The following is a 57671-nucleotide window of genomic DNA, read 5'->3' on the forward strand; positions in this document are numbered from 1 at the left end:
TTGGTATTAATCCCGTTGCCGGAATTAAAATATTATTACGCTTTTCATAAAAAACATCGACGTCGAAATCAAAATTATTCAAAAATCGTGTTTCAAGACCGATATTATATTTATTGGCCTTTTCCCAGGCAAGTTTATTATTCCCGATTTGTGACTCATGGCTGCCCTCCCAAAGGGTTAAGAACGCAAAACGGGATCCGTTCATATTATCATTACCAACCTGCCCATATGAAGCACGAAGTTTTAAAAAAGTAAGCCAATCGCTGCTGTTTTCCATGAATTCTTCTTCAGACAGTACCCATCCTAATGAGAAAGAGGGGAAAAAGCCCATTTTATGTCCCGGGGCGAATTGTTCCGATCCGTTGTACCCGAAGTTGATTTCTCCGAGATAACGGTTGTCGTAGCCATAGGTAGCACGACCTACCAACCCTATATAGTTATATGGCAGTTCAATATTTACTACACGTTGGTAACGATTGAAGAGTAACATGCCGGTGACATTGTGTTTACCCAGTGTTCTTGCATAGTTTAATGATGCGTCAATATTAAACAAGTTGTTAGAATTTTGGTATTGGGCGTCGGAAAGGGTACTATTGGGGTTTGTTCCTGTTGGTTGGTATTTAACAGATTCGGGATTATCCGGATCTTTGATTGCCTCATATAGTTGAAAAGTGCGCTCTCTTACCTGTTGGTTACTTGAAAAAGCGTCGTAAGAGGCAATTACTTTAACAGATAGTCCTTTGGTGATAAAATCCAGCTTTTGTTCTACTCCCAATGTTGCTGTAACCTGAGTGGTTTGGGTATTCCGAAAGCCTGTTCTGTTCAGCATTCCATAAGGAACATTATTGATATTGCCTCCTTTTAGGCTATTTGTCAATACCTCTCCATCAGGCGTAATATCATTGTGATAGTTGTTGGGCGTTTGCAATAGAGAGCCGATTACAATTGAATAGCCATTCACATCGTTTAAATATCCGGCGTTATGAGGGACTACCACAGGGTCATTCTTTTTTTGCATATAACCGCTTACGTTAAGAAACATGGCAAGATTATCATTTAGATCGATATCAAAATTCGACCTGAAATTTACCCTATTGGCTTTAGATTGGGGATCATAATCATATTCCTTAAATTTTTCGGTTTTGAATATACCTTCCTGATGAAGGTAACCAACGGTGGTAAAATAGCGCATCTTTTCAGAACCTCCATTTACATTTACATTCACCCGCTGCATAGGGGAATAATCCCTGATGAACTCATTGACAAAATTGCGTACAGGATATAATTCCGGGCTGTCTCCCAAACGATAGTGCTCCAAGGCATACTCGTCATAGATTGGCTGCCGATTATTTTGTGTTTCTACTTGGTTCCTCAGCAATGCATAATCATAAGCAGAAACCATTTTGGGTAAACGGGTAGGGGTTTGCCATGATTGTTCGGTAGTGATATCAATCACCGGTTTACTGGTTGCTTTCCCTCGGCGTGTAGTAACAATGATAACTCCATTCGCCCCACGGACACCGTATACCGCAGTGGCGGAGGCATCTTTCAACACGGTAATTGTCTCTACTTCACGAGGATCGAGCGCCTGAAAATCTCTCTCCACTCCGTCCACTAATGTCAAAGGTGCCTGACCATTGACTGTACTTCGTCCTCTGATATAAAAATCCATTGCTTCACCTCCTGGAACCCCTGAGCGTTGCAATACGGTCAGGCCCGGCAAACGTCCGGCTAATGCAATACCTAGGTTTGATGCCGGTGTTTGCCTTAAGCCAACAGCAGAAATGGTGGATAAGGCAGCCACAACACTCTCTTTTTTCTGTTGTCCATATCCTACAACGACCATTTCTTCTAATTCCGTTGTGGCTTCATTCAGTACCACATCAATTGATTGCCTCTGCCCCACGGAGATTTCCTGTGTCTGGTAACCGATAAAAGAGAACACCAAAATAGCATTTCCTGAAGGTACAACTATATTGTACTTTCCGTCAATATCCGTTACTGTACCTTGTCCTGTCCCCTTGATCTGAATCGTTACCCCGGGCAGCGGATCATTCAGCCTATCGGTTACAATACCCGATACGGAAAGTTGCTGGTTCTGCTCTGCAAGGAGGACATAACTGCACAGTACACTAAACAGTGTAAAAAATAGTAATAATTTCGTTCTCATGATTTTAATAATTAAAAAACTTTACTGATCTTCATTACGTTAGTTCAATTGATACATATAGCTCAACCGCCCCATTGGCATTACACTCCCTGATTGGTAGTAATTCATGATGTCCGCAGGGGTTGTTACCCCCATTGCCGCTTTAAAATAAAACTTGGAATTCTCTGTCAGGCCTATCATTTTTCGGGGTATGGATAATATTATCACATTATTGTTTATCAGTAATTTGGCTTTACCTGTGCTAGAAGAGTTAAATCCATTCCCGAACTTTTCAATAGAGGCCTCACCGGATCCAATTTCTTTTCCAATGATATAGTCATAGCATTCCCATCCCTTTAAGGATGTATCCCCAGTGCCGATTAAAATATTCATCCAGTTCTCTTTATTCTGGGGACTGGTGAATTTTTCCTTCCCTTTTAAATAAAGATATAGGTTGTTCGCATCGTGGGCAACCCTTATCTCTTCCAGTTTATCAACCGGTGCAACTTGTGTGTAACGTACTGTCTGTGAGCATCCATAGTTGTCGCGGGCAATATTCTTTTCATCTATATTGCGGACAATATATTGCACATCGTTCCATTGCGATAAACTCCCGTTGATATTGATTGTGTTGGGGTTATTCCGTTCATCCGTTTTCTGTATGATCCCTTTATAACGGCGAATATTACTGATGAGTTGCAAGTAAAAAGCATCCTGATATCCACCGGCCATCGGTTCTATATCCCGGGAATATTCTTTGTCTACAGCATCGCACAACATATACTCTCCGTTATAGGGTTGTTTGTATGCGATCCATTCATTCCAACCGCCCACAGAGACCATGGGAGGATCTATGGCAATGGCATGATCCCATTGTGCCTGGAAGAAGGTACCTTTATCCACATCGGCGGCGATATTCTGGCGGGTTAACGGATCCCATCCGCGACCCCAGTTGATCCAGTTCTCATGGGTTAATGAAAAGGACATCGGTACTGCCGGATGGCTTGCTACACTTACATTCATCACCTGTGATTGTGTATGTAAGGGTTGCGGGAATGTCCATTCTATCCACGGGAACCCATCCTGATAAATAGGATCGAATGGCCATTGCGGTTTCAGGAAATGAAAGAAATCAAGAATTTCGGGAGATAAAGTGCCGGGATTGTAATTTTCATCATTCCTGGACTTGGCCTCTCTCAGGTCGTCTTCAACATTAGTATATGCAATAATCAGCGGTTTTCCGTCTATCCTATACCAGGTATCAGGATAACGATTGGGTTGATACAACTCCTTGTACAAATTCCGAACGGTTTGAAATGAATGGGAATGTGTATAGAATACAACTTTGGGTGGATTCCATCCATCTTTCAACATTTCATCAATCACTGCGCACACTTTCATGAATATGTTGGCATAGATGAGGGAGTTTGTGGTATCGAAGAATATGAAATTGATCCCGGCTATCGTGAGCATTTGCATTTGTTTCCTTATCACCCATTCATCCTCTGAGTTATAATATCCCCATATAGGCTCACCCCAATAATGCGCCTGACCATCCGGACTGATATTGGGATCATGATGATTGAAATCGGTGAGAATTTTCAACCCGTTTGGTAAAGCCAGTATTTTGGTGGCGTCATATATGCCGGTTGCATAGGGTTGCCCAATCCAGGGCCAGTAGAAGATACCTACTTGCCTGTTTTTCTTGTATCCTGAAATTTCACTGAAACTGCGCCCGAAATGATCCACTCCCACAATATTAAAACTGTTGTATTTACTTTTGGGAGCGGGTTCAACAGACTCGTTATTTTGATTGTGACCGTTATCCGTATTGGATTCTCCGGGTTTTTCCGGGATGAGTGGATGTGCAGAAGTACATTGCATCAAACTAAAAAACAATATAATGAATAAGTAAAGGTGATGTTTCATACGATAATTGATTACATTAAATCCTGCTTTTAAATTGATAATTTCCCGATCCGACCTTAAGGATCACATAATCCTTTGTCTCTTCCAGCACAGAAATCTCTTTCACTGTGGATATTTTCCTATCTCCTTCAGTAATACCCCGCACGCTTTTTGCCGGTACATGCACTATTGCGGTCGTATTTTCTGGAATCCCAATTTCCATCGTCAGGTTATTTCCTTGTCTGCGCCATGCACTCTTTATTTTGCCTTTTACTGTGTTTAATTCACCTTCTGCGGATTGCAGGTCTCCCATGATGTATGGCTTGATGGAGAATTGTTCAAACCCCGGATGATTGAAATCAGGTATTATACCCAGGATATACTTATAAAACCATGAACCTACCGAGCCCATCATAGGATGATTATGGGAATTCATGGCGTCCCCGGTGAGATATTCCCACCTTTCCCATAATGTGGTGGCACCATTTGCCAGCATAAATCCCCAACTCGGATAAGTGGTTTGTGTGGCTATTTTGTAGGCTACATCGGGATGGCCATGTTCAGTCAATGCCTCTAACAGGTATTTTGTGCATAGGTTGCCGGTGGTAAGATGATAGTCGTGTTTCTTTACATCCTCTACCAGATTTTTTATTACCCGAGGGACTTTCGTTTCATCCGGCAGGCCAAGATATAGAGCGAACGAGTTACAAGCTTGGTTATTAGAGGCGTATCCGCCCGTTTGCTCGTTCCAGTATTCGCGATTAATAGCTAAGTAGATCTCCTCTGCAAGCGCTTTGTACCGGACTACCTCTGCTTCCCGGCCAATCACCTTGGCCATATCGGATAAAAGATTCGCACAATAATAGAGATATCCAGTCGAGATGAACTGCCCCGGCGTATCCCTCGAAACGCCTGATCCGTTCGGATCCATCAGGAAATCCCTTGGTGGACACCAATCTCCATAATAACTGTAATCCACAATATCATTATTTGTGCGTGAGTTTAAATAATCGACCCATGCTTTCATCCCGTCAAAATGCTCTTCTATAACTCGCTTGTTGCCGTAAAATTCATAGGTCTTCTGTGCCAGCAGCAGATAACTGGCAGATACCGGATCGGCAGGCCTCATCCCGAATCTAAAGGGCGCGACACATGTTATAGTTCCGTGCGCATCCTGTGTGTCGCTGACATCTTGAAGGTATTTAGGGTAAAAGCGGGAGTGGTCGAAATTGTAAATGGCTTGTTCTATTCTTACCGTAAGGTCGTTAAGCCATCCCATCCGTTCGTCACGTTGAGGACAGTCGGTTGGAACACTGTGTAGGTTGCTGGCTTCCGTATTGACTACCATCTGATGGATGTCATTCAATAGTGGGTTGCTGCTTTTGAATTTTCCGGATTGTTTCAAATCGGAACGGACGACCTTTATTTTGATATCATCTTCAAGTGGTTTGGAGGGTAGTCCTTCTACCTGCACGTATCTGAATCCATGATAGGTATATGCCGGTTCCCAGGTCTCTATACCCTTCCCATTTAGGATGTAAGTGTCTATGGCTTTCGCATTTCGAAGATTTTCCTGGTTCACAAAACCGTTTTCGTGGAGGGTTTCGGCAAACCGGAGCGAAATTTTGGTGCCGGCGTCTCCTTTTACCCTCAAAGATGCCCATCCGGCAAGATTCCGGCCTGCGTCAAACACATATATACCCGGTGCTAGTTCTTTCAATAGAGTTGGAGTGATCTCTTCGACAATTCTTATGGGTTCAACTCTCTGGGAGACCATCTTTCCGGAAGGGTCATCCGTATTATGCGCCCAGGCCCATTCTTCGTTCATCAATCCCGGAGGTACGCCCGGCTCATATATTTGGGGATTTTCAAGACGGGCATCGTAATGCTCTCCGTCAAAAATGGTCGAATATTTTATCGGGCCGGTCGTCACTGAGCGGAATCTGTCGGATGTGAGGATTTCCATGGTGTCGTCCTGGTAAGTTATCTCCACCTGTATGCGTAACCTGGGTGAACCTAACCATCCTTGGGCAACAGGTATAACAAAACTGTTAGGAGCCTGCAACAGATAGTCTGCTATGTCGTAAGTGACATAATAAACCCTTGTACTATAACTGCTTTGAGCAGGATCCAATACATTGTTTCCTACTTTTTTACGATTGATATAGAGTTCATAAGAGCCAAGTCCCGAAATATATGCGCGGGCCTGTTTGATGTTCTCCCGGGGTACAAAGGTTCCTTTGAAGTATTGTACTCTGCCCGGCATTCCCGGCACATAACCGATCCAGCCAGACAGCCACTCCTCCTGGCTCAAGAGTCCCGTCTCGAAAAAGGCGGGTTCCGACCAGTCCGATGCTATCCCTCCATTTTGCCAGGCCTTTACTTTCCAATAATAACGTTGACTGCTTTTCAGTTTCCAGTTGTCGTGGTAAATTCCCGTGGACTTCGATGAGTTTATCTTCCCACTATCCCAAATGTCTCCGTTACCGGCATTAAGCTTCTCAAGAGAAGAAGAAATAATAATGTGATAAGCTGTTTGTGTAAGTCCTCTTTGACCTGACTCCAAGCGCCAACTTAATTGAGGAAGGAAATCGATACCAATGGGGTTTTTTTCATAATCGGATTTTAAATCAATTACTTTTAATTGTTGAATTTGTTCTTTCGCATATAAATGGGGGATACTAAACAGTACCAATAACAGGTGCGCAATAAAATGACAATTTTTTCTTCTCATGCTTTTCTTTTCAAAGGAGTATTAATGACTATTTTTACTATCGAAACAAAGGTAATGATGAAATGCCCTGATACTATTGTAATAATTGTTCGCTTTTTTGTACATTCAGGTTTATTTTTCTAAACTCTTGTGATTTTTTCATTTTTTTATTGTACAAATTATCCAGTATGAATATTAGTTCGTATTTTACCGTCTAAAATCTTCAGCACATTCTATTTTTATGAGGAAATTCAAATCGAAACGAAGAATATGTATCTTAAGGAAATATTTTTAATAATAACAGTAATTTTATGCTCCTCCTTCATTAAAAAACCTCAAAAACCAAATGATGGTCGAGTGGTTCAGTCAATGGAGGAGCCCTACCTTTCAGCCGACATCTCTTTCCTTGATGTGAATTCTTTTGCCCAGGATTCGTTAGGAAACATGTGGATGGCTACTTTAGGAGGATTGAACAGGTATAATGGTTACGAGTTTGAACATTTTTTACATAACTCATCGGATAGCACATCTCTCTGGCACGATTTTGTATTCTCCTTGTTAATAGACTCGTCGCAAAATTTCTGGGTGGGGACGGCCAATGGAGTAAGTAGTTTTGATGTGAGGACAAATCGTTTTAGGCATTATCCGGGCATCATCACACCGGTATATTCTTTCTTTGAGGATCATCAGGGGCAAATCTGGGTTGCCACACCTTCAGGTCCCGGTATAATCGATAAAGAAAAAACAAACGTATATTTTCCATTTGAGTCCCGGTTTGTAAATTTGTTTTGGGAAGACAGTTCGCACCGATTGTGGATGGGATTGAATGATGAGCAGGGATTGGCCGTTCGAAAAGATTCATTGACCTGGGAGTACTACACGCTGCCGGAAAAGAAGAGTGTGACTTGTATCTATTCTGACCCCCAAGGTACATGGTGGTTGGGCACCAATGCAGGGATCATTCTTTTTGATCCCTTGTCCCACACCTTTAAGGAACCTGAGATCTCCACCCCCGAGAATGAGAAGTTGAACAGGACCCAAATCAATTTTATCAAAGAGATTGAACCGCTGACGTTATTAATAGGCACTACTACGGAGGGTTTTTTCTATTATGATATTATATCGAAGGAGTTAAAGCATAACACCCCGGCCCGTTTTAATCCTTTCTATTCTTCTCAGTTGCATACCTGCTATATCAACAGGCAAGAAAACGTGTGGATTGGGACGTACGATAAGGGTTTCGTGATAGGTAACAAACAGTCGGATTGTTTTAATGTCGATCAGGTACTAAGTGATAAGTTTGCAGGAAAGTTCGTTACGCGCGTTCTGGAAGATGAAAAGGGCTATTTTTGGATTGCAACCCGTTATGATGGACTTTACAGGTACTCTCCTTCAGGAGAGTTCAATAAATTTGAAAACCTTGATATCTACCCGGATAAAAAAGAATTTCTGGAAGTGCTTTTTGTTGATTCACGGCAAAATATATGGATTGCCTTTGAAACTCAACTATTAGTGGCAAACGTGACTAATGATGGGCAAATGCGTATCAGGAATCGCTTTCATATGGAAAATGTAAGAACGATCAAAGAAGACCGCAAAAATAATATATGGTTGGGCACTTGGGATGGGTTATTCAGAATAAGCATTGAAGATGGCAAAGTGAGGAGCGATAAGATTCATTCCTCCACTATTTCTGATATCTGCATCCTTGATTCGGGAGACATCCTTTTCTCTTCATTTGGGCAAGGTGTTTTCGAGATCAAGAAGCATAGCTCGGAGACCCGGTTACTCGAATTTCCCAGTGAATGTATCCCCATAACCAGCACAAGTATCACCCTGTTTGAAGATAAGTGGCATCATATCTGGATAGGCAGTTATGGAAATGGCGCCATTTATTGCAATGGGGGTGAATACCAGATATTTTCCAAAGAGAACGGGCTGCCGAGCAATAACGTACTTTGTTTTCTGGAAGATTTGAACGGAGATATTTGGATGAGCACCTCCCATGGTATTTCTAAGTTGAAGTACTCCTCGAACAACACTAATGCTGTGATCACCAATTTCTTTAAGAGCGATGGTACTTTGGGAGATCAATATCATGAAAAGGCGGGATGCAGGAGCGCTGATGGGCGGTTGTTTTTCGCGGGAAATCATGGACTCACTTTCTTTAATCCCTCCACGATTGTCCCCAACGACCATTCCCCCATTATCAATATAGAAGATCTAAAGATATTCCACCAAAGTGTCAGGCCTGCACCGCGGGGTTCTGTTTTAAAAGAAAACGTCGCCTATACCAAAGAAATTGTCCTCAACCATACACAAACGACCATCTCTTTGGATTATGCGGGCATAGATTTCTCCGCACCTCATAAACTTACCTATAAATACAAACTGGAAGGGTTCGACAAACAATGGAATTATGTGGGTGATTTTCGCAGGGCAACTTACTCCAATCTTCCTCCGGGAAAATATATCTTTTATGTCAGCGCAATCAATGGAGATGGTATTGAAAGCACTCAACCCGCAAAATTGCAGATCAAAGTAAAACCTGCGCCCTGGTTTTCATGGCAGGCCTGGCTCTGTTATTTTATTTTGTTGCTGGGGTTGGTATTTTATGCGTTACGGTTCTGGTTCAATACGAAGATAAACCGTCAATTGGTTGAGATGGAGCATAATGAAAGAATGCGCGAGAAAGAAGTGTCTAAAATGAAAATTAATTTTTTTACCAATATCTCACATGAACTCCGTACTCCATTGACATTGATTTCCGCTCCTTTGGAAAAGCTTTATTCAACCGTAAATTTCGATGAAGTCAATTTGAAATTATTGGATACTGTTTACCGAAATGTGCAACGTATGTTGCATCTGGTGAATCAATTAATGGACTTCGTGAAAATGGAAAACGGCGTGCTATCGTTGCATGTTCAACAGACCGATATCATCCAGATACTGCGACATATCTACGAATCATTTTTTTATCTAGCGGGAAGAAAAAATATCAAGTTACTATTCGATTCTCATATAAACGAGCAACAGTTATGGATTGATACGGATAAAATAGAGAAAATAATGTATAATTTACTTTCCAATGCCATAAAACATACACCTGAAAATGGTACGGTTGAAGTCTTTACCCGTTTGTTGACCAGCGAGGAGAGTATGCCAAAGTATACCAATCACCTGCAATCTGGCTGCAATTTGTTCATGGAGATTATTGTTTCCGATACGGGACCCGGTGTCCCGGAAGATAAACTTCAGGAGCTTTTTATCCGTTATCGCCAGATCAATGGTTCCTCGGGGCTCAATCCGGATTATAGTGGAAGCGGTATCGGTTTGCACTATACCAAAACGCTTGTTGAAACCCATAAAGGAGAAATAAGTGCCCGGATAAAGCCGGAAAGGGGAATGGAATTTTCTTTTATTATCCCGGTAGATGATATCTATACAGAAAATGATAAGGGAGAAGTGAAAAAAGATATCTTCACGATAGACTCTCCTTCAACACAACCGATCTTGAAAAACAAACCGGAGGGACTGGATCCGAAAAAACGTTATTCGGTTTTGATCGCGGAAGATAATGTAGAGTTAATGGATTTTATCTCTGATTTGCTTTCTCGGGAATATAAAGTGGTAAAAGCTTATACTGGAGATAAAGCCCTGGGGCTGCTACAGGAAGAATCCCCTGATCTGATATTAAGTGATGTCCTGATGCCGGGTATTTCCGGGTATGAATTATGTGCACAGATCAAAAAAAGTCCGGAACTGTGTCATATCCCGGTGGTACTGCTCACCGCCAAAACATCTATGCCGGATCAGATAGTGGGGCTTGAATCGGGCGCCAATGCCTATATCTGCAAGCCATTCAATGCCGATTATCTTTTACTCATCATCCATAATCTGTTAGAAAACAAAGAGGTCTTACGAAGGTATTTTTCCATCCCTCAAAAGAGTATCAATGAACCCATGCCCGTGACTTTAAACCGGTATGATCAACAGTTTATGGATAAATTAACCAATTTACTCGAAACGACATTATCAGATCCTGATTTGAATATCGACTATCTGGCCCGGGAATTAGGATTTAGCCGGACTGTTTTTTATCGGAAAATAAAAGGACTTACGGATCTTTCCCCCAATGATTTTTTGAAAAATTATCGATTGAAATGTGCTGCCGAAAAGATAATAAATGATTCAACTTCTTTAATTGAAATTTCGGAACAAACCGGATTTCGATCCTATTCCTATTTTTCAAAATCGTTCAAGAAACATTTTGGGGTGACACCGAGCGATTACAGCGATCGAAGTACTAATTCATGGTAGTGTTGTCGTAAACGAATGATTCCCGCCGCCCACAGTTGTATATCTCTCTTTAGATGGAAGATACACTTTGGCTGTACAATTATGGGGAATATCCAGATCCATTTTGAATTGGTTGCCTTCGATCTTCCAATTCACCGAGATAGTACCGTACAATGTGTCGTAGGAAGCATCCACGAATTTCAGGTCACCCACCGGTTGGGGAGCAATCACAATCTTTTGGAAACCGCTGTTATCTTCTGTCGTTATTCCTGCCAGCGACTTATAGAGCCATTCTTCGATCTGGCCCATCATGAAATGGTTCCATGACGCACCATCCCTTGGATCCCATAATTCGGTGAGCGTGGTGGTGCCGAATTGCAGTTGGAAACCATATCCCGGTACTTCCCTGTGATTATGCATCTTGTACATGATCCCGTTCAATCCGTTATCGGCCAATGCCTGGAACAGGTACCTGTTGCCGGTATCCCCTGTGGAAAGACGATATCCTTTTTGCTCTATATCTTTTACCAGGTTATCGATTACGGCTTGCTTGTGTTGATCTTCCACAATACCTGCAAATAACGGCATGGCGTTTGATGCCTGGCTTCCAGTTCCGTACTGGCAGGCCTCCTTATTGAAAAATTCCCTGTTAAACGCATCCTTTACCCGGTTTTTTAGTTTTGAATAGAAAGCATGATCGGCGGTATTATTTGTTATCTCGGCAGCCTGTGCCAGATAGTCGACCACCATATAATAGTGGGTGGAAGCGGACAAGGGTACTGGCGTGTTCTTGGAGACACCATAAGGTTCATCTTTACGGTAATCGCACCAGTCTCCCAATCCGTGCGAGACAATATGGTTGTTGGCAGTGGTGGAAAGATAATCGACATATTTTTTCATTACGTCGTAGTATTCTACGATCAGTGATGGATCTCCGTAGAACCGGTAATACATGAAGGGAAGGATCACGGCCGCACTTCCCCATTCGGGTGAATCACGGAAACCTCCGGCAAATACCACATATTCCGGTGCGATGTCGGGCACAAGGCCGTTGGGAAGCTGTGCATCACGCATATCCCGCATGATTTTCGGGATGAATGTTGTCAGGTCGAAATTATAGAATAACCCCGGTCCGTTGAGATGCACCTGTTCCAGCCATCCCAGTTTTTCACGATGGGGACAGTCGGTAAAGACCGCATGCATGTTACTTTTAACGGCATTCACGATGATGCGGTGTGCGTCATTGAAAATCTCGTTGGAGCAGTGGAATCGTCCTGTCTGAACGCTTGAATTATATACGAAATGCGATTCCACCTCTTCAGGTTTTACACCATCTGCCTGGATATATTTATAACCGTAATAGGAAAAACGCGGTTGCCATACCTCTTCCTTTTCTCCCTTCAGAATGTATTCATAATAGTAGGGAGATCCCGACTGCGACTGGTTTACAGAACCATCTTCATGAATATTTTCGCCTACCGTCAACCGGACCTTGTCTCCCGCCTTTCCTGATAGTTTGATCATCGGAAATCCCGAAAGGTTTTGCCCCATATCAAAGACATAGGCATCGCCTACTTTTTTTACGGCTTTAGGCTTGTATGTTTCCATTACTTTCACCGAAGCGGTTGTTTGCGGCGTGAGTTGGCCGTTGGGGGCACTTTGCACCACTACCGGGTGCCAACCGGAATCATCAAATCCATACCTGTCCCATCCATTTTGTTCCAATCTGGCATCATAGTCCTCTCCACCATACATGTCATTGAAGATGATGGGGCTTAATGAATATTTCCAGTTTTCGTCCGAAGCAATTTCCTGTTTAGTGCCGTCGGTATAGGTTATGTATAGCTTGAAAAAGAGGGTAGGAGGGCCAAAACTCACCTGCATTTTTACATACCTGCCCCCCTGCTGATTGAAAAATCCGTTTCCCAGTAGTACTCCGATGGCATTGTTGCGTTGAAGGGCACCGGTTATATCATAGGCATTGTAATAGATGGTCCTGTCATAATCGCTCCACATCGGATCAAATTGTGAATCTCCCAGTCTTTCACCATTCAATGTCAGTTCATAATGGCCTAACCCGCTGATATAGATAATGGCATCCTTAACTTTTTTATCGATAGAAAAATCTTTTCTCAGGTAAATACTCTTTTTCGAGAGAGGGTGGCTGTTTCTCCATCTTTCTGCCGCCTCCGACGAGGGAGACAAGGCGTGGTAAGACCTTCCCTCGGGTATATTGGCATCTTTCCTGTCGATTGCACCGATCCATTTGGCTGTTAATTCCTTATTCGATAGGGCTATCCGAAATCGGTTCATCTCGCTCCATCCCGAAGTGTTGTTGTCGGAATCCCACACCTTGACCCGCCACCGGTATTCTTTTCCCGGTTCCAATCTTTGCGGTCCATTGTATTGTACCTGTTGGTTTTGGTTGGATTGCACTTTTCCTGAATCCCATATTTTCTGCTCTTTCCGGTTGACACGGGTATAAATCTCGATGGTGTATGCCGACTGATTTACCCCCTGTTTATCGGATTGCAGTTGCCATCCGAAGCGGGGCTTGTCGGAAGCCAACAACGGTTCTTGTCGGTATTCACAAGAGGCCTTTACAACCTTGAGATTACGGGATTTATTTCCATATACATTCAGCGTGCAGATCAGAAATAATGACAAAATAAACGGATAGACTATTTTCATCTTTTTTTGGCGGATAAAATCAATCTACAAAATAAAAAATTAAATCTGTTCTTTAAATCGTTAGAAATGACATATGTACTAAGAGATTTGATATCTCTATAAAGAGTACTCTACAAAATATTTTCCGCTGCTCAAAAGAAGAGGATCGTTTGAAACTGCAATAGCCTCGTTGTCTACTTGGATAGCTGTCGTCCCTTTGGGAGGGATAAGTCTTGCGATTGAACCGACAGGAACCTCTACTTCCATCGTCATTTTTTTATCATGGAGTTCCCAATGAACCGCTATTTTTCCGAAGGATGTCATCTGGCTCGTTTTGGCCCAGGTAACCCCTTCCGGAATTTGCGGATCGACCAGAAATTCGCTGTATGACTCTTTTCCCGAAATCGCGCGGATACCCCCGATGGCTTGGTAAAACCATTGTCCTACGCCGTTATAGCAGTTATGAATCCGGCTTCTTTCCCCGTTCCAATGCTCCCATGTGGCGGTAGCGCCCTGTTCCAGCATATATAAATAACCGGGGTAGCTTCTTTTTTTCAGCATGGAGTATATGAAATCGGCCTGATGAGCTTTTGCGGCCCATTCCATCATGACCGGTATTCCGACAAGGCCGGTATTGAGATGGCCTCCAAATTCGTTGGCTGTACGTTCTATTAGTTTGTCTGTAACCCTTTCCCTCAATTCGTCGGGTGTGGCTCCGGCAAGCATCGGGAAAATCATGTCGATTTGGGAGCCGGTGGCATAGATGCCTTCTTCCTCATAAAAGAAAGTATCGTGTATGGTTCTGTTTAGCTGATTCCTCCTTTCGGCATAATAATCTGCTTCTTCCGGTTTTCCAAGTGCTAAGGCTATGTTTTGCATCTGATCGAAACAGACAGAGATATAGCAATTGCTGACCAGATCTACCGATCGTTCATCGATATGGTTGGGATTGCCAACCCCTTCCGGAGTGGCCCAATCTCCCAGGTACCAGTTCCTGTACTCTGTGTTCGGCCATTTTTTTAATAACCCGTCCACACTGTATTGATCGACATATCCGAGCCATTGCTGCATCACGGGATAATATTTTTCCAGTATACGCCGATCTCCATAATGCTGGTATATATTCCATGAAGCTGATATAATGAATCCGCACCAGTAGGGTCCTCCTCCTGCGGAGAACGGGTTGGGAGCGGTATGAGGCATACTTCCGTCTTCGCGTATCACATCTCCCCAGGCCTGGAGCCAGTTGCTGTAGAGCGGAGCGAGGTTAAACATCGTTTGCGCCGTAACAGTGGATGCATTCCCATCGCCTCCGTAACCTAACCTTTCCAGGTGGGAGCAATCTACCAGATATCCGCCAATACCCAGGCATCGAAGGGTATAAGTAACCATATCGTGTATACGGTTCATATCTTCATCTGAACATTCAAATGACGATGCGATTTCAAAATCGGTATGGATCAAATGGGCTTTTATATCTGTTAACCGAGGCACCTGCCTCAGGTTGGAGATCTTTACATACTGGAATGACCGGTAATTGAACTTATTGATAAATGATTCGGTACCACTTCCTGATGCGATATATTTGTCTACTTGATTCTGATTAGGTAGATCTCCGTTTGTATTCAGATGATCGGCGTACACCATGGTGATTTGCTGTCCCTCCTCAAGGGCAGGGAAGGTGATGTCGAACCATCCGGTGATCCCCTTACCCATATCTACCAACAAGATAGAATCGTTGAGCATCTCTATTCTGGCCGGATGTATCGTCTCCCTGATACTGTTTGGCTCGACGGCCTGAGGAGTTGCCTGGTGCGCTGGAATTTCAGCGATCACGACACTTTCCCAACTTAATTCGTCCGGTTTTTTTAAAACCTTGTCTCGGGTTTCCCGATTGCCGGTAACCGACTCTCCGCCGTAACCCCAATGTTGGTTGTTGAAAGAGGCATATTCACTCTCTCTACCTTTCCACGAACTGTCGGTATATAACACAGTCTCTTTAGTTCCCTGATAAAGATGTTCCATCTGTGCCCTTACCACAGGTCCATTTCCTACAACTCCCGGTAACCCTTCGGTGTACCAGCCGCTTCCCAACCAGATAATCAGATCGTTCTTATCACCCTTCAGGAAAGGAGTCACATCGTATGTGACAATTTGTGAGCGTTTATTAAACTGGGATACTGCCGGCGACAACACATTATCACTCACTTTTTTACCGTTCACATATATTTCGTGATATCCAAGTGAATTGACATGTAAGAGGTATGTTCCTTTTTTACCCGCACTGCCGGGAGAAAATCTCTTTCTCAACTGTGGAGAGCTATGAAAACGCTTTTCAGATGGATATCCGATATAGGAAGCAGCCCAGTCTTTACCATCCAGTAGTCCGATCCCGGCACGGGCTGATTTGCTCCATGATGATTCTTTCCCGTTCTCGTCCCAGACACGCACTTTCCAAAATAGTAGCTGTCCCGCACTAAGCGGTTTACCTGCGTACTCTATCAGGATATTTAATGAGGAGTTTATTTTTTCCGAATTCCATAGATTGGCTTCATTTTCATTCAGTTTTTTGATATCGTCCGCTACCAGGATCTGATATGCTGTTTGTGTTGCTCCCTGTCGGCCGGAACTGTTTTTCCAACTGAACCGGGGTTGGAGCGTATTCACGCCCAGAGGTTCTTCAAGATTTTCACATGTCAGGTCAGACACGGAGAATTTGTCCGCTGGGGTACATCCTTGGGAGAGGATCAGGATGATAGTTAGCATTGCTAATTGAAAATAATTGGCTTTTGATATCATGATGATGAATTTTTAATAAAGATTTATTTTTTTCTTGCGAAGAATAAATATAGCATCCGAGTCGAATGGAGTATGGGCTTCAAGACCATTGTTTTGTCCGATTATATCAGCTTTCATAAAAGTGTTGCCGGCTGTGTCGAACCACTGGGCTGTATAGTTCCTGGCATCAATGTTGCGAAGTTTGATTTTGTCCTTTACCGGCACATATACCAATATCATATTCCGGTCGCCGGTTGCGAGTACCGATTGCCATCGGGGAAGAGACTTCAGCCCCGGCTGTTCACTTAATAACTCATTGGCAGGAGCCAGTTTCCACCATTCAATCCCTCTGAAGAAACCGGAGAGATACCCTATCTGCATACTTCCTTCATGAAAAAGAGCGTCATACCATGTAATAGGAGAGGGATCTTTTTTCCCGTGGTTTATCGGTGTGTCTCCTATACGCAGCCAAGGCCAGATGGTATGTGAACCGTATGATACACCGGCGACAGGGGTTGAGAAAATGCTCCAGTAAGCACTGTTACGCACTTCTTTTGCATTATGCCCATTCTCGTATACCGGTTCAGTATCTATTACCGGACGAGGAATCAGTTTCTTCCATTCGCTGACTACCGGTCCCTGAGTTTTCCAACGTATGGCGTTATCACTATTGGTATGTCCTGTCTGATAGGAGATCATATCAAGCCATGATTCTTCATTGAAATCGCTTCCATACCACGAAAATCCATGGGGATGAAGGGTAGTGATGTTGCGGTGATAATTCTTTTCGAAAACAGCCCGGCCGATGTTCTTCCATCTCTCTTCATTTTCATCGGTGAATTTACCGTCGCCTCCGAGCGTCCAGATCACATGGTTTCCATCATAACGGGCCAATATATATTCAGCCAGTTTGATTGCCGACTCTTCCGGAAGCAAAGAACCGGGATTCAAATCCCCATAAGCCCAAAGCATCACCGGGGCTGCTACTAATCCGTAATCATTGATACGGTCAATCCGATCATCCAGCCGTTTAAAGAAAGAGGGATTGATGATGATCTTGTCTACTCCCGAAAAAGCCTTTTCATTTTCTGCATTGTAAGGACCTCCACGCCATTGCGTGGTAATAAGTTGAATAACAGAATAACCAGTTGTTTGTCGGTTGGAAAGGTATTTTTCCCATTCATCTACTGTAGAAATAAGTCCCCCGTTCCAGGCCGTACAACCTATATAAAGGAATGGTTTATCATCGTTATATGTCAAATGATAGGTTCCGGGTAGATGCTTTAAAGGGCCTCTTCGGTGTATGTCGGTTTTACTGCGATTGCGGACACATGTAAAATTGCCTTCTATCCCGTTAAGCTGGTTGTTCATTTGATCGGAACAAACAGTCCTGTACTTCCATCTCCCGGTTTCATCCGGCATAAAACGGATCTTCCATGTTGTTCCTCCGTCCCAAAATCCTCTGACAATCATTTTTTTTCCGGAAGGAGATATGAATTCTGCGCCGAAGAAGTCAACATCGTATAGCGGATTGTCATATGATTGCCGACTTTCGAAAACAAACTCTTTCTTATGCCATTTTTCTATCTTTGAATTGTTCCCGGAAAGGAACAACGGATATATCAGCGTATACAGAATAATAAATATCAATTTTTTATCCATAATCAACAACTTGGTTTACCAGATCGCCCACATGTAGTGCTGTAGCCGTTTTCAAAGAATCGGTCTTAGCCGTGTCCATTCTATGTGGGAAAAAAAGATACCTCTTTTTCTGGTTACTGACTCCTGCGTATCGGGGAAGAGGGGTATCCGGTTATCCATACCACTCCCGTCTCCTTTTTTTCAGATTCTTCAATGTATCGATGCAAATATTGACATCGTTTACTACCTGAAAGTCGAACATACCCACACAAATGAAATCAGCACCGTTTTCAAATGCCCAGTTGAATCCATCTTCGGGAGTGATAGCTCCTGCGGCAAGCACCTTAAATCCCATCACCGGCACCTTTACCCGGTTCACGAACTCTACCGTCTTGTCGGGAAAAGGGCAGAAACAGTTATCGTGGAACATATTGTGATCATTGCTACGTGCACCGTCCACTTCAAAAGGCTTCCTGTTTTCACGGGGATGGGCCGACCAGTAATTGTCGTGATGCATTGTTTTCATGTAATAATCGGGGATAATCCCGTTCTCCTCGCAGGTAATGAACGAATCGATAGTATGTGCACCCAATCCTGCCACGTATCCTTCACTTCTTATCTTGTTCAGTAACTTATCAATAAGATCCAATTTATGGTCGCGCACAAACCAATCGCACTGGTTTCCCTGCATCTGTATCACATCCATACCGTTATCGATGGCGGCTTTTACATTTTCGAAAATATCATTGCTCTTTTCCTGTACTGCCACCTGTACAATTACCTTCATCCTGCTTCCGGTGAGTTTCCTGTATTTCACCATCGTCGCCATGGTCGGAAACCCTATATTGATGGTATCGATACCGGCTTGTTCACAAAGCATCAGGGTTTCGAATATTTTCTTTTCCGTATTGTAAGCCTTAAACAGAGACTCCGCGTAAATCAGGTCGCGTGCATGCGCCCATCCCCCGATAAGGTTACCACCCATGATCAGACGGCTCATCTCGATGTTACACAGTTTTCCTTTGGGCAATTCCCCTTTGAGCTCGTTTAATGCTACTCGGTTAACCTGTATGGTTGCTCCGGATGAGGCATCGATTTCATACGTTTGATGGCTGCCGTAAGCTCCCCAGCCGAGTAATCCGAGTGCCGGCAGTGTAACAAGTTCTTTTAATGCTTCCCGGCGTGATTGTCCACCGGGGGGAGGTCCCGCATGTTTTCCCTCTTTCGGTTCCGGGTTATCCGGAGCCGTTTTTTTTCTCTTGAAGATAACTTCCAGGTTATCGATCCCATATCCTCTTTCTTTATAGAAAAAGAGAAAAACAAGTATCACCGTTTCAACAAACAATGGGTTTACCACATAAGTAGTTCCGTCACCTCCCAATAAAGCAATTCCGAATGGAGGATAGGCGAAATAATACAACAGGAGTAACAATGCACCACTGATGGAAGCCCATCTGCTGAATAATCCTATGAATAGCGCTAATCCAATCAGGATCAATCCCCAAATATTGAGAAAGTCAACAATTTCCATCCTGCCGGGTGTTGCTGCCAGCCAATGATAAAATCCGGAGAGGAATCCGTGGGTATTATTCAGGAAAGAGGCTGCAGACCAATTCTCTGAAAATAATTTGATGGCTCCTTCGTATAAGAGGTGCCAGCCGATAGCCATGCGAAGGATTGTTACAATAATTTTCATCGGCGGTATCCTTTACCTGATATTAATTCGTTTTCGTGATAATGGTTACAGGTCCTAATAACCCGTACTCCTTTAAAGTCGATCCTGCTCCCGGACCATTGATTGTCCAGGTTTTTCTATCCTGTTCCGGTAAACCGGCATCGTAGGCAAGCCGGTTGAACCATGTGCTTGTCACGGCAATTTCCAGCTTGTTCTCACCGGGTAGAAGATAGTCGGAGATGTCCATGGTGTAAGGATAGGTCCATTTGGTAGCTACTTCAGCCCCGTTCAGTTTCACTTTAGCAATCACCTCCACTCGTCCCAGGTCAAGGATATCACGCACTTTCGATGTTGTATCCTCTATGTGGAAAGTCGTATGATAGACCACTGTGCCGGAAAAGGATCTCCCTTCCTCGTTCAGTGACGGGATATTTTTCCATGCCATCAGTTGATCTATTTTTATGGGCGATTCTTCTATTCCCCATCCGGCAGGGAAGGTTACTTCCCAATCATTTTTAATTTCTGTTTTTTGGATCACCGGAAGATATCCCTGTGGTGGCACACTGTTTTTCTGGAAGACGACAAAACAGGAGGTGCTGGCCGGAAGATACATTTCTATATGGGTATATCCCTCTTCATCTTGCGTGGAAATTACACTTCTGGTTTCACCTGTAAGCGGGTCCCATATCTCGGCAGCTCCAGTGCTGCGGAATGAAACAGTACCTTCATAGTTTTTTCCTTCAGGTGTGGATAGAAAATAAAAGTCGGACTCCTCTGTTTTCCGGTGTAGCCAACGTACATCGGAGAATTTCAGATTGGTATCAGGTTGAATTTTTTCGGAAAACAGGGCGTATTCGACTTCACCGGAATAGACTTTTCCTTTCCCCACATTACGTATGCTTTGGATGCCATCTCCCCAGAGATTTTCGACTGCCTTTTGAAAACGGGCTTCTTCCGCTTTACCTCCACTCAATGTGGCGATGCCTGTAGGTGGTACACCTACAATGGTGACTCCCTGTTCTGCAAAGGAGTGTATTTTCTCCAATGTTTCAGGCATCATTCTCTTACAATCATACAGCCATAGGACACGATATGCAATTCCTTCGGGCGTAACCAGTTGTCCGTTCTTGACTGACAGGCGGTTCAGCAATACATCAGGGTTACAATAATCGTAGGCATATCCTTGCGGGAAGTCAAGCGACTGCTGCGGTTTGTGATTCTGTTCGTCACCCAGATACATCAATACGTCCGATACCGGATTACCGCTTTCGAGCATATAATTACACCTTGCCAGATAATCGGTAAAGTGAGGCATGTGTTGCCACCAGGTCTGCAAACGGAGGAAAGGTGTCCCTATTCCCGAACCGAAAGATGTGCTGGGTGGTAAAAAATCGGTACGGGGGTTGTGCGTGTAGGTATGGAATACCAGATGAGTGACGCCTTGTGCCAAATGCTCATCTGCTATATCTTTCAGGAAGCGGGGATGTTCATCCCACGACAGGTTGAATGAGGTAAAAGCTTCGGCGGCCGTTCTCCTCTTTCCATATATACGGCTTGCCGACACACTGGGTTTCACCGGCTTGAATTCGAAGCTCCCTACATACGATTCTTGGCGGGGATGCCAGAATTCACACATCGGTACGTCGGCATATTTGTAATATTCCAGAATATCTCCGGGGAAAATATCTCCTGAAGCAGTCTCGAATGAGAGTTTCAATCCGTTTTTTTTGGAAATGGTGCTCATCTCGCCGAAGAAATTCTTTACCAGTAGATCGTTTAAGGTAACCCTCCAGTCGCGTAAGAAGCGGGCTGTCGTTTCGGGATCATCGACTACATACCCGAAAAGCGCAGGAAACATGGAGAGCAGGGGATAATTCCATTGTTCTCCGAATATATTATCCAGATTTGCGGTCCATGTCTGTGTCTTACATTCCCAGCTATCAATCAATATACCATTTAATAATCCTTTTTTCAGGCTTTTGTTGTCGTTCATCAATCGCCCGATATAGCCTTCAAAATTGGCTCTTGCGCCGGAGATATCAAGTTTGTTGGATTCCCATCCTGTAGCTTCGGCTGGCGCTGGTCCGTTCTTCATCCCCGTGTTTACATGGCCTATTCTCAGAATGGTCCAATTACCTTCGGGAGCCTCCCAGGTTAATCTCCCTTCCGGGTCCATTTTCTCTGTTATATTCACTATGCTAGAAGGGTCGACCCATGCTGAAGGAGATTGTTGCGGATAATTCTCCCTTACGATTCTTCTTAGGGTCCAGGCCGCTTCCGATTCCCAATTCTGCTGACGTGCTGCGGAATATAAGTTGATAAACGATATATCCATATCATGCAGGTTGGAGATTGCTATGCGATAGGATCGGGCAGTTGTTTCCTTACATGCGATAGAAAAAGGTTGATCATCCTGCCAACTGCCGGGCGGCATATCCAGCCGTGCAATTTGCTCCATTTCTCCACCGTTTTGGGCATAAACGGTGATTGTAATGTCCGGCGAATAACACCATCCATGTGAAAACGAATTCACCGACGGAAATTCTACTGTGCGGAGAGTTGTTTCTTCCCTAAACTCCACATCGATGGTTGTCGGCTCTGACAGTGAAGGTGATAATCTCACTCTTTTGCGTTCCAAAAGGCACTCTTTCCATGCCAGCTCGGGACGGTTGCTCTGTATGGAGGTAGGAAGTAAGCGTGTACCCGTATCACCCTCCGGGGTAGGAAATGCAATTACAAAAAGATCTTTATAATTTCGCCACTCTTCATCACTGGGTTGGGGTTTTTCCAGTTGCAGGTTCATTGTTTCCCCTCCTTTGATGTCAGTTCTGGAACGAACCAGATGACGCATGGAGTTTTCCGGCTCGATCCACGGCCCTCCGGCATATGACCACCCGGGACAATTCTGCATGGTGAATGTAAGACCTAACCGCTTACATTCTTCAGCCGTCCAGACGATAAGTTCATCCCATGATTCACTGAGTGCTTTGATTTGCGGGGATACTCCCGGCCATTCTCCTCCGAATTGCCCATGGAATAGCTGAATACCGGAGATACGGGCGGCGGCAATAGCTTCCAGGTCGGCTGTTATTCCTTCTTTCGACACGTTACCTCCGATAAAATGGAACCAGGTCTCGGGGTAATGACTTTTATCCGGATTTTTAAATTTTACCTTGTCTAACGGAGCAGAGCTCTCTTTCAAAGGAGGCAGGAATGAACAGCCAACAAGAAGAATGGAGCTGATCACGATTAATACTGTTCTTGAGGTAGCTTTCATTTTGATTTTCCTTCCAAAATATTGTGTTAGACGAATAACCTGCAGGACTTCATAAACTTTCTATCGATATGTGCATGAAGTACTGCAGGTTAATGATTAAAATAGGATATCAATTATTTTTTAGTAAACCTGAATCCTCTGAGATTATGCCCACCCTCGAAATAATATTTGAATGTATGTTTCCCTTTCGTCAGCGACAGGGTCAACTTGTCCTCAGGGGTGGAAACCAATTGATACGCACCCCAGCCACCTGTTGCAGGAGTCGGGATGGTGCCGGTCACGTTTACACCGTCAACTTCCAGATGGAAACTGCTGGCACTGGGGCCTGCAAGCAAGACATCCACTTTATAGTCACCCGCATCCACCACATTTATAGTATAGAGCAACCATTCTCCCGGATTCGTATAGCCGACGTTACTACCGCCGTTTCCTTCTACTTCAACGGGGGTACTTCCGGTATCACCATTATTCCGACGGTAATTATCATTACCGGTGTTATTGCCCGCATCTGCATCATGGAAGGCATATCCTTCACCACCGATATCGAAGTTTGCCGCAGCAAGTTCATAAGGTTCAGCCGCAGTAAGGTTATGCGGCCCTCTGAAAGGAAGGGTATTGGTTACCTCTACCTCAATTTTCTTCTCGATGTCACCTATTTTGTAAATAATCTTGGTTACACCGGCACTAATTGCTGTGATTTCACCCTCTTTATTGACGATAGCAACATCCTTATTTTCCGAACTCCATGAATAATTCTTGGGTACATCATTGGTATTATTGGGTACATAGGTTACCGATATACTTTTTTTGGTGCCCCGTAATAGCACGAGTTCGGTTTGAGTTAGCGATACATCTTCCAGGGGAATCCTTACGGTTGCGGTGAGATTCACTTTGGTAGAAAGATTGCCACTGCTCACCACGATATCAGTGGTACCTTCCCCAACTACCTGTACCAAACCGCCCGATGTGACTGTTGCCACTTTCGTATCTTCAGTCGACCAATTATAGGTCCCTTCCAGAGGACTGGCTGTGAGTTGGATCTGCTCACCCACAAACAGCGAGAGTGACTGCCTGTTCACGTAGATATTCGTTTCTTCCTCTATTACGTCGTATTTGTAGCATCCTGAGAGGGAACCCAGGAAAAAAAGCCACAGAGTTATCTTAACAAATTTATCTTTCATTGTTCTATATCATTTAATTTGTTAACCATTTTGAAATCAGAATCAATTATTCCATTCTTCTTAAAGTCTCTTTTATCGTGATCCAATTATTCCATACCGCAGGCTGTGTGCTTGTGGCAGGAGTTCTTATGGTCCGATAACGATAATAGAGGTAAAACCGTTTGACAATTTTCGTGTCTGTATAGGTTTTTGCTTCTTCATACTTATTCCATTCATCACCACCGTCCAATTGTTCCACTTCTATTGTTCCGTAGGGTGTAATCTGGACCTTGTTGTTCTCATCGACGGTAAGAATAATTGAATATCGTTCAATATCCTCAACTGTAGCCGTTGAAATGACTTGTGTCTGACTTCCCGCATACAGGCGAACCGAATTTTTGGTCAATGGACGAATCAGTTTGGAGGTAGAGACACCGGTATTATTCCCGTCAGCCCCCAGAATGGTACCCCTCAATTGATAATAAGTGTCTTTGGCCTGTTCTGCATAATCATTTTTCAACGTGATACGGAACAATACACCCGATTTCTCTTTGTTGACCTCATACTTTGAGGTGCTCTTGATCGAAATAGGGATAAAATAGACCGAATCGGGAGACAAACCTTCCGTGCGGACTTTAATCGGCAACCTTGCGTATTGGTCGGCGTTATGTGCCGGGAAGGTGACACGATTAGAAGCAATTGTGTATCTGTCTTCCGGCAAAAGGCGGGCATATTTTTCAACATCAATATCGTAATTCGACCTGTTGAATTTATCGAAAAGTACAACATCCGGCTCCAATTCTACTGTAAATTCCTCCGGGTTGGACAACGATCCTCCACATCCGACGACTAAATGGGCAGTAATTTCTCCATCGTTTGTAATTTTTTTCAGATCATATTCTGCCGAATAAACATTATACTCATTTTCACTCAAAAGATAGACCACGTATTTGTAATGCTCTCTTGCTGAAAAGTCTTCTTCATTGCATGCCATGAAACTAACCAATGGAAGAATACATAGCAAATATATAATTTTTTTCATATATTTCATTTTTTATGATTAATTTTCCCATCCCGGATTCTGATCCAAATTTGGCACTTTTCTTATTTCATCCAAATTGATAGGCATAAATATTAGTTTTTTGTTAACTATTCTATTACGCGCTTTGGAGTGATTGAGGTGTACCCTGTTATAAAATCCTTCTTTATAAGCATCTGTATCCATTCCCTGCATAGGTTCATTTTCTGTCTCTTCATAAATTCCCCATCTGCGTACGTCGTAATATCTCCTATTCTCGAATAAGAATTCAATCATTCGTTCCCGTTCAATCAATTTCTGTACAGTCTGGGGAGAAGCAAGTTCCTCTTCGGTTAGTCCCGGTAAGCCGGCACGATAGCGTACCTGATTGAATGCAGACCGGATCTCATCTACATCACGCGTAAGGGTATATCGTTCACCGCTGATGGTATCGGTGATGGAATGACTTGTGGTTAGGTTGTTTAATGCTTCTGCATAGGATAGCAATATTTCGGCATAACGGATAATTGGAAATGGCTTGTCGATACGTGCTGCTGCCGTTCCGGCCCATGCATCATCGGGATGTACGTACTTGCGAAGTACATAACCGGTAATCGGGTAATTGTTTACATTTCCCTGATGACTCTCTTTTCCTGCATTGCCATCTTTATAATAAGTTACAACAATATTCTTTCTTGCAGTTTCAGAGGTAGTACTTGCCGACCAGAAACATTCACTGAAGCCGATATTGGCATAAAAACGCATTTCCCTGTTTACATACATTCTATGTACCGATCCTTTCAATATATATCCTGAAAATGTTCTATCACCCCCTCCGAGAAATCCATCCTCAGAATATGGATATTCCGGGCTGGGATCGGAGATGTCACGACCATCTGCCATATAGTACGCGTCCACGACCTTCTGGGTAACACCCATACCATTCCATCCTCCCATGTTTGCTACCGGGAAAGAATGCTGGGTATAGGCCAGGACATATGGCGACATACGTCCCCATACAAATTCCTTGTTTTGAGAACCGAGGGTTTCCCCATTAAACATATAGGAGTAGGAGCGGAACGGATCTATATTCCCTGCTCCGTTAGGAAATGGTTCAGCTGGCACATTTACCGGTAGAGGAGGAGTATCCCCTTGCCTTTCAATAGTATGAAGAGCATATATATTCATGTCGATAATCCGTTTTGCAGCGAAAGCTGCTTCTGCCCATTTTCTCTCATCATATGTCTGGTTGATATAGTGCTTTCCGTCTATTTTGCGAGTCCAGTTACCGAAATAAACCCTTGCCGCACTTTGGCCGTTGAAGAGAGGACTGGCAGCTTGCAAGCGAATACGGGTAATGAGTCCGTAAGCAGCACCTTTTGTCGGGCGTCCGAAGAAGTTCAACGCCACCTCAACCGGAAGGAATTGAGCTGCTTTTTCCAGTTCCTTACAAATGTATTCTACGCTCTCGTCGTAAGTAGCTCTGTGGGTATTGTAATACTCAGGCGTTTCGTTATTTTCCAGTATTTTATCGCCTATAAGGATAACCGGGCCATATTGCATGAGAAGATGATAATAGGCATAAGCGCGCATGAAATAGACATATCCCAACATATCTCTTTTGTCGGAAGCTGTCATGTCGGCTGCTTCGTCCATACGGGTGAGAATAGTATTTGCCTTGCGGATAATCTGATAGGCCCCCCCCCAGATATCCATTCCATACATGCTATTGGCTTTTACTTCACCTAAAACAAAAGCCATCCCATGAAATTCACCGGTACCGAAGAGTGTAAATCCTTCATCGGTCGCAAAAGGGCCGGGTGTATAATTGTTCCCGAAAATTCGTCCTTCATCAGGAAAAAAGGCAGCCGTTCCCCATACATATTTTTCCAGATTTCGTTTATTACTGAAAATAGAATCCACTTGAAGTGTTTCATTGAAGTAATAATCATCTGTATCCAGAAAATTACAGGATGGGAATAACAGAATGAGCATGACGGGTAAAAAAACCGTTAGATATATTTTTAGCTTGTCCATATCTGTATAATTTTAGAAGTTAAGATAAATCTGAAAAGTTACACGTGCCGGGATTGGATATGCCCGTCCGTTCTGGTGTGCTTGTTCCGGATCCCATAGATCAACCCCATCCCATACAAACAGGTTATTCCCGACAAGTTGAAAATCTATTGAAGATAATCCGACTGTTTGGAACATGGGCGTTTTCCAGTTGTAGTTCACCGTGATTTCCTGTAAGCGCAAATATTTGCTGTTTCCTTTCCAGAAAGTAGATAATTGTGAGTTGTTTGCATTATAACCATACGATAAGCGCGGAAAACGTGCATTAGGATTCTCTGTAGAAGGATCCCCGGAATAGGAAGCAGGAGTCCACCTGTTTTTCTGATCAGCCACGATAGACAGAACATTTCCGGTTTCCATACCATGGAAAGGAACGTAACCCATACCGTTTGTCAACCAATAGCTCCCATTATTATAGTAATATCCGACATGGAAAAAGTCTGTATTTCCCGTCCCTTTAAAGAGTACACCAACCGTTAGGTTCTTATAACGGAAATCAGTACCAAAACCATACATTAAACGTGGGTAAGTAGCATAAGATAAAACAACCTGGTCGTCTGTATTAATTTGTCCATCACCGTTTACGTCCTTGTATTTGATATCGCCGGGACGCACTTCAAATCCACCGAAATTTTGTCTCGGGCTGCTTTTTACATCTTCTTCATCACGAAACAAACCGGTTGATATATATCCCCTGATCGCTCCATGAGGAAAATTAGACTGTTGCTGATACTTATATTTCGGATAAGCTTGTTCCCAATTCTCTATTTTGTTGGTGGAATAGGTGAAGTTACCTCTCAGCGTAAGAGAGAGATCTTTATTAAAGTCGTGACTGTATGAAATATTTCCATCAGATCCCCAACTCTTCATTTTTCCTACGTTACCATACGGTAAGCTGATTAACCCCACGTAGTTAGGGATTTGTGCGCGCTGTTGGAAAATACCGTCACGTTGATCCTGGAAGAAGTCAAGCACAAAAGAAACTTTGTCGTTAAATAGATGTCCTTCAATACCCACATCCGACTTGATTGATTTTTCCCACTTCAGGTTGTCAGCTCCTACGATAGTCTCTGCAATGCCACTTTCGGCACTTCCCCATCCGGACGCAGCATTTTCATTGATCCGGGTAATATAGGGAAAGCGGGTTCCTGAAATCTGGTCATTTCCCACAGAACCGTATGAACCGCGAATCTTGAAAAAGTTCAACCATGGCAATTTCTCTTTTACCCATTCGTAATTGGAGGGTACCCATCCACCAGCAATTGAAGGGAAGAATCCAAAACGACGGCCAGCCTGGAAGTTCTCAGAACCGGTATACCCGAAATTGACATCTAACAGGTAAGTATCTTGAAAACCATAAGTCAGTCGGCTGGAGATACCCTGGTATCGTTTCGGTGCAGCCGCCAGATTCCAGTCGATACCAGTGATGTCCTGTGTTCTCTTGGAATCACTCATATAATAATATGCCAGGGCAGAAAAACGATGATCGTCATTGAGAATTTTCTCATAGTTCAGCGTGGACTCGAAATGATATTTTCGGTATTGTTGTTGGGAAAAACCATAGTTCGCTCCAACCTTATCCACCTTTTTTGCAATCTGTAATTTACCGTTTACATCTCTTGATGAGGCAAAGTATAATTCCGGGAGTACATAACGACGTTCTGTAAACCAACTTTGAGTGTCGAATGCTCCTTGCATTCTGAAATTCAAACCTTCCGTAATGAAGGAGAGATCCTGTGACAACGCTAGGGTAGCCTTCGCCAAATTGGAGTCGTCGGAGGTAATACCGGTATGGTTAATCATCACATAGGGTGAAAAATTATTAGTAGGTCCCCAAGCCGGTAGATGTCCGGTAGAGTATTTGGTGGGAATCAGCAGTGGGGTCAGATTCGACTGTGCTTCCCAGATATAATTGGTACTTGCAACCCCAGGCATCTTGTTTCGGGTTAAATATCCGTCAACACCGAAAAATACTTTCGTTGTTTTGGTTAAGTTAATATCCAGATTGGTCCTATAGGAATAGGTGTTATATCCCATCCCAACTTTATACAAACTACTAGGATCTTGTTTATAAGCAGCAGTTTCATTCGACATACCCAAACTGAAGAAATAGGTGGCAATTTCTCCTCCCCCCTGTGCGCTCAAGTAATAGGTGGTTTGATGGCTTATAGGGTTCACGATTTCATCCTGCCAGTTCACATCAGGGAAAAGGTCCTTATCGAGGCCATACTGGATCGTTTCCATATCCCTATCGTTATAGAGCGGTTCGTCTTCACGTACTACGCGTGCTTCATTGGCCAGCTTGGCATATTCGTACGCTCCCAGATACTTGGGCATCTTTTGTAATCTGGCGATTGTATGGTTTACACGGGCATTGATTTTCAACTTTCCTGTAGAACCACGCTTGGTGGTAACCAATACTACCCCGTTAGCACCTCTCACCCCGTATACGGCTGTGGCGGATGCATCCTTCAGTACGGAGAAACTTTCAACGTCGGCGGGATCAATAGAATTCAGATTTCCTTCCAGTCCGTCAATCAATACCAGGGCTGAACTGTTTGCCCCGAAGGTACTGATTCCCCTGATCCAGAATTCTGAGATGTTTTTTCCCGGTTCACCACTCGACTGCATGGTAATGATACCAGGCATACGTCCTCCCAGAATGTTAGCCATTGAAGTGGCCGGAACCTGGAGTTGTCCGGTTTCAATAGTACTTATTGCCCCTACTGTACTTATTTTACGCTGGACGCTCCCTAATGCGGTAATAACTACTTCGTCAATAGTCGTTGTTTGCTCGTTAAGGGTAATTACCAGGTTCGACACATTATTTTCTACCCGGTATTCGTAGTTCTCATATCCCATGAAACTAAAAACGATTAAGTCGCCTTTAGAAGCCTTGATGGCGAACTTTCCGTCTATGTCTGAGGTAACCCCAAGTCCAGGACGATCTTTCAAATAGATGCTGGTTCCAGGCAGAGGTTCTCCTCTATTGTCCTGAACCACTCCCGATATACTCAAATTCTGCTGTGCATAAACCGGAATCATCAACCAAATGAAACAGAAGATTATTATAATATTTTTCATATGATTAAAATTATTTTTTTAATAGTCAGTAAATTTATTCCACCGCCAGTTTACGAACGCAGTTGTTGAAAAAATCGGCAATATAGATATTGTAATCCTTGTCAATAGCTACTCCTTTTGGATAGTTAAAGAGGGCATCTTCGGGATTACCATCCTGGTAACCGGATTTTCCGGCTATTCCGATCAGGGTTGATACCCTGCCTTCGGGTGTGATCTGACGGATACAATGATTTCCTGCATCGGCGAGAATAATATTGTTGTTGACATCAAAAATCAATTGACACGGGTTGGTAAATAACGACTCTTCTACACTCCCGTCTTTCCAGCCCGAGGTGTTCTTGGTGCCGGCAAATAACTTATGTTCTTTGGTCAGGATATTGTATGTGAAAATACAATGCCGGCTTGTATAGGAAATATATAACATGTGTGTATGTACCGGATCGAATGAGAGGAAACTGTCGGTGTCGGGTTCAATACCGTCCGTTACCTGTTCCCCTACCCGGGTTTTTGGGTTGAATCTGATAATCTGTCCGTTATATCCACGAGTATAAATCATATCATCATATTTACAAGCAGCAAAACCATGTTTCCAGTTGATGGTAAAGTCTTTCATTCCTTGTGCCTGTTCTTCGGCTGAGGGATGTAATATCTGTCTTCTTCTTACTCCCCATTGGGCAGCAGGATCAAGCACGTACATTACATCTCCTCCGTCACTGGGGAACATTACGACCTTTCCTTCCGTATCGGTTGATGGAGCTCCTGTTGGATCTCCACTAAACATCTTGGTTACGGTTCGTTCCTGCTGGTTGATCATTACAATATCATAATTACCTCTCCAGTGAGAAAGGAATATATTGTATTCATTATCGACAGCTAATGTGGAAGGAGACTCAAAAGTCGCTTCTGCAAACGAGCCTGTCTTTAATTCACTGGTGCCTTTTTGTCCTACCAGGGTTGTTACTGTTGTGGAAATATGATAAATAAACTTTTCAGGAGCCACGACGGAATCCTTTCCTACAACCACTGAAATTGTACAGGTATCACCCGGCTGGCGAGGAGTAACAACCAGTGCCTTCCCCTTGTCGCAACCGATGATAGCAGCTTCCTTGTTATTAAAATAGACTTTAATTTTAGAAGGATCATTTCCCATATTCTTTCCAGTAATTAGCATACGTGTAGCCATTCCCCCTTCCAAAGGAGAGAAGGACTGTACCACAACCGGTTTATCCGGATCATATGCGCTATCATTGTCACCCTCCCCATTATCTCCACATGAGAGCATAACGGTCATGCATGTAATCAAAAACAACCATTTATTTTTGATTAGAAGCTTTTTGATTGATTTGTTCTTACCCATACATCAGTTTTTTAATAGATTTGCTTTCTGTCCTTTTTAATTTACACTATATATCAACACATTCTTTGTTTAAGAACAGGTTGGTTCTTTTGTATTATATTAATACATTGTTAATAATAGTACATCTAAGATTTCATCTATAATTTTTTACAACTCCCCTCTGAATAATAATAGTCATTAGATCCCCAGAAATTGTGTGATCTATATTTTCTTTGATGAAATTTATACAAATTTACCTTTATGGTATATTTGATGACTGTGTAAAGTGATATTAAAGCTGTGTAAAATGATATAATAGGTGAGAGCTACTATTCTTATAACAATTTTAAGATATCGTGAGACTGTTGTTAAATATTGTGTTTACATGAGTAAGTTTTTGTTTCTCATTGTCTTTGTATTGTTCTCGGCTGGTCTGATATTCATTAATTCCACGGAATTTATTTACAAGAAACCGATAAAAACAGACAGCGAAAAGGTTTAAAAAAATTAATAGAACTACCCGGTTTTCATTTATTGCATGGATCGATCGAACCATCCTTCAAAGGCGGGGATATTCGGAATAGCCTGCAGTATATTACATACTACAGGCTATTTTTTCAACAGGATTTTCAATTACTTTTTGGTGAATTTCAGTGATTTGAAATTATGTCCTCCTTCAAAATAATATTTGATCTTATGTCTTCCCTCCGTAAAGGTGATATCCGGGACAGAGATCCACCAGAAAGTACCCCATCCGCCGGTATTAGGTACACCAACGGTGCCGGTCACATTCTCATTGTTCACTTCGAGATGGAAACTGCCTGTGCCGGGTACCGCAACTTGCGCCTCTACCTTGTAAACACCTCCGTCAATCACTTCTACGGTATAAAGGAGCCACTCTCCGGCACCTGTCCACCCTACGTTCTGCCCATATCCTTCTATGTCAACCGCATCGCTTGAAGTATCACCATTGCTTCTTCTGTAATTGCCTCCTTGTCCGGAGTTATCCCCGCTGTCGTCGTCATGGAAAGCATATCCTTCACCTCCCATATCGAAATTGGCAGCAAAAAGCTCATAAGGTGCTGCTGCAGAGAGGATATGCGGTCCTTTGAAGGGGCGGGTATAGGCCGCATCCACCTCAATCTTTTTTACGATGTCCCCAATCTGGTAGACTATATTGGTTACTCCTTCGCCTACAACGGTGATATCCCCTGCCACATTCACGGTGACGACATCCGGATTTTCGGAACGCCATGAATGTTTGGGTATGTCATTGGCATTGTCGGGGATATAAGTTACCAATATGGTCTTTTTACCACCCGGAAGCAATTCAAGATGGGTTGCTCCTAAAGAGACATCCCTTAGTGGGACCCTCACTGCCGATGTCACCGGTACTTTGGTTACCAGATCGCCATCCCTTACAACAATATTGGTAGATCCCTCACCGATCGCCTCCACCAGTCCGTTTGAGGTTACGGTAGCAACCTTGGTGTCTTCGCTCAACCACTGATACTGGTAAGTCCCGTCTGTCGGGCTTGCCGTAAGTTGCAGGGATTGGCCTACAAAGAGCGATAAAGATGTCCTGTCCACGTAAATATAGTTCTGTATTTCTTTTTGCGCGTAGTCATCGCATCCTGCCATAAATCCCATCAACAGGATACACAAGCCATATTTTATAAATTCTTTTTTCATCATTCCAGTTCAATTAAGGTTTTACTCTTCTTTTTCATCTGCTTCATCAAACTCCATCCGAAGTTCTTCCTTTATCTCATAAGTGGTGTTTCCCGACTTGTAGTTATATCTCAACAAGAATGTTTTGTAGGTTTTAAAACCATCATCCTCCACTTTGAAGATATTGGGAAAATCCTTGTCACCGTCCACCTGGGTCACTGCCGCATTCTTGTAGGGAGTAATGGTTATCTTGTTGTCCGTTCCAATCTCCAGTAACATTGCAGACTTATTGAATACATTTACATCGGATACAAATGATTCATTCCCTGCCATTACACGGACTTTATTGCTGGTGACGGGATGCATAATTTTGGTTCCCGGCATTTCGAGTTCACTGGTTGATCCCAGCACCCTGTGTTTTGCCCTCATGTTGTAGATGGTATTTCCATCGGCCTGTGCCCAATAATTCTTAGTCCTGACACGGTAGAGGATAAAGCTCTTGGCGGGATTGACTTCATAGGCCGAATGGGATTCCACCCGCAAGGCAATGAAGTAAGAGGAATCGGGTGATAACCCGTCGGGACGGATGCGAATGGGAAGCCTTCCGCTTATCTTCCCTGCCGGGATGGTGAACTGGTAACTGTCAATATCGTATTTATCCTTCGGTAGGGGAAGGACATACTTGGTTACATCTACATCGTAATTGGTCTTGTTGAAAGCATCTATCAACGAATTATCTTCCACGAGGTTGACTACGATATCTTTCTCCGTTGGATTAGTGCCTCCCATGGAGGCGGCTACATAACCTGTCGATTCTTCCCCCAATTTGTGGTACTTGCGTGATACGTTGTCGCTTTCGCTGATCAGGGCAAATACATTCTTGTATTGTTCCCTTTCAAATACCTCATCCCTGTTACAGGAAATGATGACAAGGAACAGGAGCGTTGTCATGCCCGCTATTCCGGCCCACCGTGAGGCTCTTTTCCGGTTTTTGTTCTCCTTTATATACATATATAAATGTTTCATATGTGTAAAGTTATTTATTTTAGTTTTCCCAGCCGGGGTTTTGGTCTAACGAAGGAAGTAACCTCACTTCATTGAGCGGTATCGGCAACCAGTTCAGACGCCGATTCACGATACGTGCACCAATACGGGATGTATTGGGGATAACCCGGGTATAATAGACCTCTTTAGGCCCGTCCACATTCATTCCCCTGATGGGTATACTCTCTTCCTGCTCATAAATACCCCATCGTCTTACATCATAGTAACGGCGGTTTTCAAAAAGAAATTCAACGAACCGTTCCTTCTCAATCATTGATTGTACCTGGTTGGCATCTTCATTTCCCGATAAACCGGGCAAGCCGGCACGGTGACGCACCTGGTTGAACGCTTTCCGGATCTCTTCCATATTCCTGCTGAATATCTGTGACTGTCCGTCCATTTCAACGGTATGGCTGCCGGTCAGGTTATTGAGCGCTTCGGCATAGGAGAGTAATATTTCCGCGTAGCGGATAATACCGAATCCTTTGTCCATCCTTCTTGCGTTGGTGCCTCCCCATGCATCGGAGGAATGAATGAATTTCTTGATCACATATCCGGTGATAGGATAATCCTGGGCGGTAGTCACGCCTCCTTTTCCATTCGGTGAATTGAAGTAATAGGCGATGGTCTGGTTGTAATATCCTGACGAGGTGGAAGAGGTCATAGGCCAGAAACATTCACTGAAACCGACGGAAGCATAGAAACGGGCTTCCCGGTTAGCGTACATATTGCTGACACCGGCATTCAACCTGTATCCCGAGAATGTTTTTACTCCACCGGTATATCCTGTTTCTGTGTAAGGATACTCTTCACTCGAACTGTCAATGGTTCTTCCGTCGACCATCGAATAGGCATCCACCACTTTTTGGGTGACGCACATCCCGTTCCAGCCATCTAACCGCTGTGGGAAAGCCATTTGGGTATTGGCAAGAATCGCACCACTACGCCGTCCCCATACATATTCGGGGTTGACCGGCACCACTGCTTCACCGTTGAACATCTCCGAATAGGAACGGAATGGGTCAATACCGGCTGCACCTTCGGGCCATGCCTTGTAATAGTCGGGATCGGAAGCCACTCCTTCGGGCAGATCGGGTGTATCACCATCAGCCTGCACCGTGTGTAGCCGGTATAAGGGAGCCCCCGACAGTTGCATATCCATTACCCGTTTCGCCGCAGCGGCTGCTACCGCCCAGCGCTTCTCGTCATAGTTCTGTGATACATAGAGCGTTCCATCGGTAGTGCGTTTCCAATCACCGAAAAAGGTCCTGGCCGGAGCGCCGCCATTGTATAAGGGGCTGGCATGGATCAGGCGTAACCGTGCCACCAGGCCGTAGGCAGCCCCTTTGGTAGGAATCCCGAACTCCATCAATGAAACCGTTAAGGGTAGATTTTCGGCTGCTGCTTCAAACTCACTGCATATATACTCTACAGCCTCGTCATAGGTGCTGCGTGGCCGGTCGTATGCTGCAAGGGTAGCATTCGATTCCACGATCTCATCACTCAACAGGATGGGGGGGCCAAAGTCCACCAGGATATTATAGTAGGCATAAGCTCTCATAAAACGGGTATATCCGATAATGTAGAACCTGTCTTTGGTGGTCATGTCGACGGGTTCGTCGATCCGTGCCAGGATGGTGTTGCACTTGCGGATGATACGATAGTAATTACCCCACGTACCTCCAAAAGAGTGCATGCTGTTTGCGGTAATTTCACCCAGTACAAAACGCATCCCGTTATAACTATGCATCGTCAGGAAGCTGGTAAAAGCTTCGTCGGTGGCCAATGGTCCCGGGGTATGTTGGTTTTGTAATAGATTACCTTCGTCATAAAACATACCTGCAGTGCCCCACATATAGGCCTCCACGTGGCGTGTTTGTGCAAAAATAGAATCCAGTTTCAATTCTTCGCTGAAATAATTGTCCACACTCAGGTAGTCCTTACAAGAGGAGAGAGAGAGCAGTAGCAGGAGTATGACGAGTGAGAAACTCTTTATCTGATGGGCACTTGGTTGCCTGGTCATATCTATATTCAATTGCTTCATAATTTTTTCTCAATTACAGGTTAATATACATTTGTAAAGTATAGGTCGTCGGGATCGGATATACCTCTCCGTTGCGGTGTGCCTGCTCGGGATCGAATAGTTTTACTTTATCCCACAATAACAAGTTGTTACCAACCAGTTGGAAGTCGATGGACTGGATCTTTAATTTCTGCATCAATGAGGTTCTCAGGTTATAATTGATGGTAACCTCCTGTAGACGGAGATAACGCGCATCTCCCTTCCAGAAATCCGACAATTGAGAATTGTTCTCGTTATATCCGTAGGTAAGTCTTGGAAAACGGGCATTGGGATTTTCCGCCAATGCCGGGTCAATACCCTGTGAAATGGCGTACTCTTTGGGAATCCAGCGGTTGGAGGGATTGTTGGCGATAGTAAGCACATTGCCGTTCACGCCATTATAGAAGGGCACATATCCTGTGCCGTTCCCTCCGTATCCCACGTGGAAGAAATCGGTCTTTCCTGTTCCTTTGAAGAGTACACCCACGGTGAGGTTCTTATACCGGAACTCACCTCCGAAACCATACATCAACAGGGGAGGAGAAGTGGCATAGGACAAGGGTACGCGGTCGTCAGAATTGATCACTCCGTCGCCATTCACATCGCGGTATTTGATGTCGCCGGGCATTACGGTACCAAACTGGGCGGGGCTGTTTCTCACGTCATCCCAGTCTTTGAATAATCCTACCGACTGGTAACCCCGGATAACACCATACGGATATCCTGATACTTCCTGGTAGGGATGTTTCGGATTAGCCTCTTCCCAGTTCTGCACATCGTTCTTGGAGTAGGTGAAGTTTCCTCTGACCGTAAATCCCATATGTTTGTTGAAATCATGCGTAAAGCTGGCATTACCGTCGGCACCGTAGCTTCTCATTTTCCCCACGTTACCAAAAGGCATGGTGATCAATCCTACATAATCGGGAATCTGCACCCGTTGCATGAAGATACCGTTGCGTTGGTCGTTGAACAAATCTAAAACAACTTGTGCCTTGTCTTTGAAAAGATTGGCCTCAATACCGAAGTTCGCTTTCAGTGCTTTTTCCCATTGCAGGTTATCAGCCCCGATGATTGTCTCGGAGACACTCTCCATTGCCGATGCCGATCCCCAGGGAGCAGTGCTTCCCCTGTTCACCATGGTCAGGTAGGGGAAGCGTCGGTTGGTGATCCGGTCGTTTCCTACGGTACCATAGGATCCCCTGAATTTCAGGAAACTGAGCCAAGGTAGATTGTCCTGCAGAAATGTGTAGCTTGTAGGTACCCAACCCAAAGCGATCGATGGGAAGAACCCATATTGCCTCCCCGGCTGGAAATTCTCCGATCCGGTATAGCCGAAGTTAAAATCTACCATATAGGTATCCCGGAAGCCGTATGTCAACCGGCTCGAAACACCCTGGTAACGGAGCGGGATCGCATTGAGATTATTACTCGCATCCGCGGCATTCTTCTGGTCGCTGATATAATAATAGACCAGTCCCGAAACACGGTGATCATCGCTGAGTACTTTCTCATAGTTCAAGGTACTCTCGAAATGGTATTTCCGGAATTGGTTAGTGCCTCTGCCATAAGAGATACCTCCCTCTTTTACCCTTTCAATAGTAATTAGTTTTCCCTGTTGATCGCGTCCTACCGCTTGGTATAGAGCAGGTTGGGTAAGCCTATTCTCAAAGAACCAACTGGTAAGGTCGTAGGCACCCTGTACTTTTAATTTCAATCCGTCCAATATCATCGACAAGTTCTGGTCGGCTGCCAGGGTGAACTTACCCCGGTATTCCTGGTTGCTGCGTCGTCCCATATGGTTGATCATCACCATGGGAGAGCGCAATGTAGATGAACTGCCCGAAGCCGGGAGTTGTCCGTTTGAATACTTGATGGGCAACAAGAGCGGATTCAGGTTCGACTGTGCGTACCAGATATAGTCGGTGCTGGCCACACCGGGATTGTTGTTGACGGCAAGGAAACCGTCCGTACCGAAATAGAGGGAGGTGGTAGGTGATATTTCCAGGTCGATATTGGCACGGTAGTTATAGGTGTTATAACCGGTGTTGGCGGCATATACACTTTTCTTGTCGTAGTTATAGGCGGCTGATTCGTTGCTGAATCCCAGACTGAGGAAATAGCGGGCTACCTGAGCTCCCCCCCTTGCGCTTATGTAGTAGGTCTGCTTCAGGGAGTGGTCGCGAAGTACCTGATCCTGCCAGTCCACATCGGGATAAAGGTCGGGATCCGAACCGTCATTGATGATATCCAGTTCCACATCGGTATAGATAGGTGAGTCGCCACGGACTACCCGTGCCTCATTGGCCAACCGGGCATAATCATACGCCCGAAGGTAGTTGGGAGTCCTGCGAAGATGCGAAACGGTATAGTTGGCACGGCCGGTGATCGTCAATTTCCCTGCCTGCCCCCTTTTCGTGGTAACCAGTACCACCCCGTTGGCACCCCGCACACCATATACTGCGGTGGCCGAAGCATCTTTCAATACCGAGAAACTTTCAATATCCGCCGGATCGATAGAATTGATATTGCCTTCCAACCCATCAATCAGTACCAATGCGCTGGCATTTGCACCAAAGGTACCGATACCGCGTACCCAAAACTCTGCAATATTCTTTCCCGGTTCACCACTGGCTTGCATCGAGACCACACCGGCCACACGGCCCCCTAACAAGTTGGCAATGGATGAAGCGGGCGTTTGCAATTCTTTTACGTCGATAGTACTTACGGCACCTACGGTGGAAATCTTTCGCTGACTACTACCTAAACCGATCACCACCACCTCATCCAACTGCTGTGCCGTTTCGGTGAAGACAATTTCCAAATCTTTCTTCTCTTCGGTTACCAGATACTCTATCTTTTCATACCCTACAAAGGTAAAAACAAGCATATCTCCCCGGGATGCCCGGATAGTGAATTTACCGTTTACATCGGTAATTGTTCCTACACTGATCTTGTCCCTCAGGTATACTGTTACGCCAGGTAGCGGATCCATTGTTTCGTCATACACCGTTCCTTCCATAACAAAAGAACTCTGTTGTGCCGGAAGAGCAAGGCTTACCAATAACAGTATTCCTATTATACATGCTATATGTTTCATTCAGCTTAAATTATTTAGTTATGATTTTTCGTGTTTTTTAGGATGCAGTAGCTTTTAATTGATGGAAAGCTTCCTGACCCTTGCGTTGCCCAGGTCGGCTACATAGATGGAACCATCTTTGCTGATACCCAATCCCCGGGGTAGGTTGAAGAGTGCTTCGTCTTTTCCGCCATCTTTCCATCCCGCGGTACCGGGCATGCCCAGTACGGTTTCCACCAGTTTCTCAGGAGTGATTCTGCGGATGCAGTGATTGCTGCAATCGGCAATATACATATTCCCATCCGCGTCACAGTAAATTTGCGAAGGATTACGGAATTGGGCTGATTCCAACGGTCCATCGCGGTGGCCACCACTTGTGGAGCCGCCAATCCTTTTAAAACTATTTTGTGGATCGGTTACATCGATCGTACAGATACTGTTGGCATTGACTCCCGCGTTCGACCAGAATGAGATATAAAGGATATTGGGTTCATGCGGATTAAATGCCAGCCCGTAACTGTCTCCCTGTTCTGTTTTGTAGATCGTTTCCACCTCATAGGTGCGGGGATCCATTTTAACGATATGACCATAGTAATAGCGGGTATAGATAAATCCGTCAGAGGGATTTACCACCATGGAGTGTTTCCACCCTTCTGCAGGTCTGTCCCCGGATGCGGGCCATTTCATCTCCCTGAAACGGGGTGCCCATAACTCTTTGGGATCCAAAGTGAAAAATGATCCTACTGTCTGTTCCGTAGGAAAGCTGATAATTCCTGTCACGGGATCTGCTGCGGGCACATTCGCTACGACGCCCTTGGCGATGGTAATCAACTCATTCGCTTCTTCATCAATCCTGGTTACATTCATCACTCCGTTTTCACCTCCAAATTCATACGGTCCTCTTGTCATGACGAAAATATTATCCTCGCCATCCACACAAATATACCGGGGTTGCAGAATACTGGTGGTCAGATCGCCATCCTGGTAATCAGTTTTATTCCCATTCCCGGCAATAGTGGTGACGGTAACCGACGTAAAATAGCGGAAGGTTTTGTCATAGACCAAAGAGTCGTTACCAATTGCCACTGAGATGACACAGGTATCTCCCGGGAGCCTTGGTGCCAGTACATACATGCGTGAGCCGGTGGAACCTACCACTGCAGCCCTTCTGCTGTTAAACCAAACCCGAATCTGTTCCGGATCGGTACCGAAATTCTTACCCGTAAGCAATATCTTTTCCAGATAACGCCCAGAATCGGGATAGAACGAGGCCAGTTCTATCGGTTTTTTGGGATCATACGGCTCATCATTTTTCTTATTCCCCTCATTATCTCCACAGGAGAGCATCACAAACATACATGCCAGCAGAACTACACATGTATGCCTGAAAGCAGGTTGATAGATTAAATTTCTGTTATTCATACATTAGTTATTTGAGTTTAGAGATCAATTGATTTTTTTTCTGTATTTTATTTATATATTAATGTGTCTCATATAAATATGAAAATATGCATATAAAAATAGCCCTTTAAAGTTTTATAGTATCACAATGAGTTAATTAGAATACAACTACCCTTAAAACAAATGCCAGAGATTTAATTTTTTGCTGTTATTCGTTTTTTTGATCAAATTTTTACAAATTTAGTGTTGTCGTATTGGTTGACACTCTGAAAAATGACATTTAGACTAATTAAAATGATATATTCTGTTAAAAATACTATCTGTATATATCTGATGGAATGTTTTAAACATGTATCCTGAGTATGTTTAACGCAATTTAGCGATCGTTTATTCTTATTGGAAAATCTATATTGGATTTTAATGATATATAGCTTTTAGAGAAGGGGTATCAAAAACGATTGCGCAATCGAATATGCCGGGAACTTCCCATCCCACATTCATTGTTGTGATGACTAAATCCTCAAATTTCGAACCGGTAAGATATCCCCTTTGCTGCGCTGTTTGAAAGGCTTCCTTTATAAAAGGCAGAATATCCTTATCGATAGTTATCCACTGCTGATCGTGTACCGTCCCATCGAAGATATTACGTGAGGCTACCGAAAAAATGAATTTTTGGGAAGCGTCATCCTTTCCAAGATCCTGTGCGGCATATAGTTCGGTATATTCATAACGGTAATCGTAGAAGGGAATTCCGAACCATAAGAAATCACCATAGCTGTCGGAGTTTTTGTTGCTGTCCTGGATAGTAAAATATTGTGATATTTGGGTTGTATGCAAATCAGGATTAAACTGATCTCCCATTTTGTTAGCACTATATAGGAGTTTACATCTGGTTTTATAGATCAGTTTTTCGGCCTCATTCAATTTTATAGGGTTATAGAAATACTGTTCGAGGAGCAAATGTGGCCAATCCTCGTTCATTTGTCTTGGATGATCATACTCTTCCGATGCAATCACCGCCAGTGTAATCTCTACCGTTTGATTCTTATTCTTAAAGAAAGACACTTTTTTTGCATTATTATGATAGATAACGGTATCGTTTGAGATAATCGGCATAATATGTTGCATCACATGTTTGCTTCCCCACTGGGGTAGTAGCCAATAGACCGTATCGGTTGAGTGGCTAAATGGATATAGTGTGTCAATTGGGGAAGGGTAGGATGTGGTATGTCCCTGTATCCTGACGCCGTTTTGAAAATTTCTGTCCTGGATTATTTCCCTTGACTCTGGAATAGATGTGCATTGCATAAATGCAAGAAACAGCGTAAGAATTAATCCCAATTGTTTTAGTGTATGTTTCATTCTGTTGAATATGTTTTTAGTTATTTATATCAATTGCTTTGTGGCTTCTTATCCGGTTGTGAATATTTGTACTCTGCAATTGTTCGGCTTCCATCCACTGGATAGATAGATTGAACCAGTTTTCAAAAGCGGGGATGGTTAAAAATCCGTGTTCTCCCCTGGAATAAATATGTATTTCAACTGGTACATTATTTTTTTTCAGTTCGTTGTAAAAAGAGAGACTATTTCCTACGGCTACCATTGTATCGTCTTGGGCATGAAAGAGAATAGACTTCGGAGTGCCTGCATTTACATATTGTTCGTTTGAGAAAAATTTCACCAGATCTTTATTGGCATCCTTTCCCAGCAGACGATCTTTTGACCCGACATGTCCGATACTTTCATCGAAACTGATTACCGGGTAAACGAGAATGGTGAAATCGGGTCTGAGACTTGTATTTCGTTTATTGTCTACGAGAATGGAATCATAATGGACTCCGGCGGAAGCAGCCAGATGACCTCCGGCCGAGAAACCCATTATACCGATCTTGTCGGGAGAAATACCCCATTGTTGCGCATTTTCACGCAGGAGTTGAATGGCCCGCTGGGCATCTTTCAAAGGTGCAAACGATTTATCGGCTACGATCTCCTCATCCGGTAGGCGGTATTTGAGCACGAATGCCGCGATACCTTGTTGGCTGAAAGCTTCAGCAACCTTGAATCCTTCCCGTTGGATATGCAGGTTATGATACCCTCCGCCGGGACAGATGATGACTGCCGCTTTATCACTGTTTCCATCCGAAGGTACAAACGGAGTTAATGATGGATTGGTTACCTTGCTGACAATCAGGTTGCCCCCTTGGTCATGTACATGATTTTCGGCGATGATCTCTTCTGTTTTATCATACAGTAGGATTTCTTCAGCTTGTAACAGTGCAGATTGCTGTCCGCCTGCCATAAGGCAAACACCCCAAAAAACAGTTATGAAAAGATTCCGATAGATTGTCATAGTTACATATTGTCTATAATATTTGGAAAAAATGATCCCTTCCTTAGATATAACTTATTTAAAGACAGACTTTACCGCTTCAAGATACCCGTATCCAAAGACGTTGCAAGGCTGAAGATAACTTGTTTCGGTCCACTCATTCCAGCTGTTTATTGTAATGAGAGGTACTTGTTTTGGATGATTATCGACATATTCTTTCGCCATTTTCAATGCTTTGGTAAAATTCTCTGGAGTATTGTTTTTTACTACCGCACTTTTTCCGGTTCGCGGACTGTTATCCCATCCTACGCTGATATGGGGATAATATGTCAGATCGAATGTGTTATCTATACGGGCCCATTCTTTTTTTACATCTTCCATAATGTCCAGATAATCTCTATTAACATCCGTAAAATGTACAAACTGATAATGTGTCGCACTGGTAAAACCCAGTTTTTTTACAAAATCCCTTTCCGGATTTTGGGTTTTACTACCGTCAAATCCGCTATGATTGACATTTATTGACCACATGGTCAGTTGAAGATCCAATCCCGGAAACCCTGCTTTTTTGGTCTCTTCCCTGAACCAGTTAAGAGCATCTATTGCCTGTTCCATACCTCCTAAGCCGGCTATAAGCTGAGGTACATCATATATCATAAATACCGGTTTGCCGTCAATTTTATAATATTGCGGATGTTTAAAATATTTTTCAATGTTTCTTTTACATATCTTCTCAAACTCCTGACGATCAATCTGGCCCGTCCAGATGACATTCTCTTCGTTGAGTCCTGCAAAACGAGTATCCCATACATTTACGACCTCATGATTGGCCCACATCAGATAAAATTTCATTTTTTCAACATTCGGTGCTTTCAGGAAACCGTTATCAAGAGTTGTTTCCATGAAGGGACGTCCGTCGTACCAATACCAGTCAAAGATGAACACGTTGACACCATGTTCGGTGGCAGCCTCTATTTCCATGGACATCACCGTGGGGTCGGCCTCATTGATATATCCCCAAAGCGGTTTTCGGTCCCAGTAATGACCCGGGAAACGTTTCTGCATGGTGGCTACCGTTTCCCATTCCCCTATGCCAAAGGGCCAGAATGGACGTAAACGCGGATCATCAGAAGCATAGGCCGGATACAGGAATGCCGCCACATCATAATCTCTTTTTTGGGCATTTAATCCTACACTCACAATACCCAATAATACAATAATAAAAATCTTTCTCATATCAATTATTTGTTTTGATTGAATACCTTGATTCTCCTGTTGGCCTTTATCCATACTGGGTTATCTGTTATAATCGAAATTATTTCACTTTGTTTGGTATAGATAGTTAAATCGTCCTCCGGGAGCTACATCGCCATTGACATACCAGTCCATTGGGTCTTCATCTTGCATATTATCAGACCATTTGAATTCAAAATTGAGTTCTCCTTTTTGTCCGGAAATCACTTTCAGGGGGAAGCTGTACATCAACCTGTTTTCTTCCGTTTTGACCGAAACTTTGGCAATGGTCTTCCACTGTCCATTACCATATTGCTGTAAATCCCTGCCCGCGTTGATCCTGAAGTCATATCCCATCCAACCGGAAGTGTGGTCTCTGTCACTGTTGATATAGAGCCTCATCCACTGTTCGTCTTTACTATTGATAATCGGCTTTGCAGTCTCGGCAAGGAAATAGATCGTTTTCTTGTCTCTTGCCACTTTCAAAAGAGTGAAATCATTTCTTCCGGTAGTGTTGCTATATTGGATAGCAGGATTCAATACTGCCGACGGATGCTCTCTCTTCTCTGTGTCGCCTTGATAATCCGTGTATACTGGTGTAACTTCTTTCCAGTCGTTCCATCCTTTGATACTCTTCTCTTTGCCGGCTTTGGTCACAGCATTCACTCCTTTGTATTTCCGGATGTTTGCTACCATCTGCATATAGTAGTTGTCTTTTAATCCGGCGGTCATCGTGGGTTCAATATCCCTGCTATACTCCGGGTCTGCCTGATCGCAGAAGTAAGAGTGTTCGGGGTTTCCATCGGTGCTGGGCCATCTTCCGGCTACCCATTCGTTCCATCCGGTGATAAAGACAAACGGGACATCTTGTTGAAGGGCATAGTCCCATTGTTCCTGAAAATTGTATCCGTAAAAGATATCCTTTTCCGGATTGCCAGCACTGCCATTTCTGTAACTACGTCCCCAGTTCTTCCTGTTGCCGTAAAAAGCGGAGCCTCCCATCCCTGCCGCTGCATCAGGGTGTTGACATACCGACACATTGATGATTTCCCTCTCACCTTTCAGATTTTTATAGACATGCTGTGGCCTGACAAAATCAATCCATGGCCATCCATTATCCTGAATGGGCTCATTGGGCCATTGCGACTCCCTAAAAGTGAAAAAGGTATTGAAATCTTTTCCGTTGGCTTCCTTCGTTCTCCCGATAATAAGGGGTTTTCCCTCCAGGTAATACCACGTCTCGGGATATCTCACCGGTGCCCCCGGCCGATAAAATGCATCATAGATCTTTTGCATCGTTTTTCCCGATTCGGTGTTGGTGTAGTATACCATTTTGGGAGGATTCTTTCCCTGTTGTTGAAGGGTGCTGATCGCTTTCATCAAGGCATCCGATTGCTCTTCGTAGATGAGTGCATTGGTGGCATCGATGACCAGAAAATCGACCTGGGCATCGGTCAGCAGTTGCATATTTCTTAGATGTACCCAATAATCATCTCCCCGGTAGTAACCATAAATCGGCTCTCCCCAGAAATAATAACGCCCTCTCTGGCGTGAACCCCAGTTTTCATGGTTCCCCTTTTCAAGTACTTCCGGATGATTGGGGATAATTTTGCTAAGATCCCATTTCAGTTCTGATGTCTTGGAGGCATTGTCACCCTGCCAGAGGAAATAAAAGAGACCTACACTCCTGTTTTCCCTGATATCACCTACCTCTTCATTATTGGGAAGTACTCTGCCTAATTCATCGTATCCCGCCAACGGTTGAATAAAATCTGTGGATTTTGTGTCCTGTTGTGAATGGGGAGGAGTGTCCCCGACAGGATTATTCTTCCTGTCGGATCCGCCCAAAGTGAGGAGCGCAAATAAAAATAAAAAAAAGAGGTATATTGATCTCATTTGTGTATATAGTTATACTGCTTATTATATTGTGATAAGCATTTGATATTAAGTGAAATAATTAATTTCATTTTCCGAATACATTTCTTACGGCTTCCAGATAACCATATCCCCAAGTAGTGTCGGGTTCCAAATAACTTCCTTCGGACCATTCATTCCATGCATTGATCGTGATGATTTTCGGTGTAATATTATTTTGGTCGACATAATTCTTGGCTTTTAGCAGATACTTCTCAAATTTTTCGGGTGTTGAGTTATTGATATATCCTGCCTTGAACGGGAAACGGGGATTGGCATCCCAACTGATGGTGAGGTTGGGATAGTAGGTCATGGAGAACTGATTCTTAAACCCTTCCCACATATTGGTGGAAGCATCTCCCCATACCTCGTAATCCCCATCAGGATTCTGGAGGTGTGCCCAACAATAGTTGGTCAGGCTTTTGAATCCGAAATAGCTCAGCACATCATCCTGGCTTTTGATTGGATCACCGGGAACACCTTCAATGGTGGAGGGCAATGCTTCCCATAAGATACTCTGTAAATGAAGTCCGGGGAAACCGGCTTCCACTGTCTTTTGTTTGAAATAGTCAAGTGCCTCTTTTGTCTTTTCGGGTCCACCCAGTCCATTGATCAGCGTGTTCAACTCATAGATACAGAAGACCGGTTCACCGTCAATTTTAAAATAGGAGGGTTCTTTGAAATATTGGGAGATGATACGGTCTACGACGATATCAAACTGTTCCCTGTCGACTTCTCCATCCCAGTAAACGGAGTCTACACGTGGATTCTTTACATCCCAGTAGGTAGTTGCATCGTGATTGGCCCACATCAGATAGAATTTCATCCGGTTATTGTTCGCTTTCAGGAATCCTTCGTTGATACAACTTTCCAGGAAAGGCGCTTTTTCGAACCAGTACCAGTCGAAAATAAAAGTATTTACCCCATATTCGATTGCGGTTGAGATTTTCAAATCCATATCCTTGGGATTGGCTTCATCAAGATATCCCCAAAGAGGTACCTTGGGTTGTTGATGTCCTTCCTCTTTCGGGACGGCATTACGGATGATTTCCCATTCGCCGGTTTTCTCCGGGAAGAGGAATTCGGATCGCGGTTCATAATGATAGGCAGGCCAATAAAATGCTGCAATAGTATAATCGTTCTCCGTCGTATTTTGTTTTTTGTTCTCCGAGCATGAAAAGAGGAGAATAAGCGCTATAAAAAACGTAAAGATATGAGAAAAATGTTTCATATAATTAAAATGAAAAATTAAGAATTAAGACTTTTAGAACCAGGACTTATGATTTAGGATTTGAGATTGGGAGTTTGAGATTTAAATTTAATCTCATTCAATCTTTATCAATCTACATCAATCCCTATCAACAGTTTAACGACTCAACACTTCAACGTTCAAAAGATTCAGCTATTTTTTCCAGATTAAGCGATAATTGAATCTTCTGTTGGGAGCGGTATCGCCGTTCAGGCAGAAGGAAATAGGATCTGCCAGTTCCTCCGGGTTGTCGCTCCATTTAAAATCGATCACCAGTTGATCCCGGCTGATATTCATCAGGCTGCGGGGAATCTCGATTTCCATTTCGTTACCCGCATAGTGGTAAACAAGGTCACCGGCTTCAATCCACTGTTGGCCGTCATATTTCATCAGCGTTGTCTGGTTTTCACTCTTCACCTTTTGGTTGACCATATAATCATAGCCATACCATCCTGTTCTGGAGTCGTTGTCCGTATCGATGAGCAAAAGCATCCAGTTGTTATCAGTGTGCGGAGTGAGGGGGGCCGCCGTTTCCACGTAGAAGTAGATATGCTCTTTTCCCAACGCTGACTTGCTGGTGATGATGTCATTCCTCCCGGAGTTGTTGACATACCTGACACCGGCATAACCGATCGCATCCCTGTGATAGGTATCTCCCCGGGTATCCCTGAACTCATTGGTGATCTTTTTCCAGTCATTGAATTTCCCGTCGGTTACGATTCTGTTGAACCCTTTCTGTTCGGGAATCGGGCGTATACCCTTATATCGCCTGATATTCTGTGCCATTTGCATATAGTAGTTATCGGTATATCCTCCCTTCATCGGATGAATACCCCGGTTGAATTCTGCATTGTACTGGTCGACGAAGAAGAAGGGATTGTCCCTGCCCAACCAGGGTGTGGTACCTCCACCATCGGGTTGGTATTTTCCGGCGGTCCATTCATTCCAGTCGTTGATATAGAGAAATTCGGGATTGGCTTCAAGTGCTTCATCCCATCTTTCCTGAAAATAAATGCCATAATCTGTCGGGTTCTCCACCTCTTTCTCCAACCACGGCACATAAGCCGATTTGGGCATGTCATATTCATTGAGTTCGGGTTCTCCGAATTCCCTGGACCATGATTTTCCTACTCCCATATTCTCACTGGTCATGGTGACAGGATGCTGTGCGGTGGTGACTGCTGCCTGCTCCCTTTTGCCATTGTGCAATGAGAGAAGCTCTTCAGGGGAAAGGCTTTTTACACGTGGATCCGCCATGCTGTAGCCGAAACTCCAGTTGTCTTCTGTACCGATGAAGCGTTTCCCGCCCCATTCATAGTACCCCCACCACATTGTCCGCAGGGTAAAGAACTCTTTCACTTCTTTGGTGTAATCCTTATAAAATTCCTCTGTATAATCAGGATCCTGATAGTGAGGATGGTTCGGGTCAGTGGCCGCAGCAGAGTCATAATGAGGGTTAGGATGCTCGATCCCCCCTCTGTTCGCATCGAACGATGGTGATCCGTTGTAAAGCAGTAGCGGCTTGCCGTCCCAATAAAACCAGAGGTCGCTGTACTTACCTTCTTTGTAGATCCGGTCGTAGAGGTCCTGCACCACAGTGATCGCGGGACCGTTAAACGACCAGAAGGCGAATTGAGGTACTTTATTGCCCTCTTTTTTCATCTCCTGCATGATCCGGAAAGTGACATCCCATTCATCCCAATACCTGACTGCATTCGTGACATCCATGATGAGTACGTCCACTCCGGCGTCTGCGAGCATTGACATATCCTTTCGGATCACATAGTCGTCCTGACTCAGGAAGTAACCCATTTCCGGTTCTCCCCAGTGGTAGGAGTTGGTGTACCAAAGCGGATGATCTGCTTTGAAGCGGGCAGTGGGATCTTTCTTCAATATTTTGGTCACATCCGCATTATAGGGTTGTGTCAGATTTGCCAGTCCCTGTGTATGCCACGTTATATAGAAGATACCAACGATTCTCCTTTGATCTTTTTTTATATCACCTACTTCCTGGTGATCGGGCATCTCCCGTCCTACGCCGTCGGTGGCGACCCATGTGTCGGAAAAGAGGTCCCTGTAGTAATTCTCTTCTGCGTCGCCCTTTCCCTTCTCCTGCGAAAGCCTGCAGGATAGGAGGAGCATTGACAGCGAGAGTAACAGGGTGATGTATTTAGCTGTTTGCATATGATTAGAAGTTAGAATCAAGACTTATAGAACCAAGCATTCCAGAACGTTTTCTCCGTTCAAAAAATGTATTGAAACATTTTGTTTCTTAAGAGAATCAAGACTTAGGATTTGAGATTTTAAATTCAATCTCATTCAACCTTTATCAATTTACATCAATTCCTATCAACAGTTCAACAATTTAACAGTTCAACGATTCAACGATTGAATGATGACCGGGCCGAAAAGACCGGATGGCTGTAACTGGCTTTGTGCGTTATATGGATTTACAAAGCACCAGGTCTTCCTTTCTGCTTCAGGAAGATTCTGGTCACCGATTAACCGGTTCATCCAGTTGTTGACCACCTCAATTTCCAGTTCATTCTCTCCCGGCTTTACAACATCAGAGATATTGAGTTTGTAGGGATATGTCCAAACACCACCTACATAGGTGCCGTTGATACTTACCTTTGCCATCGCCGTAAGATTGCCCAGGTCAATCTCTATTTCCTTGTTCTTTGTTGTTTCCGGGATAGAGAATTTGATCCTGTAATGTGCTGTTCCTGAGTAATATTTGATAGACTCATCGTTGGAAGTAGTCCAGTCATACAGTGCTTCAAAGACCACCGGTTCAGCAGGTCCTCTGAAAGCGGGATCAAAACTGACGCTCCATGGTCCTTTCAGTTCTTCGATGATTTCGGGAACTGGATAGTTGTCTTTGATATCGGTCAGGTTGCTCTTTGGAGCTTTCTTTCTGAATACGATAAAATTACTCTCATATGGAGCCAGTTTAATTGGCACGATAGTTGTCTGTTCTCTCATTTCGAAAGCAGGGAGAGTACGGATCGATCCGGAGGTTGCGTCCCATAATTCAGGCTGTTTTCCGGTCACCCTGAATTCAGGATAGATCACTTTCTCTTCACCGGTCTGATTGGAGATAAAGTAGATATCGATACCTCCTAAAGACCTGTGGCCGTAGTGAATGGTCTTGTCTTCGGGAACTTTGCAGTCGGCCGGCAGTTGGATCATTTCAAATACCTCTTCCAGGGTAAGGCCGCTCATGATCTCTCCCTTCCCATATTTCCTGTATTTCACGTTTATGCCATCTACTTCACCCCAGAGTTCTGCTGCCATCTCATGCACCTGCTGATCGGCCTGGGGTTGATTCTGGAGACTGGGGGAGTATTCAGGCGACGGTCCGAGTATACAGGCTCCTTCATTCACCAGTTCTTTGATTTTTGAAAGTAGTTCGGGACGCATGCTCTTTTGTTTGGGGAGAACCAATACCCTATATTGCGTTCCGTGAGGGAGGGTAATCAGTCCATCCTTTACCGTCATATCCCTTATGATCACTTCGGCGTTCATATAATCGAACTGGTAACCTACCGGGAGGGCAGGATCTGCCACACCGGTCATTTTCGGCGCATCTTCGCCGATAAAGTAGGCCACATCGGCTACATTGAGTCCCTGCTGCAACATGAAATTCGATCGTTTGAGATATTGTGAAAAGAGATCCATCTGTGAGAACCAGGTGTTCTTCCTGTCGAATTCGTTTCCGAACCAGGCGTTTACCCCCGGATTCTTATCCTCATAGGGTTGCATGATATAGACATGCAGCAGGGTATTATTGATCCCTTCGGCAAAGAAACGGTCGGTCCGTTGTTTCATTATCGCCGGATAGCGTGAATAGGCGGGGCCGCCTGAGGTGTTGGATTCGGCGGAAATCCTGGTTTTGCCGTAGATATGTCCGGCAGAGGTAGCCGCCCGGTTTTCAATATCACCCAGTTCGCCCTGACTCCAGAATTCTCCTCCGATCTCGTCGGACTGTCCGCCATACATCAGGAACTCGCTGGGGAATCCCCAATGGCCGTAATTTTCCAGCCAGGTAGTCAATCCATGTTGATGGCATACGTCTCTTAAGCCTCCCACGTAGTCATACGCCACTTTGTCGGCTATCATTCTCCTGAGGTCCCATAAGAAACGGTCCGACTCTTGCGGGCTATTCACCACATATCCCCTGTAGACCGGTAAATAGGGAAGAGGATCGTATCCGTACCTTGTCTTGAATTCTTCCAGCATGTTGTCGGTGAAATTCTGGCCTCCGGTTTCATAACTGTCCTGTACAACTACTTTGAATGTTTTTCTGTCGGCTTCCGGGATCTTCCTGAGTATTTCACCGATAAATTGGTCGAAATGGCTGGCGATCCATTCCTTGCTCATCTTGTCTATCTCGAGACCGGTGGCCTCGGGTGAGGCAGGGCTGTTGGTTACCTGGGTGGGCGTCATCCCCATCCGTAATATCTTCCATTCTCCTTCAGGCACATCCCAGGTCAATGTCCCGTCAGCGGACATCTTATCGGTGATATCGACTACCTGATCAGCCATGATCATCAGCTCCTTATTGTCCACTTCAGGTTGCTCGGGCCACATATAATCACCCCAATAGGGGAGCGGGGTGGGGTGCATTTTAGCCAGTGATTTTTCACTATAGCGTTCCACTCGGGGAATACTGCTCAGATTAACCTCAGCCAGTCCCGCGTTCTGCGGATGGTAATTCAATATCAGCCTGAATTCCTGGGCAGTAGTGGCGGGCAGGGAGATCGTGATCGGAGCATAGCGATCAAAACCTACGTTGAGCGCCGGGTTCGAACGGTTGATCACGAATTGTGAAACGGTGCTGAACTCGTTGTTGCCTCCTTTTACCTGCAGTTCGGCGTTCGCCCTGAAAGGCGAAGGGGTTGTACGGATGGTCAGGCTTCTGGCTGTAAACGGTTTTCCTGCAGTAAAAGTAATTGTTACATTATTGCCGGGCAGGCTGATCCCTGTCTGGGGGTTATTGTCCGTCAGTGCCGATAGATTGGGAATAGCAGGGGAGGCTACAATTTTCGCATTGGTCTGATTCAACATTAATCCTTCGCCTGTGATGGAGGGGATGGCAATGACTTTTACATCCTGGAACATTTCGTGTGGCTTTTCGAGCTGTTGTGATATTTTTTGAGGTCCTTTCACCGCTACTTCCGATGAGGCAAGGTAACGCATCGATTGTTCCGGTTTAACCCATGGTCCACCCGATTGACTCCAGCCGGGAGAGTTGAAGATCCCGATTTCGATACCCAGTTCGGTAGCGGTCTTCAACGCTGTATGCAATATCTCCCACCACTCATCACTCATCACTTTGGTATTCCCGTAGGGAAGGTTGTCAATCCCGATATTTCCGATAAAAGCACGGTTGATACCGGCTTTCTTCATGGCCTGCAGGTCTTTCACCGCACCTTCTTTCGAAATGTTATCGGAGATCCAGTACCAGTAGACGCTTGTCTGTATTGATTCGGGTGGATTTATAAATCCTTTTTCCAGTTCTTTCGATGATTGTGTTGTATTCTTCCCTGAATTTTGCATACATGCGGTGAGATGTATGGCGAGAATCATCAATAACAACATATTCATTTTTAGCTTCATAATTGTTTTTTTTATGATATTTATATTAAATTATTTTTTAGTCGATCGGATTCGTTTGAGAAAATTCCATAAATATAATATCTTTATTTTACTTAAAACGACATTTTTCCTTTTTAAAGTAAGAAATCATGACAATTTAGTATCAAAAATCAAAAATGGAATTCAAATTCTACCGGAGCTGCCAAACCCTGGCTAAAAGGTAATTTTATAGTTTCCGGAAGGGAATTTGTACCAATCTTTACCATCCACACTCTCTTTGTGCAGGAAATGGCACTCCTCCATTTTCTCCCCATTCACTTTGAATTCCTGTGGATAGGGAGGAGCAACTAATCCGGAGGAATTGGGAGGGATTGTGATATCCCATTCCAGTCCGTTCTCCTTTTTCTCCCAACTGCTGGAAACGTTACCATAGGGCGTCTCGATGCTTGCTTTCGCCCAGGGCAGATAATCGCAAAAGAGGGGTTGAAAGCGGATCACCTTAAAGCCATATCCGGTCGGGTCGGGAGCTATGCCTGCGATATCTTCGAAGAAGGATATGTCGAAACCGGCTTGCATAGGATGATTATAGGAAGAACTTAAAACTGCATTCCTGGTGATTTCGTTGATCGGCAATGTTTCCCATAAGGTGGTGGCATCGGCCGATTTCCACATCCATTCGAAACTGTTCTCCCCTTTTTTTGTGAACATGTTCCACGCGGCTTCGGCGTTGCCATGACGTGCCAGCATACTGCCTATCCTGCATAATCCGAATATGCCGCAGTGCATGAATCCTTCACTCTTCTCTTGCATATTCTTTACAATGGAGGCACTTACGGCCTTCTCTTCACCCTTCGGGATAAGCCCCAGATCCAAAGCCATGGCATCAGCCGTTTGAGTGCCGAAGGTTTTGTTGACCGGGTCATACATGATTTCAATCATTTCTCGGGCAATTTCTTCCTGTAAAAACAGGAAATAATCTTCATCCTCTTTTCTGTTCAGCAGGCGTGCTGCCTCTGACATGATCTTCGTATCCAGGTAATGGAAGGCGGTGGAGGTAAATTCAACCGGTGTGGGATCTGTTGACTCATAACGTGGTGGACACCAGTCACCCAGCCCCTGGTATACGATGGTAGAGGTTTTAGCGTTATACGGTTTTTTCCGCTCTTTATCTTTTGCCAATGAATTCACGTAGAGCGTCCATTGTTTCATCTGTGGATAAAACTCTTCGAGGATCTGTCGGTTGCCGTAATAGACATAAATCCACCAGGGTAGTTGTACGAGTGCGGTGCCCCAGTCGGGTGAGGCTACTCCGCAAAGCCGCTTGCCGGGAGCAATCATATAGGGTATGCCGGCTGCTTTGTCGGTAAAATAGAAGGTATTGTTGTATCTTTCGTGAAAGAGGGTGTTCTTTTCTTCTCTTGAAGCGCCGGAACGGATATCTCCCAGATATTTATGCCAGAAATTTTCCATCTGGAAATTCATATTGGCCATTTTCACATAAGCATGTACATCTCCCAGCCATCCGCATTTTTCCCTGATCGGGCAATCGGTAGGGATACCGTGAACATTGCTCTTCACCGTGCGCAAAGCCATCTTATGCAGTTTATTGATTTGCTCGTCTGCACATTCGAAGGTACCGGTATGCTCAATATCGGAGTGGACCACGATCAGTTTAAGCGTCTCCTTATCGGGTTTGCTGGTGACACCCGACAACTCTGCGTAGCGGTAGCCGTGGTAGGTGAATCGCGGCGACCACTCTTCTACACCCTTACCTTTACTGATATACCGGTCTTCGAAGATCTCTCCATGATGGATCCATCCGGTTGACCTGAAATCCAGCCCCTTGTTCCGGTCGATCCCCTCCGCAAAGCGGATGCCGATTTCGGTGCCCTTCGGTTCACTCACTTTAAGTAGAGGAATACCTGCCACATTGACACCAAAATCAAAAATCCAGTTGCCCAATGAATCCTGCCAGATATTCTGGGCCGATAAAACCTCTTTCTGCCTGATGGGAGGAGTGAGTTGTGGCAATAACCGTGGCGGCATGTTCTTAGTGGCAACCAGTGCTTTCTGCCACCCTTCGGTTGAAGTGCCGGCCTTGTTCCATCCATCAATTTCATGATTGGCATCGTAGGTCTCACCAAGGTAGATATTGCTTTTTCGTACGGGGCCTTCTGTCCAATCCCAACTCTCGTCACTCCCCACAATCATTTGTGTACCATCCTTGTAGGTGATCATCAGTTGTAGTCTAAGCATCGGGTCTCCGTAAGAGAAATTCGCGCCGCCCCACGCCTTTTTTTGAGCAAACCAACCGCTGCCCAGCATTATTCCGATAATATTTTTGCCCTTTTTCAAAAGATGGGTTATATCAAAAGTGCTGTAAAGGGCATACTGGTCATAATCGGTCTGTGCGGGATCAAGAAAACGGGTGGGATCAATGATTTGTCCATTTATGTAAAATTCACCCGCTCCCAATCCACAGAAGTAGACAAGCGCTTTGCCAATCTTTTTGCCTTGTTCAGTTGAGAACGATTTCCTGAAATAGGGGAGCGCATGTTGATCAGGATTGGCGTACGTAATCCATTTCGCTTCCCATGAACTTTCCTTTAACAGGCCGATAGAAAAATAAGCCGGTTCACTCCATTGAGTGGCTTCATTGTTGTTGTCCCAGATCCTGACTCGCCAGTAATAGGATGACCCCTCTTTGAGATTTGCCTGGGGTTGTACACCGAACTGTTGGGCGGACGATTGTTTCCCCGATGTCCAGATGTCAGACTCTCCTTTTTCGAGCAACTCCTGTTGCGAGGCGATCTCTATTTCCCAGGCTGTCTGTGCCACCTCCGGGCGGGATGATCTGATCTTCCAACTCAACAAAGGGATATCGATCCCTTCCGGATTGGTGATGTTACAACACTTCAGATCCTCGGTATAGGTGCCGCGTTCACTTGTATTACACGCATTGGGGAGTAGTAGAGAGAGTGATAGGATTATCCCAATGCTGATATTGATAGATATTTTACTTTTCATCATCTATTGTTGAGGGCAATGTACAAAAACTGTGCTTTTATTCGGAATATACGAAGTTGAATCTGCCTCCCGGTGCAGTATCACCGTTCACATAAAAATCCATGATGTTGCCGTTTTCCTGCATATTGTCGTTCCATTTGAACTCGAAGTTGAGCGGCTTTCCAGAATGGTTGAACGTCTTCCTGTCAATCTTTATTTCCAGGATGTTGTTTTTCACCACATAGGATGATCTTTTCAGCTCTTCCCATTCCCATCTGTTTCCGATATTCTTTTCGATAATCACTTCTTTTCCTGTGGGATTCTTCCGGTTTATGATATAGTCGTACCCATTCCAGCCGGTCGATTTATCCCTGTCGATATAGATAAAAAGAAGCATCCAGTTCGGCTCTTTTGGTGAGGTAAGCTTTTCAGCGGTCTCCACGTAGAAATAGATGAATTGGTCATCCTGGGCTACTTTAGCCTTGACAATATCGTTGCGACCGGTAGTGTTGGTATAGTAGTTGTTATTCCTCCCTATATGGTCGCGGTGGAAGGTATTGCCTTTGTAGTGATTGTATTCTGGTGTCACATTGTCCCACTGGCCGGATTTGCCCAGTTTGATGGTTTTCGCTGCTGAAGTTTTTACCGGAGGAGTCATTCCCTTGAATTTTCTCACGTTGTCCACCAGTTGATAGTAATAGACATCGCCTTTATCCCCCCATCCTTTATTGGGCTCTATGTCCCTGCTGCGTTTCCAGTCGAACTGGTCGACGAAAGAGAAAGGATCACCAGTCCATCCGTGTTTCGGGAGCCATTGCCCTGCAATATACTCATTCCATCCGGTGACAAACACCAACTCGGGATCTACTTCAAGAGCGCGATCCCACTGTTCCTGAAAGTTCCAACCATAGAGGTAACCATCCACCCTGGGGTCGAACCCGTTCCGTTGAGAGAAATCGCGTCCCTGTGATCCCGGGAGATTGAATGCACTGCAATGGCCTTTGGTCTCCGGCGCCGCATTTTGAGCTACTCCCACCGACATCTGTTCGAAACCTCCTTTTTGATCGGGTATATATCCATGTTGAGGATAGTTCTCAAGCCATGCCCACTGGTCATTCCTCTGGGGACCATCTACATAATCGGGTTGTCCGGGACGGAAGGTGAAAAAGTTTGCAATTTCGAGGTCTTCGGCACTTTCGGTTAAATTATCGGGATAAGCCATAATTCCCGGCTTCCCTTTCCAGTTGAACCAGAGATTCTTGTATCTCCCCGGTTTATAAACATCCCGGTAAAGTTGCCTG

Annotated in this window: 28 protein-coding genes (2 of these 28 cut by a window edge); 1 reads left to right on the top strand and 27 read right to left on the bottom strand. The window is 44.3% G+C overall.

Features of this window, described 5'->3' with window-relative positions; translation table 11 throughout:
* The 3 genes in view from VB073_RS09650 to VB073_RS09660 are tightly spaced (at most 39 nt apart) and all read right to left on the bottom strand, a layout consistent with a single transcriptional unit that may run on beyond the window.
* Nucleotides 1–2170: the 5' portion of a TonB-dependent receptor gene (locus VB073_RS09650; RefSeq protein ID WP_323403955.1), read on the bottom strand. It extends 890 nt beyond the left edge of the window; 2170 of the gene's 3060 nt are visible here — the first part of the coding sequence; its start codon is at nt 2168–2170; its stop codon lies off the left edge, out of view.
* Nucleotides 2171–2209: 39 nt separating this feature from the next.
* A complete protein-coding gene (locus tag VB073_RS09655) occupies nt 2210–4078 on the bottom strand; it encodes a hypothetical protein (RefSeq protein WP_323403956.1) in 1869 nt (622 codons plus the stop codon).
* 16 nt (nt 4079–4094) lie between these two features.
* Nucleotides 4095–6791: an alpha-L-rhamnosidase gene (locus tag VB073_RS09660; RefSeq protein ID WP_323403957.1), complete on the bottom strand. Its 2697-nt coding sequence runs from the start codon at nt 6789–6791 to the stop codon at nt 4095–4097.
* 336 nt (nt 6792–7127) lie between these two features.
* On the opposite strand from VB073_RS09660, the gene VB073_RS09665 reads away from it, so the two are divergent.
* A complete protein-coding gene (locus tag VB073_RS09665; RefSeq protein WP_323403958.1) occupies nt 7128–11090 on the top strand; it encodes a hybrid sensor histidine kinase/response regulator transcription factor in 3963 nt (1320 codons plus the stop codon).
* On the opposite strand, the gene VB073_RS09670 is transcribed toward VB073_RS09665, so the two are convergent.
* The 24 genes from VB073_RS09670 to VB073_RS09785 form a co-directional block, all read right to left on the bottom strand.
* A complete protein-coding gene (locus VB073_RS09670) occupies nt 11082–13760 on the bottom strand; it encodes a glycoside hydrolase family 78 protein (protein WP_323403959.1) in 2679 nt (892 codons plus the stop codon). The two genes, VB073_RS09665 and VB073_RS09670, sit on opposite strands and share 9 nt — an antisense overlap.
* Nucleotides 13761–13856: 96 nt before the next feature.
* The gene (locus tag VB073_RS09675) at nt 13857–16538 is read right to left on the bottom strand and encodes a family 78 glycoside hydrolase catalytic domain (protein ID WP_323403960.1); all 2682 of its coding nucleotides are present in this window, start codon (nt 16536–16538) and stop codon (nt 13857–13859) included.
* 12 nt (nt 16539–16550) lie between these two features.
* On the bottom strand, nt 16551–18179 hold the full coding sequence (locus VB073_RS09680; RefSeq protein WP_323403961.1) for a DUF4038 domain-containing protein: 1629 nt from the start codon (nt 18177–18179) through the stop codon (nt 16551–16553).
* Between the two features lie 151 nt (nt 18180–18330).
* A complete protein-coding gene (locus VB073_RS09685) occupies nt 18331–19854 on the bottom strand; it encodes a DoxX family protein (protein WP_323403962.1) in 1524 nt (507 codons plus the stop codon).
* Between the two features lie 22 nt (nt 19855–19876).
* The gene (locus VB073_RS09690; protein WP_323403963.1) at nt 19877–23110 is read right to left on the bottom strand and encodes a glycosyl hydrolase; all 3234 of its coding nucleotides are present in this window, start codon (nt 23108–23110) and stop codon (nt 19877–19879) included.
* A gap of 113 nt (nt 23111–23223) precedes the next feature.
* Complete coding sequence (locus tag VB073_RS09695; RefSeq protein WP_323403964.1) at nt 23224–24291, bottom strand: carbohydrate-binding protein; 1068 nt, start codon at nt 24289–24291, stop codon at nt 23224–23226.
* A 46-nt stretch (nt 24292–24337) separates the two neighbouring features.
* The gene (locus VB073_RS09700; protein WP_323403965.1) at nt 24338–25312 is read right to left on the bottom strand and encodes a BT_3044 domain-containing protein; all 975 of its coding nucleotides are present in this window, start codon (nt 25310–25312) and stop codon (nt 24338–24340) included.
* A gap of 18 nt (nt 25313–25330) precedes the next feature.
* The gene (locus tag VB073_RS09705) at nt 25331–27325 is read right to left on the bottom strand and encodes a RagB/SusD family nutrient uptake outer membrane protein (RefSeq protein WP_323403966.1); all 1995 of its coding nucleotides are present in this window, start codon (nt 27323–27325) and stop codon (nt 25331–25333) included.
* Between the two features lie 12 nt (nt 27326–27337).
* A complete protein-coding gene (locus VB073_RS09710; protein WP_323403967.1) occupies nt 27338–30448 on the bottom strand; it encodes a TonB-dependent receptor in 3111 nt (1036 codons plus the stop codon).
* 34 nt (nt 30449–30482) lie between these two features.
* Complete coding sequence (locus VB073_RS09715) at nt 30483–31805, bottom strand: IPT/TIG domain-containing protein (protein ID WP_323403968.1); 1323 nt, start codon at nt 31803–31805, stop codon at nt 30483–30485.
* Nucleotides 31806–32417: 612 nt separating this feature from the next.
* Complete coding sequence (locus VB073_RS09720) at nt 32418–33479, bottom strand: Ig-like domain-containing protein (RefSeq protein ID WP_323403969.1); 1062 nt, start codon at nt 33477–33479, stop codon at nt 32418–32420.
* Nucleotides 33480–33497: 18 nt separating this feature from the next.
* Entirely contained in the window at nt 33498–34481 is a 984-nt protein-coding gene (locus tag VB073_RS09725) for a BT_3987 domain-containing protein (RefSeq protein ID WP_323403970.1), read from the bottom strand.
* A gap of 19 nt (nt 34482–34500) precedes the next feature.
* Entirely contained in the window at nt 34501–36543 is a 2043-nt protein-coding gene (locus tag VB073_RS09730; protein ID WP_323403971.1) for a RagB/SusD family nutrient uptake outer membrane protein, read from the bottom strand.
* A 13-nt stretch (nt 36544–36556) separates the two neighbouring features.
* A complete protein-coding gene (locus VB073_RS09735; RefSeq protein ID WP_323403972.1) occupies nt 36557–39658 on the bottom strand; it encodes a TonB-dependent receptor in 3102 nt (1033 codons plus the stop codon).
* 54 nt (nt 39659–39712) lie between these two features.
* On the bottom strand, nt 39713–41059 hold the full coding sequence (locus tag VB073_RS09740) for an IPT/TIG domain-containing protein (RefSeq protein ID WP_323403973.1): 1347 nt from the start codon (nt 41057–41059) through the stop codon (nt 39713–39715).
* A gap of 396 nt (nt 41060–41455) precedes the next feature.
* Nucleotides 41456–42400, bottom strand: a complete 945-nt coding sequence (locus VB073_RS09745; protein ID WP_323403974.1) for a hypothetical protein — start codon at nt 42398–42400, stop codon at nt 41456–41458.
* A 16-nt stretch (nt 42401–42416) separates the two neighbouring features.
* Nucleotides 42417–43388 (bottom strand): alpha/beta hydrolase, encoded by a 972-nt coding sequence (locus VB073_RS09750; RefSeq protein WP_323403975.1) that lies wholly within the window; start codon nt 43386–43388, stop codon nt 42417–42419.
* A gap of 54 nt (nt 43389–43442) precedes the next feature.
* On the bottom strand, nt 43443–44603 hold the full coding sequence (locus VB073_RS09755; RefSeq protein WP_323403976.1) for a glycoside hydrolase family 99-like domain-containing protein: 1161 nt from the start codon (nt 44601–44603) through the stop codon (nt 43443–43445).
* 84 nt (nt 44604–44687) lie between these two features.
* Nucleotides 44688–46496, bottom strand: a complete 1809-nt coding sequence (locus tag VB073_RS09760; RefSeq protein WP_323403977.1) for a hypothetical protein — start codon at nt 46494–46496, stop codon at nt 44688–44690.
* Nucleotides 46497–46563: 67 nt separating this feature from the next.
* Nucleotides 46564–47745 (bottom strand): glycoside hydrolase family 99-like domain-containing protein, encoded by a 1182-nt coding sequence (locus VB073_RS09765; protein ID WP_323403978.1) that lies wholly within the window; start codon nt 47743–47745, stop codon nt 46564–46566.
* A gap of 171 nt (nt 47746–47916) precedes the next feature.
* Nucleotides 47917–49947, bottom strand: a complete 2031-nt coding sequence (locus VB073_RS09770; protein ID WP_323403979.1) for a hypothetical protein — start codon at nt 49945–49947, stop codon at nt 47917–47919.
* 189 nt (nt 49948–50136) lie between these two features.
* The gene (locus tag VB073_RS09775) at nt 50137–53385 is read right to left on the bottom strand and encodes a glycosyl hydrolase (RefSeq protein WP_416349525.1); all 3249 of its coding nucleotides are present in this window, start codon (nt 53383–53385) and stop codon (nt 50137–50139) included.
* Nucleotides 53386–53577: 192 nt separating this feature from the next.
* A complete protein-coding gene (locus tag VB073_RS09780; protein WP_323403980.1) occupies nt 53578–56394 on the bottom strand; it encodes a family 78 glycoside hydrolase catalytic domain in 2817 nt (938 codons plus the stop codon).
* Nucleotides 56395–56428: 34 nt separating this feature from the next.
* Nucleotides 56429–57671: the 3' portion of a hypothetical protein gene (locus VB073_RS09785; RefSeq protein WP_323403981.1), read on the bottom strand. Its footprint extends 569 nt past the window's final position; the window shows 1243 of its 1812 coding nt (coding positions 570–1812); the start codon falls outside the window, past its right edge; its stop codon occupies nt 56429–56431.

Origin of the sequence: Proteiniphilum sp. (genome assembly GCF_034927365.1) — a bacterium.
Taxonomy (GTDB): Bacteria; Bacteroidota; Bacteroidia; order Bacteroidales; family Dysgonomonadaceae; genus Proteiniphilum.

Excerpts from the sequence above, each read along its gene's own strand:
- VB073_RS09725 (WP_323403970.1), bottom strand. The coding sequence starts at position 34,481 with ATGAAACATTTATATATGTATATAAAGGAGAACAAAAACCGGAAAAGA.
- VB073_RS09685 (WP_323403962.1), bottom strand. The coding sequence starts at position 19,854 with ATGAAAATTATTGTAACAATCCTTCGCATGGCTATCGGCTGGCACCTC.
- VB073_RS09750 (WP_323403975.1), bottom strand. The coding sequence starts at position 43,388 with ATGACAATCTATCGGAATCTTTTCATAACTGTTTTTTGGGGTGTTTGC.
- VB073_RS09705 (WP_323403966.1), bottom strand. The coding sequence starts at position 27,325 with ATGGACAAGCTAAAAATATATCTAACGGTTTTTTTACCCGTCATGCTC.
- VB073_RS09730 (WP_323403971.1), bottom strand. The coding sequence starts at position 36,543 with ATGAAGCAATTGAATATAGATATGACCAGGCAACCAAGTGCCCATCAG.
- VB073_RS09775 (WP_416349525.1), bottom strand. The coding sequence starts at position 53,385 with ATGAAGCTAAAAATGAATATGTTGTTATTGATGATTCTCGCCATACAT.
- VB073_RS09695 (WP_323403964.1), bottom strand. The coding sequence starts at position 24,291 with ATGAAAGATAAATTTGTTAAGATAACTCTGTGGCTTTTTTTCCTGGGT.
- VB073_RS09690 (WP_323403963.1), bottom strand. The coding sequence starts at position 23,110 with ATGAAAGCTACCTCAAGAACAGTATTAATCGTGATCAGCTCCATTCTT.
- VB073_RS09745 (WP_323403974.1), bottom strand. The coding sequence starts at position 42,400 with ATGAAACATACACTAAAACAATTGGGATTAATTCTTACGCTGTTTCTT.
- VB073_RS09675 (WP_323403960.1), bottom strand. The coding sequence starts at position 16,538 with ATGATATCAAAAGCCAATTATTTTCAATTAGCAATGCTAACTATCATC.
- VB073_RS09755 (WP_323403976.1), bottom strand. The coding sequence starts at position 44,603 with ATGAGAAAGATTTTTATTATTGTATTATTGGGTATTGTGAGTGTAGGA.
- VB073_RS09765 (WP_323403978.1), bottom strand. The coding sequence starts at position 47,745 with ATGAAACATTTTTCTCATATCTTTACGTTTTTTATAGCGCTTATTCTC.
- VB073_RS09700 (WP_323403965.1), bottom strand. The coding sequence starts at position 25,312 with ATGAAAAAAATTATATATTTGCTATGTATTCTTCCATTGGTTAGTTTC.
- VB073_RS09660 (WP_323403957.1), bottom strand. The coding sequence starts at position 6,791 with ATGAGAAGAAAAAATTGTCATTTTATTGCGCACCTGTTATTGGTACTG.
- VB073_RS09780 (WP_323403980.1), bottom strand. The coding sequence starts at position 56,394 with ATGATGAAAAGTAAAATATCTATCAATATCAGCATTGGGATAATCCTA.
- VB073_RS09760 (WP_323403977.1), bottom strand. The coding sequence starts at position 46,496 with ATGAGATCAATATACCTCTTTTTTTTATTTTTATTTGCGCTCCTCACT.
- VB073_RS09735 (WP_323403972.1), bottom strand. The coding sequence starts at position 39,658 with ATGAAACATATAGCATGTATAATAGGAATACTGTTATTGGTAAGCCTT.
- VB073_RS09715 (WP_323403968.1), bottom strand. The coding sequence starts at position 31,805 with ATGGGTAAGAACAAATCAATCAAAAAGCTTCTAATCAAAAATAAATGG.
- VB073_RS09655 (WP_323403956.1), bottom strand. The coding sequence starts at position 4,078 with ATGAAACATCACCTTTACTTATTCATTATATTGTTTTTTAGTTTGATG.
- VB073_RS09770 (WP_323403979.1), bottom strand. The coding sequence starts at position 49,947 with ATGCAAACAGCTAAATACATCACCCTGTTACTCTCGCTGTCAATGCTC.
- VB073_RS09720 (WP_323403969.1), bottom strand. The coding sequence starts at position 33,479 with ATGATGAAAAAAGAATTTATAAAATATGGCTTGTGTATCCTGTTGATG.
- VB073_RS09670 (WP_323403959.1), bottom strand. The coding sequence starts at position 13,760 with ATGAAAATAGTCTATCCGTTTATTTTGTCATTATTTCTGATCTGCACG.
- VB073_RS09680 (WP_323403961.1), bottom strand. The coding sequence starts at position 18,179 with ATGGATAAAAAATTGATATTTATTATTCTGTATACGCTGATATATCCG.
- VB073_RS09710 (WP_323403967.1), bottom strand. The coding sequence starts at position 30,448 with ATGAAAAATATTATAATAATCTTCTGTTTCATTTGGTTGATGATTCCG.
- VB073_RS09740 (WP_323403973.1), bottom strand. The coding sequence starts at position 41,059 with ATGAATAACAGAAATTTAATCTATCAACCTGCTTTCAGGCATACATGT.